The 57,671-nt window shown below is 46.5% G+C and carries 53 protein-coding genes, 1 tRNA gene and 1 pseudogene (2 of these 55 cut by a window edge); 38 read left to right on the top strand and 17 right to left on the bottom strand.

Annotated elements, in window-relative coordinates; all coding sequences use genetic code 11:
* The 9 genes from lpxA to GT360_RS10800 form a co-directional block, all read left to right on the top strand.
* Window positions 1–320 carry the end of an acyl-ACP--UDP-N-acetylglucosamine O-acyltransferase gene (gene lpxA, locus GT360_RS10840; protein ID WP_164648882.1) on the top strand. 469 nt of this gene lie to the left of the window's left edge, so 320 of the gene's 789 nt are visible here — the last part of the coding sequence; its start codon lies off the left edge, out of view; its stop codon occupies window positions 318–320.
* A 99-nt stretch (window positions 321–419) separates the two neighbouring features.
* A complete protein-coding gene (lpxB, locus tag GT360_RS10835; RefSeq protein WP_164648881.1) occupies window positions 420–1,565 on the top strand; it encodes a lipid-A-disaccharide synthase in 1,146 nt (381 codons plus the stop codon).
* A complete protein-coding gene (gene rnhB, locus GT360_RS10830) occupies window positions 1,565–2,185 on the top strand; it encodes a ribonuclease HII (protein ID WP_164648880.1) in 621 nt (206 codons plus the stop codon). Before lpxB ends, rnhB begins: the two co-directional genes overlap by 1 nt.
* A gap of 125 nt (window positions 2,186–2,310) precedes the next feature.
* On the top strand, window positions 2,311–5,790 hold the full coding sequence (gene dnaE, locus GT360_RS10825; RefSeq protein WP_164648879.1) for a DNA polymerase III subunit alpha: 3,480 nt from the start codon (window positions 2,311–2,313) through the stop codon (window positions 5,788–5,790).
* 53 nt (window positions 5,791–5,843) lie between these two features.
* Window positions 5,844–6,803 (top strand): acetyl-CoA carboxylase carboxyl transferase subunit alpha, encoded by a 960-nt coding sequence (gene accA, locus GT360_RS10820; RefSeq protein WP_164648878.1) that lies wholly within the window; start codon window positions 5,844–5,846, stop codon window positions 6,801–6,803.
* 93 nt (window positions 6,804–6,896) lie between these two features.
* Window positions 6,897–8,240: a tRNA lysidine(34) synthetase TilS gene (gene tilS, locus GT360_RS10815; RefSeq protein WP_164648877.1), complete on the top strand. Its 1,344-nt coding sequence runs from the start codon at window positions 6,897–6,899 to the stop codon at window positions 8,238–8,240.
* A gap of 103 nt (window positions 8,241–8,343) precedes the next feature.
* Window positions 8,344–8,658 carry a c-type cytochrome gene (locus GT360_RS10810; RefSeq protein WP_164648876.1) on the top strand — a complete coding sequence of 105 codons (315 nt, stop codon included), beginning with the start codon at window positions 8,344–8,346 and terminating at the stop codon, window positions 8,656–8,658.
* 188 nt (window positions 8,659–8,846) lie between these two features.
* Window positions 8,847–9,185: a nitrogen regulatory protein P-II gene (gene glnB / locus GT360_RS10805; RefSeq protein WP_164648875.1), complete on the top strand. Its 339-nt coding sequence runs from the start codon at window positions 8,847–8,849 to the stop codon at window positions 9,183–9,185.
* A gap of 201 nt (window positions 9,186–9,386) precedes the next feature.
* Window positions 9,387–10,166, top strand: a complete 780-nt coding sequence (locus tag GT360_RS10800; RefSeq protein ID WP_420825448.1) for an endonuclease/exonuclease/phosphatase family protein — start codon at window positions 9,387–9,389, stop codon at window positions 10,164–10,166.
* Here the strand turns inward: GT360_RS10800 and GT360_RS10795 are convergent.
* From GT360_RS10795 to gloB, 3 genes are all read right to left on the bottom strand, one after another.
* Window positions 10,163–10,852, bottom strand: a complete 690-nt coding sequence (locus tag GT360_RS10795; RefSeq protein WP_164648871.1) for a YIP1 family protein — start codon at window positions 10,850–10,852, stop codon at window positions 10,163–10,165. The genes GT360_RS10800 and GT360_RS10795 overlap by 4 nt on opposite strands.
* Window positions 10,852–12,429, bottom strand: coding sequence for a lytic transglycosylase (locus GT360_RS10790; protein WP_164648869.1), 1,578 nt, complete (start codon window positions 12,427–12,429; stop codon window positions 10,852–10,854). The genes GT360_RS10795 and GT360_RS10790 overlap by 1 nt, the downstream gene beginning before the upstream one ends.
* 72 nt (window positions 12,430–12,501) lie before the next feature.
* Window positions 12,502–13,260 carry a hydroxyacylglutathione hydrolase gene (gene gloB / locus GT360_RS10785; RefSeq protein ID WP_164648867.1) on the bottom strand — a complete coding sequence of 253 codons (759 nt, stop codon included), beginning with the start codon at window positions 13,258–13,260 and terminating at the stop codon, window positions 12,502–12,504.
* Between the two features lie 30 nt (window positions 13,261–13,290).
* On the opposite strand from gloB, the gene GT360_RS10780 reads away from it, so the two are divergent.
* From GT360_RS10780 to GT360_RS10770, 3 genes are all read left to right on the top strand, one after another.
* Entirely contained in the window at window positions 13,291–14,040 is a 750-nt protein-coding gene (locus GT360_RS10780) for a class I SAM-dependent methyltransferase (RefSeq protein ID WP_164648865.1), read from the top strand.
* Window positions 14,041–14,186: 146 nt separating this feature from the next.
* Window positions 14,187–15,401, top strand: a complete 1,215-nt coding sequence (locus tag GT360_RS10775) for a sugar ABC transporter substrate-binding protein (RefSeq protein WP_164648864.1) — start codon at window positions 14,187–14,189, stop codon at window positions 15,399–15,401.
* Window positions 15,398–17,359 (top strand): diguanylate cyclase domain-containing protein, encoded by a 1,962-nt coding sequence (locus tag GT360_RS10770; RefSeq protein WP_164648863.1) that lies wholly within the window; start codon window positions 15,398–15,400, stop codon window positions 17,357–17,359. The genes GT360_RS10775 and GT360_RS10770 overlap by 4 nt, the downstream gene beginning before the upstream one ends.
* 47 nt (window positions 17,360–17,406) lie before the next feature.
* Here the strand turns inward: GT360_RS10770 and rnhA are convergent, their stop codons facing one another.
* On the bottom strand, window positions 17,407–17,871 hold the full coding sequence (gene rnhA / locus GT360_RS10765) for a ribonuclease HI (RefSeq protein WP_164648859.1): 465 nt from the start codon (window positions 17,869–17,871) through the stop codon (window positions 17,407–17,409).
* A gap of 91 nt (window positions 17,872–17,962) precedes the next feature.
* Between rnhA and dnaQ the strand changes: the two genes are divergently transcribed.
* Window positions 17,963–18,703 carry a DNA polymerase III subunit epsilon gene (gene dnaQ, locus GT360_RS10760; RefSeq protein ID WP_164648857.1) on the top strand — a complete coding sequence of 247 codons (741 nt, stop codon included), beginning with the start codon at window positions 17,963–17,965 and terminating at the stop codon, window positions 18,701–18,703.
* A gap of 8 nt (window positions 18,704–18,711) precedes the next feature.
* Window positions 18,712–19,959, top strand: a complete 1,248-nt coding sequence (locus tag GT360_RS10755) for a TIGR03503 family protein (protein ID WP_164648856.1) — start codon at window positions 18,712–18,714, stop codon at window positions 19,957–19,959.
* Between the two features lie 74 nt (window positions 19,960–20,033).
* Here the strand turns inward: GT360_RS10755 and fadE are convergent, their stop codons facing one another.
* Window positions 20,034–22,478: an acyl-CoA dehydrogenase FadE gene (gene fadE / locus GT360_RS10750; RefSeq protein WP_164648854.1), complete on the bottom strand. Its 2,445-nt coding sequence runs from the start codon at window positions 22,476–22,478 to the stop codon at window positions 20,034–20,036.
* A gap of 310 nt (window positions 22,479–22,788) precedes the next feature.
* Here fadE and lpcA point away from each other — a divergent pair, with 310 nt between their 5' ends.
* Window positions 22,789–23,367, top strand: a complete 579-nt coding sequence (gene lpcA / locus GT360_RS10745) for a D-sedoheptulose 7-phosphate isomerase (protein ID WP_164648849.1) — start codon at window positions 22,789–22,791, stop codon at window positions 23,365–23,367.
* A gap of 59 nt (window positions 23,368–23,426) precedes the next feature.
* Window positions 23,427–24,272: a class II glutamine amidotransferase gene (locus GT360_RS10740; protein ID WP_164648848.1), complete on the top strand. Its 846-nt coding sequence runs from the start codon at window positions 23,427–23,429 to the stop codon at window positions 24,270–24,272.
* 93 nt (window positions 24,273–24,365) lie between these two features.
* Here the strand turns inward: GT360_RS10740 and purN are convergent, their stop codons facing one another.
* Together purN and purM are read right to left on the bottom strand one after the other, a co-directional pair.
* Complete coding sequence (gene purN / locus GT360_RS10735) at window positions 24,366–25,004, bottom strand: phosphoribosylglycinamide formyltransferase (protein WP_164648847.1); 639 nt, start codon at window positions 25,002–25,004, stop codon at window positions 24,366–24,368.
* Window positions 25,005–25,006: 2 nt separating this feature from the next.
* Window positions 25,007–26,047, bottom strand: coding sequence for a phosphoribosylformylglycinamidine cyclo-ligase (gene purM, locus GT360_RS10730; RefSeq protein WP_164648846.1), 1,041 nt, complete (start codon window positions 26,045–26,047; stop codon window positions 25,007–25,009).
* Window positions 26,048–26,432: 385 nt separating this feature from the next.
* Here purM and upp point away from each other — a divergent pair, with 385 nt between their 5' ends.
* Entirely contained in the window at window positions 26,433–27,059 is a 627-nt protein-coding gene (gene upp, locus GT360_RS10725; protein ID WP_164648845.1) for a uracil phosphoribosyltransferase, read from the top strand.
* A 67-nt stretch (window positions 27,060–27,126) separates the two neighbouring features.
* On the opposite strand, the gene rluF is transcribed toward upp, so the two are convergent.
* The 3 genes and pseudogenes from rluF to GT360_RS10710 form a co-directional block, all read right to left on the bottom strand.
* Window positions 27,127–28,200, bottom strand: a complete 1,074-nt coding sequence (rluF, locus tag GT360_RS10720; RefSeq protein ID WP_164648844.1) for a 23S rRNA pseudouridine(2604) synthase RluF — start codon at window positions 28,198–28,200, stop codon at window positions 27,127–27,129.
* Between the two features lie 121 nt (window positions 28,201–28,321).
* Entirely contained in the window at window positions 28,322–28,903 is a 582-nt protein-coding gene (gene smrA, locus GT360_RS10715; RefSeq protein WP_164648843.1) for a DNA endonuclease SmrA, read from the bottom strand.
* Window positions 28,904–29,035: 132 nt separating this feature from the next.
* Window positions 29,036–29,176: pseudogene (locus GT360_RS10710) on the bottom strand (DUF3149 domain-containing protein).
* A gap of 232 nt (window positions 29,177–29,408) precedes the next feature.
* On the opposite strand from GT360_RS10710, the gene GT360_RS10705 reads away from it, so the two are divergent.
* Window positions 29,409–29,485: transfer RNA gene (locus GT360_RS10705), tRNA-Pro, on the top strand.
* Between the two features lie 226 nt (window positions 29,486–29,711).
* Here the strand turns inward: GT360_RS10705 and GT360_RS10700 are convergent.
* Window positions 29,712–30,593, bottom strand: a complete 882-nt coding sequence (locus GT360_RS10700; protein ID WP_164648842.1) for a TraB/GumN family protein — start codon at window positions 30,591–30,593, stop codon at window positions 29,712–29,714.
* A 416-nt stretch (window positions 30,594–31,009) separates the two neighbouring features.
* Between GT360_RS10700 and GT360_RS10695 the strand changes: the two genes are divergently transcribed.
* Both GT360_RS10695 and GT360_RS10690 read left to right on the top strand, forming a co-directional pair.
* Window positions 31,010–33,661: a beta-N-acetylhexosaminidase gene (locus tag GT360_RS10695; protein ID WP_164648841.1), complete on the top strand. Its 2,652-nt coding sequence runs from the start codon at window positions 31,010–31,012 to the stop codon at window positions 33,659–33,661.
* A gap of 428 nt (window positions 33,662–34,089) precedes the next feature.
* Window positions 34,090–34,755: an oligogalacturonate-specific porin KdgM family protein gene (locus tag GT360_RS10690; RefSeq protein WP_164648840.1), complete on the top strand. Its 666-nt coding sequence runs from the start codon at window positions 34,090–34,092 to the stop codon at window positions 34,753–34,755.
* Window positions 34,756–34,827: 72 nt separating this feature from the next.
* Here the strand turns inward: GT360_RS10690 and GT360_RS10685 are convergent, their stop codons facing one another.
* Window positions 34,828–35,271 carry a DUF411 domain-containing protein gene (locus GT360_RS10685; RefSeq protein WP_164648839.1) on the bottom strand — a complete coding sequence of 148 codons (444 nt, stop codon included), beginning with the start codon at window positions 35,269–35,271 and terminating at the stop codon, window positions 34,828–34,830.
* The gene (locus tag GT360_RS10680) at window positions 35,258–37,975 is read right to left on the bottom strand and encodes a heavy metal translocating P-type ATPase (RefSeq protein ID WP_164648838.1); all 2,718 of its coding nucleotides are present in this window, start codon (window positions 37,973–37,975) and stop codon (window positions 35,258–35,260) included. Before GT360_RS10680 ends, GT360_RS10685 begins: the two co-directional genes overlap by 14 nt.
* Before the next feature lie 486 nt (window positions 37,976–38,461).
* Here GT360_RS10680 and GT360_RS10675 point away from each other — a divergent pair, with 486 nt between their 5' ends.
* The 4 genes from GT360_RS10675 to GT360_RS10660 all read left to right on the top strand — a co-directional run bounded on the left by GT360_RS10675 (window position 38,462) and on the right by GT360_RS10660 (window position 42,974).
* Window positions 38,462–39,856 (top strand): OprD family porin, encoded by a 1,395-nt coding sequence (locus GT360_RS10675; protein WP_164648837.1) that lies wholly within the window; start codon window positions 38,462–38,464, stop codon window positions 39,854–39,856.
* Window positions 39,857–39,914: 58 nt separating this feature from the next.
* The gene (locus GT360_RS10670; protein ID WP_164648836.1) at window positions 39,915–40,280 is read left to right on the top strand and encodes a DUF2799 domain-containing protein; all 366 of its coding nucleotides are present in this window, start codon (window positions 39,915–39,917) and stop codon (window positions 40,278–40,280) included.
* 135 nt (window positions 40,281–40,415) lie between these two features.
* Window positions 40,416–41,843 (top strand): glutamate--tRNA ligase, encoded by a 1,428-nt coding sequence (gene gltX, locus GT360_RS10665; RefSeq protein ID WP_164648835.1) that lies wholly within the window; start codon window positions 40,416–40,418, stop codon window positions 41,841–41,843.
* A gap of 180 nt (window positions 41,844–42,023) precedes the next feature.
* The gene (locus GT360_RS10660; protein ID WP_164648834.1) at window positions 42,024–42,974 is read left to right on the top strand and encodes an OmpA family protein; all 951 of its coding nucleotides are present in this window, start codon (window positions 42,024–42,026) and stop codon (window positions 42,972–42,974) included.
* A gap of 101 nt (window positions 42,975–43,075) precedes the next feature.
* Here GT360_RS10660 and GT360_RS10655 read toward each other — a convergent pair whose 3' ends face one another.
* Window positions 43,076–44,209, bottom strand: coding sequence for a flagellar assembly protein FlgT (locus tag GT360_RS10655; protein ID WP_164648833.1), 1,134 nt, complete (start codon window positions 44,207–44,209; stop codon window positions 43,076–43,078).
* 137 nt (window positions 44,210–44,346) lie between these two features.
* Between GT360_RS10655 and GT360_RS10650 the strand changes: the two genes are divergently transcribed.
* The gene (locus GT360_RS10650; protein WP_164648832.1) at window positions 44,347–44,982 is read left to right on the top strand and encodes a FlgO family outer membrane protein; all 636 of its coding nucleotides are present in this window, start codon (window positions 44,347–44,349) and stop codon (window positions 44,980–44,982) included.
* An 18-nt stretch (window positions 44,983–45,000) separates the two neighbouring features.
* Window positions 45,001–45,435, top strand: coding sequence for a flagellar assembly lipoprotein FlgP (flgP, locus tag GT360_RS10645; RefSeq protein ID WP_204274569.1), 435 nt, complete (start codon window positions 45,001–45,003; stop codon window positions 45,433–45,435).
* A gap of 82 nt (window positions 45,436–45,517) precedes the next feature.
* On the opposite strand, the gene GT360_RS10640 is transcribed toward flgP, so the two are convergent.
* The 3 genes from GT360_RS10640 to flgA form a co-directional block, all read right to left on the bottom strand.
* Window positions 45,518–45,943: a flagella synthesis protein FlgN gene (locus GT360_RS10640; protein ID WP_164648830.1), complete on the bottom strand. Its 426-nt coding sequence runs from the start codon at window positions 45,941–45,943 to the stop codon at window positions 45,518–45,520.
* A gap of 42 nt (window positions 45,944–45,985) precedes the next feature.
* Window positions 45,986–46,297 (bottom strand): flagellar biosynthesis anti-sigma factor FlgM, encoded by a 312-nt coding sequence (gene flgM / locus GT360_RS10635; RefSeq protein ID WP_164648829.1) that lies wholly within the window; start codon window positions 46,295–46,297, stop codon window positions 45,986–45,988.
* Window positions 46,298–46,462: 165 nt separating this feature from the next.
* On the bottom strand, window positions 46,463–47,164 hold the full coding sequence (flgA, locus tag GT360_RS10630; protein WP_164648828.1) for a flagellar basal body P-ring formation chaperone FlgA: 702 nt from the start codon (window positions 47,162–47,164) through the stop codon (window positions 46,463–46,465).
* 116 nt (window positions 47,165–47,280) lie between these two features.
* Here flgA and GT360_RS10625 point away from each other — a divergent pair, with 116 nt between their 5' ends.
* The 12 genes from GT360_RS10625 to flgK all read left to right on the top strand — a co-directional run.
* Entirely contained in the window at window positions 47,281–48,207 is a 927-nt protein-coding gene (locus GT360_RS10625; RefSeq protein ID WP_164648827.1) for a chemotaxis protein CheV, read from the top strand.
* A 9-nt stretch (window positions 48,208–48,216) separates the two neighbouring features.
* A complete protein-coding gene (locus GT360_RS10620; RefSeq protein ID WP_164648826.1) occupies window positions 48,217–49,044 on the top strand; it encodes a protein-glutamate O-methyltransferase in 828 nt (275 codons plus the stop codon).
* Window positions 49,045–49,328: 284 nt separating this feature from the next.
* The gene (flgB, locus tag GT360_RS10615; RefSeq protein WP_164648825.1) at window positions 49,329–49,724 is read left to right on the top strand and encodes a flagellar basal body rod protein FlgB; all 396 of its coding nucleotides are present in this window, start codon (window positions 49,329–49,331) and stop codon (window positions 49,722–49,724) included.
* A gap of 4 nt (window positions 49,725–49,728) precedes the next feature.
* A complete protein-coding gene (gene flgC / locus GT360_RS10610; RefSeq protein WP_164648824.1) occupies window positions 49,729–50,145 on the top strand; it encodes a flagellar basal body rod protein FlgC in 417 nt (138 codons plus the stop codon).
* 13 nt (window positions 50,146–50,158) lie between these two features.
* Window positions 50,159–50,869, top strand: a complete 711-nt coding sequence (locus GT360_RS10605) for a flagellar hook assembly protein FlgD (protein ID WP_164648823.1) — start codon at window positions 50,159–50,161, stop codon at window positions 50,867–50,869.
* 31 nt (window positions 50,870–50,900) lie between these two features.
* Entirely contained in the window at window positions 50,901–52,199 is a 1,299-nt protein-coding gene (flgE, locus tag GT360_RS10600; protein WP_164648822.1) for a flagellar hook protein FlgE, read from the top strand.
* Between the two features lie 218 nt (window positions 52,200–52,417).
* Entirely contained in the window at window positions 52,418–53,167 is a 750-nt protein-coding gene (locus GT360_RS10595; protein ID WP_164648821.1) for a flagellar basal body rod protein FlgF, read from the top strand.
* A gap of 21 nt (window positions 53,168–53,188) precedes the next feature.
* The gene (flgG, locus tag GT360_RS10590; protein WP_164648820.1) at window positions 53,189–53,977 is read left to right on the top strand and encodes a flagellar basal-body rod protein FlgG; all 789 of its coding nucleotides are present in this window, start codon (window positions 53,189–53,191) and stop codon (window positions 53,975–53,977) included.
* 16 nt (window positions 53,978–53,993) lie between these two features.
* The gene (flgH, locus tag GT360_RS10585; protein ID WP_164649644.1) at window positions 53,994–54,764 is read left to right on the top strand and encodes a flagellar basal body L-ring protein FlgH; all 771 of its coding nucleotides are present in this window, start codon (window positions 53,994–53,996) and stop codon (window positions 54,762–54,764) included.
* 46 nt (window positions 54,765–54,810) lie between these two features.
* Window positions 54,811–55,902 carry a flagellar basal body P-ring protein FlgI gene (locus GT360_RS10580; RefSeq protein WP_164648819.1) on the top strand — a complete coding sequence of 364 codons (1,092 nt, stop codon included), beginning with the start codon at window positions 54,811–54,813 and terminating at the stop codon, window positions 55,900–55,902.
* Window positions 55,903–55,918: 16 nt separating this feature from the next.
* Window positions 55,919–56,869: a flagellar assembly peptidoglycan hydrolase FlgJ gene (gene flgJ, locus GT360_RS10575; RefSeq protein WP_164648818.1), complete on the top strand. Its 951-nt coding sequence runs from the start codon at window positions 55,919–55,921 to the stop codon at window positions 56,867–56,869.
* A 147-nt stretch (window positions 56,870–57,016) separates the two neighbouring features.
* A protein-coding gene (flgK, locus tag GT360_RS10570; RefSeq protein WP_164648817.1) for a flagellar hook-associated protein FlgK crosses the window boundary here: on the top strand, window positions 57,017–57,671 show its start. The gene runs 1,220 nt beyond the window's last position; 655 of the gene's 1,875 nt are visible here — the first part of the coding sequence; its start codon is at window positions 57,017–57,019; its stop codon lies beyond the right edge, outside the window.

Here is a 57,671-nt window from a genome sequence, read left to right as displayed (position 1 = left end):
CAGCGATTCACCCATTCTGTAGCGTTGGTGCGTATGCTTATATTGGTGGCTGTTCAGCGGTGGTTCAAGATGTACTGCCTTACGTGCTTGCACAGGGTAACCACGCGACGCCATTCGGTCTAAACCTAGTGGGTCTAAAACGTAATGGTTTTGAGCGTGCCGAACTGCGTGCGCTACAAGGTGCTTACAAAGAGATTTATCGCTCTGGTAAAACGCTTGAAGAAGCAAAAGCATCGCTTGCAGAGATCGCGAAAGAGTGGCCAAGCGTACAGCCAATGTGCGACATGCTTGAGAACTCTGAGCGTGGTATTATTCGTTAATACTCACCTTTGGTGTCTCTTAGAAGATCGCCCTTGGGGCGGTCTTTTTGCATTTTAGGAATGCCAGTTTTAATAGCAGAGTGGTTAGGAACAAGAGTGATGGCAAAACGTTTACGAGTGGGCATTGTGGCAGGAGAACTCTCGGGGGATACTCTGGGAGAAGGGCTGATTGCGCAGATTAAGCAGCAATATCCTGACGCTGAGTTTGTCGGCATCGGTGGGCCAAAAATGATCGCGCAAGGCTGTGAGTCTTGGTTCGATATGGAAGAGCTCGCGGTGATGGGGCTAGTGGAAGTATTAGGGCGACTCAAACGCCTACTCCATGTTAAGGCAGAACTTGTTAGACGCTTTAAGGCTAACCCGCCAGATGTTTTCATTGGTATTGATGCGCCTGACTTCAATCTCAGACTAGAACGCGACCTAAAGCAAGCGGGGATCAAAACGGTGCATTACGTTAGCCCATCAGTGTGGGCTTGGCGTCAAAACCGTATTCACGGTATTGCTAAAGCAACCGATCTTGTTCTGGCCTTCTTGCCGTTTGAAAAAGCCTTTTATGATAAGTTCAACGTGCCTTGCGAATTCATTGGTCATACATTGGCTGATGCAATTCCTTTGCAGTCAGACAAAGCTCAAGCGCGCCAAGAGCTTGGTCTTGCTGACGATAAACGTTGGCTGGCGGTATTGCCTGGAAGTCGAGGTAGTGAGTTAAATATGCTGGCTGAACCTTTTGTTCAGACTTGTCAAAAACTTCACCAAGATAATCCGTCGTTAGGCTTTGTCGTTGCACTAGTGAATGATAAGCGCCGAGCCCAATTTGAAGAGGTGTGGCAGCGTGTCGCACCAGAGCTTGATTTTGCCTTGGTTAACGATACGGCTCGTACCGTGATAACCGCATCTGACGCGGTTATGCTGGCATCGGGTACCGTCGCGCTCGAATGTATGTTAGTTAAGCGTCCGATGGTCGTGGCTTATCGAGTCAATGCGGTTACCGCATTTCTCGCCAAACGAATGCTAAAAACGAAATACGTTTCGTTGCCTAATATCTTAGCTGACGCACCTTTAGTGAAAGAGTTCCTTCAAGATGAGTGCACAGTGGAGAATCTTTACACTGAGGTGAAGCAGCTACTCGATGGGGATAACCAACCACTCATCGACAAGTTCACCGAAATGCATCAATGGATCCGTAAAGATGCAGATAAGCAAGCAGCGGATGCGGTATTAAATCTAATTGGAAATAAGCACTAATGGCTGCAACCAAAGCACAAGAACTCCCAGAATTTGAATATCCATCAGGCTATCAGCTCATTGCCGGTGTTGATGAAGTCGGGCGCGGCCCTTTAGTGGGTGATGTAGTCACCGCTGCCGTGATACTAGACCCGAATAATCCGATCGAAGGGCTGAATGACTCGAAGAAACTGAGCGAAAAGAAACGCCTAGCTTTGCTGCCGGAGATTAAAGAGAAGGCATTGGCCTGGTCTGTGGGTCGTTGTTCCCCAGAGGAGATTGATGAGCTTAATATCTTGCAAGCAACCATGGTGGCGATGCAACGCGCGATTGCTGGGCTTTCGGTACAGCCTGACCTTGCCCTTATTGATGGTAATCGCTGTCCAGAGCTGCCTATGGCAAGTCAAGCGGTGGTCAAAGGAGATTTGCGTGTCGCAGAGATCAGTGCTGCTTCGATTATTGCTAAGGTCGTCCGTGATCAAGAGATGGAAGAGCTCGATAAGCAACATCCAGAATTTGGCTTTGCCAAGCACAAAGGCTACCCAACGAAAGCACACTTTGAAGCGATTGAAAAGCACGGCGTGATTGAACAACATCGCAAAAGCTTCAAACCCGTTAAACGAGCATTAGGTATAGAGTAACCTTTGGCTCACTGAGAACTCACTGGGTGGTTTTACACCAGTTAGTCTCAACAAAGTTATACGTGGCGCGAAATTACGTTAATATTCGCTATTACACCATTTTCAGACAGCAATCGGACCGTTAAATGGCTGACCCTAAATTTATTCACCTTCGCATTCACAGTGACTTTTCCATGGTGGACGGAATCAATAAAGTTCCCCCATTGGTCAATAAAGTGGCTGAGCTCGGTATGCCGGCAATGGCGCTCACTGACTTTACCAACCTTTGTGGCTTGGTGAAATTTTATGGCAATGCGCATGGTAAGGGCATCAAACCGATCATTGGTGCAGACTTTGCGATGCAGTCTGATGAGTTTGGTGATGAGTTGACCTCTCTAACGGTGCTTGCTGCCGACAATGATGGCTATAAGAATCTGACGCTGCTGATTTCACAGGCCTATCTTCGCGGTCACGTTCAACACCAGCCAGTGATTGATAAGGCCTGGCTTGCCGACCATGCGAAAGGACTGATTGTCCTTTCTGGTGGTAAAAATGGTGAGATTGGCCGCGCTCTACTCAAGGGCAATCAAGCGCTTGCTAAGCAGTGTGGTGATTTTTATCAGCAACATTTTTTTGATCGTTTCTACTTGGAGTTAACTCGAACGGGTCGAGCGGATGAAGAGAGCTATCTTCACTTTGCGATCGAGTTTGCCGAGCAATATGATTTTCCGGTTGTCGCCACCAACGAGGTGGTTTTCATTGACCAAGATCTGTTTGAAGCGCATGAAATCCGTGTCGCGATACACGACGGTTTTACCCTAGATGATCCTCGCCGACCAAAAAACTATAGCCCTCAACAATATCTTCGCAGTGAAGAGGAGATGTGTGAGCTCTTTGCTGACATTCCAGAAGCGTTAGAGAACAGTGTTGAAATTGCTAAGCGCTGTAACGTGACAGTGCGCCTCGGTGAGTATTTTCTACCCGCCTTCCCAACGGAAGGTATGGAAGAGACCGACTTTTTGGTCAAGAAGTCGCAAGAAGGTCTTGAAGAGCGCTTAGAGTTCCTATTTCCTGACCCCGAAGTTCGCGCCGAGCGCCGCCCAGAATATGATGAGCGTTTGGATATCGAGCTTCAAGTTATCAACCAGATGGGATTCCCTGGTTACTTCTTGATTGTAATGGAGTTCATCCAGTGGTCAAAAGATAACGATATTCCGGTTGGTCCGGGGCGTGGTTCTGGTGCAGGCTCTTTGGTGGCTTACGCACTCAAAATCACCGACCTTGACCCACTTGAATACGATCTGCTTTTCGAACGCTTCTTGAACCCAGAACGTGTTTCGATGCCCGATTTCGATGTCGACTTCTGTATGGATAAGCGTGACCAAGTTATCGATCACGTGGCAGAAATGTACGGCCGTGATGCGGTGTCGCAGATCATTACCTTTGGTACGATGGCCGCCAAAGCGGTAATTCGCGATGTAGGTCGTGTACTCGGCCACCCGTTCGGGTTTGTTGACCGTATTTCAAAGTTGATTCCGCCTGATCCTGGTATGACGCTAGAGAAGGCATTTAAAGCGGAACCCGCGCTACCAGAACTGTATGAACGCGATGAGGAAGTGAAAGATCTCATCGATATGTGTCGCATCCTTGAAGGGTGTACACGTAATGCCGGTAAACACGCAGGTGGTGTTGTTATTTCACCAACCACGATTACCGATTTTGCCCCTATTTATGCCGATTCAGAAGGGCATTTCCCGGTTACGCAGTTTGACAAAAACGACGTTGAAACCGCAGGCTTAGTTAAGTTTGACTTCTTGGGTCTGCGAACCCTAACCATCATTGACTGGGCGCTTGGGTTGATTAACCCGCGTCTGGAAAAAGAGGGTCTAGCCCCCGTTCGAATTGAATCGATTCCTTTGGAAGATGAGACTTCGTTCAATCTATTGCAAAACTCAGAGACGACGGCGGTATTCCAGCTTGAATCGCGCGGCATGAAAGAGCTGATTAAGCGTCTGCAGCCGGACTGTTTTGAAGATATTATCGCTCTGGTAGCGCTTTTCCGTCCGGGCCCACTCCAATCGGGCATGGTAGATAACTTTATCGACCGTAAGCATGGTCGAGAGGCGATCTCCTACCCAGACGAAAAGTGGCAACATGAGTCGCTAAAGGAGATTCTAGATCCAACCTACGGTATTATCCTCTATCAGGAGCAGGTAATGCAGATCGCCCAGGTCTTGTCGGGTTATACCCTTGGCGGAGCGGATATGCTGCGTCGTGCGATGGGTAAGAAAAAGCCTGAAGAGATGGCCAAGCAGCGAGCCACCTTTGAAGAAGGGGCGGTTGAAAATGGTGTCGATGGCGAGTTGGCAATGAAGATCTTCGACTTGGTAGAGAAGTTCGCAGGTTACGGCTTTAACAAATCGCACTCAGCCGCTTACGCACTGGTCTCATACCAAACATTGTGGCTAAAAACCCACTATCCAGCAGAGTTCATGGCGGCGGTAATGACGGCCGATATGGATAACACTGAGAAAGTAGTTGGCCTGGTGGATGAGTGCTTGCGAATGAAGCTTAAAGTGCTGCCGCCCGATATCAATGCAGGCTTGTATCGATTTAATGTCGATGAAAAGGGCGCAATTGTCTATGGCATTGGTGCCATCAAAGGGGTCGGTGAAGGCCCTATCGACGCAATTTTAGAGGCGCGAGAAAAGGACGGCTACTTCAAAGACCTGTTTGATTTCTGTGCCCGTATCGACCTGAAAAAGGTCAATAAGCGAGTGATTGAAAAGCTGATTTATGCGGGTGCGCTTGACCGTCTTGGGCCACACCGAGCGGCGTTAATGGCGTCTCTTGACGATGCCGTGAAGGCGGCTGCGCAGCATCACCAGGCAGAAGCGTTTGGTCAAAGTGACATGTTTGGTGTGTTAACGGATGCGCCAGAAGAAGTCGAACATAAATATATTCAGGTGCCGCCATGGCCAGAAAAAGTGTGGTTAGAGGGCGAGCGTGATACGCTTGGACTATATCTAACTGGCCACCCGGTCAATGAGTATCTCAAAGAGCTCGATAAATACACCAGCTGTCGTCTAAAAGATGCGACGCCGACTCGCCGTGACCAGACGGTCACTTTATCGGGTTTGGTGATTGCCGCGCGCGTTATGACGACGAAACGGGGCACTCGCATCGGTATTATGACATTGGATGATCGCAGTGCACGTATTGAAGTGATGTTGTTCTCCGATGCGCTGGAAAAATACGCAGATTTGCTGGAAAAAGATAAAATTTTGGTGGTTTCGGGACAGGTCAGCTTTGATGACTTCAATGGCGGCCTTAAAATGTCCGCGCGCGAAGTTATGGATTTAGGCTCTGCACGCGAGAAGTTTGCACGCGGGTTATCTATCTCCATCAATGAATCTCAAATAAATGAAACGTTTTTTGAGCGCTTTAGTCAGATATTAGAACCACATAGAGCCGGCAGTGTGCCAGTGCATGTATACTATCAAAGGTCAGATGCACGAACCCGTATTACCATGGGGACTCAGTGGCGCGTGACGCCAAGCGATAAATTACTAGACGAATTAAAACAGCTACTGGGCAAACGCCAGGTAGAACTCGAATTTCACTAACCTCGACTGTCACGGATTTCGGTGCGGTAAATCGAGTAAACAAGGATCTATAAATGAGCCTAACTTTTTTAGAATTTGAAAAGCCGATTGCAGAACTAGAAGCTAAAATTGAAGCGCTTCGTGATGTAACTCGCCACGGTGGCGACAGCTCGGTTGATCTAGACAAAGAGATCAAGCAGCTTGAGAAGAAAAGCCAAGAGCTAAAACAGAAAACATTCAGCGATTTAAGTGCTTGGCAGACGGCTCAACTTGCTCGTCATCCACAGCGTCCTTATACGTTGGACTACCTAGAACACGTATTCACTGAGTTTGATGAACTTGCCGGTGACCGAGCGTACGCAGACGATAAAGCCATTGTGGGTGGTATAGCACGCCTAGAAGGTCGCCCTGTCATGGTGATTGGTCACCAGAAGGGTCGTGAAACCAAAGAAAAAGTAAAACGTAACTTTGGCATGCCTAAGCCTGAGGGTTACCGTAAAGCACTACGCTTGATGAAGATGGCGGAGCGTTTCAACATGCCTATCGTTACCTTCATTGATACTGCAGGTGCATACCCTGGCGTCGGCGCAGAGGAGCGTGGTCAGTCAGAAGCTATTGCAACTAACCTTAAGGTGATGGCAGGACTGAAAGTGCCGGTTATTTGTAATGTTATCGGTGAAGGCGGCTCGGGTGGGGCACTGGCTATTGGTGTCGGCGATTACGTGAACATGCTGCAGTACTCAACGTACTCGGTGATCTCACCAGAGGGTTGTGCTTCCATTCTTTGGCGTGATGCAGAAAAGGCGCCACAAGCGGCAGAGGCAATGGGTCTAACTGCTCCACGCTTAAAAGATCTAGAGCTTATCGATGAGATTATTGAAGAGCCTCTTGGCGGCGCACACCGAGATTACGCTGCAATCTCTGGCTCAATGAAAGCGCTGCTGCTGAAACAGCTAGCAGAACTAGAGCAGTTCGATAATGAGGCTCTATTGGAGCGCCGTTATGAGCGTTTGATGAGCTACGGTTACTGTTAATCGTATTTCTCTCGCGAAGTAAACACGCTAAGATAACAGAGGGTTGGCATTGTGCCAGCCCTTTATTGTATTTACAAAGGTATCAGCCTATTCATGTCCATCGTTGAGTCTCAATTTCAATCAGTGTTAAAGCCTCTCGTTCACAGCGAATCAAACCTCGTTGTGGCTTTGAGTGGTGGTCTTGACTCGATGGTGCTCTTGCAGCTGAGTGCTGCTTTTGCCCGTGAGCAGCGCCTGAAATGTTGTGCGATTCATGTACACCATGGGCTGAGCAACAATGCGGATGAGTGGGCTGAAGTTTGCAAAAAGGTGTGTGAACAGCTAGGTGTCGAGATCATTACTGAGCATGTATCACTCGACCTTTCTCATGGTGAGAGCGTTGAGCAGCTTGCGCGCAGTGCCCGTTACCAGGCACTTGAGCAGCATATGACTCCGCAATCTCTTCTGCTCACAGGTCAGCATGGTGACGATCAGCTTGAGACGTTTTTACTGGCATTAAAGCGTGGGAGTGGACCAAAGGGCTTAGCTTCGATGGGGTCTATATCCCCTATGGCGTCTGGCCTCATGGTTCGTCCACTACTCAACTTGTCTCGTCAGGAGCTTGAAGCATGGGCGACGAAAGCACAGCTGCAGTGGGTGGAAGACGAAAGTAATCAAGACCAGAGATTTGATCGTAACTTCATTCGCCACAGTGTGACACCTGCATTAAAAGCACGTTGGCCGAATATCCTGCAATCGACCGTGCGCACCGCGGCATTATGTGCCGAGCAAGAAGCTCTGCTAGACGAGCTGTTGAGGGACAAGCTGGATTCATCAGTCAATGGCTTTGGTGGGCTGCTCATTGAAGACTTGACGCCGCATACTGAGGTCTATCGTTTTCGCTTAGTAAGAATGTGGCTCGCCAGTCATGGTGAGTTGATGCCTTCCCAAGCACAAATGCACCAGTTGTGGTCGAGCATTGCTTGCGCTCAACCAGATGCCAACCCCCAGTTAAAACTCGCGAGGGGTACGGTGAGACGTTTTCAAGGCGCATTGTATTGGGTCGAGTCTTTTGAGGATGTAACGCACTGGTCACAATCTCTAACATTAACAAAGACATTGCTTCTCCCTGATGGGTTAGGTGAGCTAGGATTACAAAAAATGGCGCAAGCCGATGCGCCGTGTTCTGCGCGAGTCGGCATTTTGCGAGCACCAGCACCGGGTGAGGATTATCGAGTTGTGTTTGATCCTACTGGCTTATCCGCCCACCCAGAGGCGCGTCAACATAGCCGAAAATTGAAAAAGCTATTTCAGGAGTATGGAGTGCCGAGTTGGTTGCGTCGCCGCACTCCGATCATTATGTCAAACGAGCAAGTGGTGGCGGTTGTGGGACTGTTTGTGGACCAGCGTTTTTCCGGACAAGATATCGAACTCATCTGGCACAGGGAGATAAAATAATCATCCACTCGAAGATTTTATACGTACCTACTTTTGTTTTTCTGTTTTGAGTACGTAGTGACTACACAAAAAGCAATGATATTAAAAGCAATAAGGAAGTGACATGAAAAAACTAATGATGGGCGTTGTTTGTGCTCTGGGCATCACGAGTGTAAGCGCAGTGGCAGCAGGTGATATAGAAGCAGGGAAAGCCAAATCAGCCATTTGTGCAGCCTGCCATGGGGCTGATGGTATCGCCACGATTCCTGGTTATCCAAACCTTAAGGGGCAGAATGAGCAGTATTTGATCTCATCTGTGAAAGCGTACAAAAACAAAGAACGCCAAGGAGGCCTTGCGGCGGTGATGCAGGCGCAGGCATCTATGCTAAGTGATCAGGACATCGCGGACCTAGCCGCCTACTATGCGAGCTTAAAATAATCATTTAGCGAGTTTAAAATAAGAAATTGAAGCCCAAGCATCACGCTTGGGTTATTAATTTGCGCAAACGTTTTCTTTTGGCTTTGAGATCTTGTCCAGTTAAGTGACAATTAATGATTGTCGGGGCTGCATATCACTGTGTCTAGAGGTTATAATGCGCCTAAAGTGAATACGATCAAGGGATTAACATGAAAAAAATTGAAGCGATTATCAAGCCGTTCAAACTTGATGATGTACGTGAAGCTTTAGCGGAAGTAGGCATTACGGGCATGACTGTTTCTGAGGTAAAGGGCTTTGGCCGTCAGAAAGGTCACACAGAACTTTACCGTGGCGCAGAGTACATGGTGGACTTTCTACCGAAAGTAAAACTAGAAATCGTGGTTAACGCCGATGTTGCTGACCAGTGTGTTGATACCATCATTGAAACGGCGCAGACGGGTAAAATCGGTGACGGTAAAATTTTCGTTACGGACATTGAGCGTATCGTTCGTATTCGCACTGGCGAAGAGGACGAAGAGGCGATTTAATCGCGGTGTCATTCAACGCCACATACCAAAAAAGGAGCAGATGCTCCTTTTTTAATGCCTTGACCCCTGCACCTGATTGATTATTAGGGTTATACTCGAAATCATGTCATTTTGGTGGAGAGTGTTGTTTTGAAGCGATTTTTTTCAAATTCAATTGTCATTTTGTCGCTGGTCTTAGCTACCGTCGTGGCTGGCTTTGATATGGTGTTCTCAAAATCGGATACGCCCCAGTTAGTGGTTTATGACAAAAGCGCTTCTCAAGCTCCTGATATTCAGTGTTATTACAACGACACGCCTCATGCGATAGATCAAGATGGTTATATTGAGCTCTTGGTTTGGAACATCTACAAACAAAATCGCTCCAACTGGAAGACAGCACTCAATAAGTTGAGCCAAAGTAGTCAACTTGTGTTGCTGCAAGAAGCTAGCTTGACCAAGGAATTACAAAGCTGGATTGGTCAGGGTAACTGGAATGGAAATGCCGTTGATGCCTTCAAGGCATTTGAGACCTCGGCTGGGGTGTTAAATATCGCAAGGCAGTTGCCAGCCAAAGCTTGCGCTTATATCGAGCTAGAGCCATGGTTGCGCTTACCTAAATCGGCATTGTATGCAGAATATGCCCTTTCGAATAGTGAGCAACTCGCCGTGGTGAATATTCACTCGGTTAACTTTACCTACGGCACGGATGAGTATCAGCGTCAGTTGTCCGCGCTGGTGACTGAGCTGCAAAAGCATCAGGGACCTGTTATTGCAGCGGGAGACTTCAATAGCTGGAGCGCAGAGCGCGTTGAGGTGATGCAGCAAGCACTGAAGAAGGTTGGTTTAAGGCCTGCCACTTATGAACCGGATTATCGCAAACAGTTCGTCAATGGCCTGCCGTTTGATCATATTTACTATCGTGGCTTGACGCTAGAAACAGCAAAGGCACCCAAAACGGATGCCTCTGATCATAATCCATTGATTGCGCGATTTAAGCTTTAACCAAAAATCACAATATACAGTGCCCAAATGGTGTAAAAGGCAATCCAAGGTAACGTGGCAATCACCAGTGCTGGACCACGCTCAAGCTGTGTCCAAGTGCCTAGTGCTGCGAAACCTAGCACGATATACCAAGGCATTAACAGCGGGAATGAGCTCGCAAATTGTGACCAGTTATGTCCCAGCGGCAGTTTGATCAGACCGTTGAGGCTATTTAGGTCAGCGGCATAAATCATCACATCACCGTGTTTAAGCAGTACACTCACATAGCTAGCAAGATCGCCAATCACAGCAGGAAAAATCATCACGGTTGCCGCTGCAAACCATTTCCAAAAACCAAGCTGCAGTTGGTTATTTTTCGTGGCTAAGTTAAACCAGAACGTCAACATGATAATGGTGAGAGTTCGGCCTGCGATATCGCTGATGATTTCACTGGCCATTAGCGTATTGGCATCAATCTGAGCAATCTGCTCAGGCGTCGCATTGGGTAACTGCGACACAAGCACCTGACGCATAGTTTCAAAATCAGCAAGATCGAAATACGCGCCCCAAAATAGGAAGGGGCTAAGAATTAAGAAAATATAAGTCTGCCACCCCCATGCGCCACGTTGATAGAGCGCAAGAAAAGCGGCCGATGGCGCGCGAAAAATATCGAGCACCATGATTAAAGGGTTGCTTGAACCGTTCATTACACACTCACCTTCGTAACATCAACATAGAGCTTAAGACGCTGACCTGGCTGAAGATATTTCTGGTTATGTAGCTCGTTCCATTTCACAACGTCACGACTCTTTACTTTGAATTTGTCGGCAATGCCGCTAATGGTATCACCAGAGCGAACGTTATAGATGACGGTGCGAATAATTGAGCCCTCTTTCCCCTCTTTCCACACGACAAGGCTTTGGCCCACACGCAATGTATCGTTCGGTGCCATACCATTCCATTGTGCAAGTGATCGGTAGGAGACACTGTGTGCTCTCGCAATCGTCCACAAGCTTTCACCGCTCTTCACTTGATGGTTGAGCTTATACTGGCCACGAGATTGCGCCTGTGTGCTCTTTAGACGGTTGCTTGCGGTTAACGCATACGCTTGGTCATCTTTGATTGAGTTCGGCACCATGAGGTGTTGCCCGATGCGAATATTGTCGTCGCTCAGGCCATTCGCTGTGCGGATCACCTGCGAGGTCGTATTGTGGCGCTGAGCAATGACGCTAAGGCTATCGCCAGATTTTACTTGGTAGCGAACTAAGCGCACGCCTTTACCACGATTTGCTTCTAGGTTTTCCTTGAATTGCTGTACTGATGACGTAGGAAGCAAAAGCTGGTGGTACGTCTCTGGTGCTGTTGACCATTGGTTGTAGGCAGGGTTGAGGCCTTGCAGCTCTTTTACGCTAATCCCTGCATACTCCGCAGCAACCGCGAGGTCGAGTTGCTCTTCTGGATCAATCTGAGTGACGACTTTTTCGTTAGCGATGGCTGGAATATCTATGCCGTACTTCTCTTGATTCGCAACGATGTCTGCAAGTGCTAACAGTTTAGGTAGGTAGCCACTGGTCTCTTTAGGAAGGTCTAAAGAGAAGAAATCGGTTGGTTTGCCTGCGTTGCGGTTTTTACGAATGGCACTGTTTACGCGACCACCACCACTGTTGTAGGCAGCAATAGCGTGTGACCAATCACCATCGAAGCGACGGCTTTGTTGGGTGAGATAATCCAGTGCGGCATCGGTGGATGCTGAAACATCACGGCGACCGTCATACCAAAAGTTTTGCTCTAAGCCCATCGCTTTACCGGTGGCAGGGACAAATTGCCACAAACCCGCGGCACGACCATGTGAATAGGCGAACGCATCGAATGAGCTTTCAACGATAGGCAATAAAGCGAGCTCCATTGGTAGATCGCGCTCTTCAATCTTCTCAACAATCAAGTGCATAAAAGGTTGTGCACGTTGAGATACAGTGCGCAGATGCCCAGGGTGCTTCAAATACCAAGTTCGGTAGTAGTCGACGGTTTTGTGCTGTGGGATTGGCATCTCAAGTTGCATTGCAATGCGTTGCCACACATCTTCTTGAGACTGAGGTGTGACAACAGGCTCTTTCGCCAGCTTAGGTGTTGCATCAGTTTCAGGCTGCTGCACAGCAGTGGATTCTTCCACTTGGCTCACTTCGTCCTTTGATGTCTCTTTAGGTTGTGAGTCAGAGTTGGGGTTAGGAGCGACCTGACAACCAACTAAGATCGTCCCTAACAAACCACAGATGAGTACGCGCATAAATACAGCCTATTTTTCAATTCGGCTGCTGATAATACTTTCGTCAATATCCTCTAGGCAAGGGGAGGATTGTCAAAATTCGTTTTTCCACTCACGTAAAGCGGTAAAAACAGACAGCGGGTCGTTAGCTGGTGTGCGATTGGTCACGGATTTCAACACTGCGACCTCTTCCAGGCGCAGGAATGGATTGATACGTTTTTCTAGCTCTATTGTCGTAGGTAGAGTCGGTCGCTCTAAGCCGCGTAGGCGAATCACTTCATCACGGTAAGCGAGTAAGTGTGGGTTTTCTGGCTCAACGGCAAGCGCAAAAGCAAGGTTGCTCAGGGTGTATTCGTGGGCGCAGTAAACTTCAGTTTCAATGGGTAGTTTTGCGAGTTTGTCTAGCGATTGCCACATCTGCTCCATTGTTCCCTCAAATACGCGACCACAGCCACCAGAAAACAGTACGTCGCCACAAAACAGTTTACCGTCGCCAACAAAACCAATATGACCAGAAGTATGTCCTTCCAAGTCGAGAACTAAAAAGCGCTCGCCAAACAGTTCAAACTGATCGCCCCCTTGCAGAGTTTGCGTTACGGTAGGAATAGGCTCGTTGAGAGGACCTAACACATCAACATTGGGGTTCTGGCGAACTAACTCAGCGACACCACCGATATGGTCATTGTGATGGTGAGTAATCAAAATGGCTTCTAATTCAAGATTATGCTTAGCAAGATAATCGAGAACAGGTTGGGCATCACCGGGGTCAACCACCGCACACCCTTGTTGGCTATTTTCAATTAGCCAGATGTAATTATCGTTAAATGCAGGTATGCTTTTGACAGGTAACATAGTTGAATCTCTAGATGATGTAGGTTACGGATGAAGCCAGCTCGTAGTAAAAAGGAACTGAATAAACCCACCACTTGGAGTGAACTGCAAAACGGTCACTGGGTGAGTGAGTCAATCCAACTTCGCTTAGATGAATGGTGCCCTAAATTGTTTGGCTATCATCTACTTAAACTTGGTGGCTTAAGTAGTGAGCTTGCCAGTTGTCATTGCAATATTCAACATCAAGTTAATCTCGACCGCGATAACCCTATTGCGAGTGTGATTGCAGACCCTTTTGAGCTTCCATTTATTGAAAAGAGTTTTGATGCAGTAATTTTAGCTCATCAGCTCGACTTTTGTGATGACCCCCACCGTTTACTACGGGAAATTGATCGGATTATGATCGATGACGGCTATCTTATTCTGACGGGCTTTAACCCATTGAGTTTAACCGGCATCTCCAGTTTGCTGCCATGGCGTAAAAACAATCTGCCTTGGAGTGGGCGAATGTTTACTCCTTCACGCATTAAAGACTGGCTTGGTGTCCTTAACTATGAAGTGATTGAGTGTGATGGTTATGCGGTCTTCCCTTATCAATTTAATCGAACGTTTTGGACTTGGTTAGAAAACAGTCTAGGGCAATGGTGCCGCCCAGCAGGTAGCCTGTATTTTATTGTTGCTCGCAAACGAACGTGTCCACTTAAACCAATAAAACCTCACTGGCAGCTAAAACGTAGGCTGTCGCCCCTAGTCAACTATTCCAAGATTGGCTCGCGAGTGGGATCCCGAAGACAATTGTAATCAACGTTGAGTTGTATCATCTTTAGTATGAAAATACTCCTGTTATTACGTGAGAACCGTGTTACTTTACGTTTGCACAAAGCTATCCCTTTATATGCATAACAGGTGATGTTTTGTCGCATAGGTTTGGTTAGTGAGTTATTAGTTTGCGTGCTGTTCGTCTATTCATAAATTCTCTGCTGTTATTGGTTTCTGCATCGGCTTTTGGAGAAACCGAAGATATTGACTCCAGTTTGAATGAGAATCCAAATTCTCCGCTCTCTATCGAAGTTTGGTCATCATTTCAGGGCGACTTGCTAGATATAGCTGCAATACGCTTTCAACATGAGACTGGAAATGAGCTTGCCATTCGTCAGTTTAGCTCGACCTTTGAGCTACGCTCTGAACTGCTTATCGCACAGCTATTTGGTACGTATGTCCCCGATCTTGTTTGGATGCCTTCAGACTTTATTGGCCTTCATGACTATATGGGGCTTTCACCGTTTCCCAATGACTGGGTAGATAAAACACTATTCGAGCAGCGGAGCATCGATTCATTGAGTTTAGATGGACAGTTTTTTGGTGTTCCCTTATCTCTCGGCAATCACCTTATGCTTTATTACGATAAACGCCGAGTAACCAAACCTGCGACCAGTTGGGAAGCTCTGATATCGGCTTCTCGCTTGATGGATAAACCCATTCTCGCTATAACGTTGAACGACGCCTATTTTTTTAACGCCTTTTTCTCTCTGTATTATCCAACTTCACCGTTGGTAAGTTTTGAATTCGACCAACAAGCCACAGAGCAGACCCTCACTTTTGTTCGAAGTCTGATTGAATTAGGGGTGATCGTTGCGGATTGCGATCATCAATGTGGTCGTGAAAAATTGCTCAATGGTGAGGTTGACTATTTAATTGATGGTGACTGGGCGCTGAGTCATCTTCCTGCACCTTATGCAAAGAGCCATCTTGCTATCGCACCAACGCTACCAACTTGGCGAGACAAGGAGATGATCTCTTTTTCAGGAGGGAAAGTCATCGCCATTACTGAGGTTGCCTTGGCAGAGACGAGCAAGCGTGATGTTCTCAGAAAGTTCATCGAGTTAATTCAAGATCCTGTGTTTCTTTCGGAATTAAAAAGAGAGGCTTACCACGTTTCGGCGGTCTCTTCTTTAAATAATGATAAACATTATTCAGCTCTGGAAAAGGCAATCTACGAGCAATATTTGCGCGCACAACCTATGCCTATCGACCCGAGATTAAGTATTGGTTGGGAATCACTGGCGCGAACCTTACAGCGAGTTGATGAGGGTATGCCTATCGATCAGGCGGCGTTTTTCTTTGAAGAGTTCTTTTCTAAGTATCAAAAGAGGTTGAAATGAGAAGAGAACTTCCAACAATTAATATCAGGGTTGCACTGATTGTGCTGGTGGCTTCATGCACCCTTCTACCGTTGCTGTACCTCAGTCACTATTTCATCGACACGCAGGTGACTTTTTTACAGGAGCAGAAGACAAGGCAACTTAATAATACCGACTCTGCTGTCCTTGCTACCATTCGCACTGATGTTACTCGTCTTCTTGATACCGTTGCTCTCTATTCTGCCGACCGGTTTGTTATTCAAGCAACCAATAACATCTTTTATTCGTCACCGATGCAGAGAAAGATCAATGACTTCATTGGCCTTACTGATATCGATGCCACCGTCTACTTTGCGGACCGAGGCTGGGATATCGCTTACGAAGCAAGTGGCAGTGTGTATCATTTTGAGAATAGTGGCCTGATTAAGCAGATTAGGGATCAGCAAGCGATACTCTCTTCCGGCTTAGGCTTCACACTGCATTACCAAGAACCATTGCTCGTTGATGCCGGAGAGGGGAGAGGGGTCGCTTTTGTTGCTCCGTTGCTGCCTTTTACACTGGAGAAAGTCAGTCAGTACGAGCCTCAGGGCTATATCATAATATTAATTGATTACAAAAGTTTATCTTCGAGAGTCAAGCCATTGCTTCTTGAAGAAGAGTCAATCGAGTTTCGACCACCCCATCCAATACCAAGTGTTGACGGTGACTCTGTACTATCACGTAACTTGACGATAAATCACCCGACTATAAGTCAACCTTTTGAGCTTCAGCTGATTTATTCTTTGTCAGATACAGCAAGGACCGAGCAGTTGACCGTCTATCAGAACCAGATGAGACGGGTTATTGGGGTTGTGTTTTTGGTTTCCGTAGCGTTGGTCTGGCTGGTGAACCACTTATTTAGTCGCCAGTTTTCACGTATTAACCAAGTGGTGCTCGAACTCTCGCGTGGTGGCGAGGCAAGTGCAATAAACCGCCCATTTAAGTACGTTTTTAGTGAACTACGAAACATTGAGAGACTGATTAAGGCACAAAGAAGCCGTATTAGTCTGCAGGTGGCAGAGTTAAAGTCTTCAAACCTAAAGCTGGAAGAAGCCAACATCACGATAGCAAATAAAAATCAGCAGCTTGAAACCTTTAATGCTCGCCTAGAGGAGCAGGTTGTAGAAAAAACCAAAGCACTGCAGCAAACTCTAAATAGAGAAGCAAGGCACAGTAAAATGCTTGATCTCATCTTGCAAAATATCAGTGACTTTTCATCCATCGGGTATCGGGGGCTACCGCAGCTGGTACAAGATCAGCTGACGATGCTCTTTGAGTTTGAAGTCGTTAAGTTTACGTACCAAAGGCATGAGGGAAGCCATCTAGAACTGTTGTCTTCCTTTGATAAGGTGCAAGGTCATATCTCCCATAAACCTCTTTTGCTGAAAGATGAAGAGCAGGTGTTGATGGACATTTATTGCCAACAATTAGCCTCTTGGATTGAACTTGAACGAATAGGTCGTTGTGATGGCCTTACGCATAGTCTTAACCGCTTGGCTTTTGATGATGATTTTAACTATTTAAAACAAAAGCTTGAGAATGATGAGATTGGCCAGTTTGCTTTAGTCGTTATCGACATTAATGGCTTAAAGCCAGTGAATGACCATTATGGTCATGAGCTTGGAGATAAACTCATTATCGCGTGTTGTAAACTGTTACAGAACACGTCTTTTACCAATGTTGCTAATGTTTATCGTGTTGGTGGGGATGAGTTTGTGATGCTTTTACCTGACGTTAGTGAGGGCGAGTTACATTCACTCCAGCGGCAACTAGAGCAAGCACAAATGGGGGCAGAGGTGTTTGATGAGGCGGGTCATGCGCACCGTGTCAGTTTCTCAATTGGTGTGGTGCACAGTGATGACCATGCACCTAACGATATGTTTCAAATTGCCGATGATGAGATGTATCGCAGTAAACATCGTTACTATCATCAAGCTTAACCGAGCCATCAATAACGAAGTAGCGACGCAATAAGTCACTCGTGGCTTTAAGAGGCTTGGTAGCCCTCATCAATTTCCGTCGGGTTTTCTGCGGCCGTTCTTGCAAGTTCATCACACATCTCGTTTTCTCGATGTCCAGCGTGGCCCTTAACCCATCGCCAATCGACTTGATGGCGCTGGGTCTCTTTATCTAATGCTTTCCATAAATCGGCGTTTTTAACGGGCTTTTTATCTGCTGTTTTCCAGTCACGCTTTTTCCAGTTATGGATCCACTGAGTGATGCCCTGGCGTACATATTGGCTATCGGTGGTAAGGATCACCTGACAGGGTTCTTTGAGTGTTTGAAGTGCCACAACGGCTGCCAACATCTCCATGCGATTGTTTGTGGTGAGAGTGTAGCCTTTTGCCAATGTCTTTTCGTTTTCTTTATAGCGCAGGACAATGCCATAGCCGCCAGGTCCAGGGTTGCCTAAGCAAGATCCGTCTGTGAAAATTTCCACGAGTTTTGTCATGATTTGATACTATAGTTGCCAGCGTTGGTTTAGAGAGACTGAGAAAGGTCTCGATTGACCTTTAAGTATATAGTCTGACACATAATTTGATATGAATACTAGCGACAATTCTACAACACACAGAATCGTGGTTCTCGATACGGAAACCACGGGTATGAACCGCGAAGGCGGTCCGCACTATGAAGGGCACCGCATTATCGAAATCGGTGCGGTTGAAATCATTAACCGTAAACTCACCGGTCGCCACTATCACGTCTACATCAAGCCAGACCGTGAAATACAGCCAGATGCCGTAGAAGTTCACGGTATCACCGATGAATTTTTGCGAGACAAACCGGAGTATCATGAGATTCACCAAGAGTTTGTCGACTTTATTCGTGGCGCTGAGCTTATCGCCCACAACGCGCCCTTCGATGTGGGCTTTATGGATCATGAGTTTGCCGGCGTTAATGCCAGTCATGAGACAACCGCTCAACTGTGTAAAGTGACCGATACGCTGGCGATGGCAAAAAAAATGCCGAATATGCCAGCGAGAAAGAACCTCGACTCACTTGCTAAGCACTACACCATCGATACCTCAGCTCGTGTACTTCACGGGGCTTTGCTCGATGCGGAGATCTTGGCGGATGTCTACCTAGCCATGACCGGTGGACAAACGGCGCTGCAATTTAACGCTGGCAGTGAGGGCAGCGAACAAGGGGGGGAGGAGATCCGTCGCCTAGTGGGCCGAAAACCACTAAAGGTTTTGCATGCTTCTGCCGATGAATTAGAAGCACACCAGTCTCGATTAGATATCGTAGAAAAGGGTGGTGCTTGTCTTTGGCGTCAATAGGAGAGTCCATGAAAGCGGTATTAGTTACTCTGTGGTTACTGGTCTTCAGTGCATTTAGCTATGCCTCGCAAGAGAGTTCAGTGTCTCTTTTAGATAACCGTTTTCGTGTAGACCCTTCGATCGAGCAGATCACTTTTGTCATCTATCGCGCAGAGCGCTCTCAACCAGTGGTGTTGGTGCGACCAGATGGCAAGAAATATTATGCGTGGAAGAACGAAGATAATGTTCGTTGGTACCAAGAGTCTGCAATGGACATTGTCTCTATCGATAACCCGATGCCTGGCCCATGGCAGGCGGTGGGCAAAGTCACGCCCAAGAACAAAATTCTGCTAATTTCTCATCTTGAATTGCGTGCAGACACACTGCCTAGTCGTCTTTATCAAGGTGAAGAGATCAAGTTCACTGCAGAGCTGACATCAAACGGTGAGCCGTTGGTCGTTCGAGACTTTTTGGATCGAGTGAACCTAAGAGTGACCTTCACTAAGTACGTTGAAAATGAAGCCGAACTTTCAGCTCAGGCAAGACCCATTCCAGAGATTGTGGGTGAATTTGCCGATGACGGAAAAGGTTTAGATGAAGTTGCAGGTGATGGTAAATTTACCGTCGCCTTGCCTATCGCACCGGAGCCAGGGAAATACCGTGTTCGCATTACTTCGGGAAATGGCGTATTTCTGCGCGCGATTGAGCAAGAAGTGCTTGTCTATCCATCTCCAGTCAGTATTCAATTTGCACAATCTCGCGAACCAGGTACCGCTCATCACCTAACCATCTCGGGAGAATCAGGTCTGATTGCTCCGGGCTCACTGGCGGCCAAGGTTGATCACACGAACCCTGAAGAGTTAGTTGACCATATCGAGGGAGCAGCTTCGGAGGAGCAGACAAGTATTGCCCTCAATATCCCTTATCAGGGCACATTGGGTAACTACAGTTGGCAAACAACGGTTTTTGCAACCGATCAGGCCAGTCAGCGCTCGCTACAGTTCTCTTTTCCAAACAGAAGTTATTCGGTGGCTGAGCACGTAAACCTTGAAGAGACAAAGCGCTTACAAGAACTTGAAAGACAAGCTGAGCTCAAGCGACAACAAGAGCAGTACCTAATGGAGCATCGTGCTCGAGCTCGCAAAAAAGCGGTCATTTGGATTGTCGTCGGTAATCTGAGCGTGATTGTTTTGGGCTTGGTAATATGGTTTGTATGGCGTCAACGTAAAGCGAAGAAAGCAGAATTGCCCGAAATGCAGCTGGAGTTGCCAAAGTAATTCCCCCCTCAATACAAACAAGCCCAGCAATTCACGCTGGGCTTGTTTGTATTTGTGGCAAGTTCGATAGCTGCTTACGCGACTTCAACGAGCTTTGCCGGGCTTTTTTTGGCGGCCAAATAATTGGGTTCGAAGTCATCAACATTGATTGTTTCAAGACGTCTTGCCTCTGCTTTACGCAGCAGGTCGGATTCCTCTGTAGTCAAAATACCCTCTGCTAGACCAAGCTCAGCCACGGTATCCAGTTGCGTGAATGGGCGTTTTTGTTTGCGAGCCTTGCAGACTTTGTCAAATAAAGGCTCCACTTCGAGGATGAGACTTAGCGTATCGTTGATACGACCAGCCGGGTTGTTGCGTGAGGGCTCAAGATATTGGTAACGGCCGATACGATCTCTTGCTGCACTCGGTGTTTGCATGAGCTGCGCGACTTGATGATCAAGCTGGTCACTTGGTAAGCGGCGCACGCGACCAAATGGGAGGAGCAGTACACGCAGAGCTCTTCCGATAATACGATTTGGGAAATTAGCTAAGAACTCATCAATCGCCACTTCGGCTTGATACAGACTGTCTTGCAAGCCCCATTCGAGCAGTGGCAGATCTTCCGCTTTTCTACCCTCTTGATCGAACCGCTTGAGCGTCGCAGAGCTGAGGTATAGCTGACTTAAAATATCACCAAGTCGAGCTGACAATCGCTCTTTACGTTTAAGAGAGCCACCCAGTACCGCCATCGATACATCAGATAGAAGCGCTAGGTTTGCACTGTAACGATTGAGTTTTTGGTAGTAACGTTTGGTTTGGTCGTTGATCGGACTGTCACTGCCAATACCATCAGTGAGACCAAGCCATAGGCTTCGAACCAAGTTACTCATAGCAAAGCCAACATGACCCATTAACGCGCTGTCGAATTTCTCTAATGCATCGCTTTGATCAGAATGAGCTGCTTCCATTTCTTCCAAAACGAAAGGGTGGCAGCGAATTGCGCCTTGTCCATAAATGATCATTGAACGTGTGAGTATGTTGGCGCCCTCGACGGTAATGGCAATCGGTGCTCCTTGATAACCACGAGCGAGGAAATTCGATGGCCCCATGCAGATTCCTTTGCCTCCCACGATATCCATCGCATCAATCACACTTTGCTGGCTGCGATGAGTACAGTGATATTTGACAATGGCAGAGATGACCGATGGTTTTTGTCCTAAATCGATGCCAGCAACTGTCAGATTGCTAGCCGCGTCCATCACGTAAGCATTGCCTGCAATACGAGATAGGGGAGCCTCAATGCCTTCCATATGACCAATGGGTTGCTTGAACTGTCGACGGATTCGCGCGTAGGCACCAGTTGCCATCGCCGCTGTCTTGAGTGCACCTGTGCTGTTTGATGGTAAGGTAATGCCACGACCAACTGAAAGGCACTCTACGAGCATTCGCCACCCTTGACCGGCCATTTTTTGGCCGCCGATGATGTAGTCGATAGGTACGAATAGATCATTGGCTCGGGTCGGACCATTTTGGAAAGGAACGTTGAGAGGGAAGTGTCGGTTACCAATCTCCACCCCTTTTAAATGCGTTGGGATCAGCGCGCAGGTAATACCGAGATCTTCTTTGTCACCCAATAACCCATCGGGGTCGCGCAGCTTAAACGCGAGACCAAGCACGGTCGCGACAGGCGCTAGCGTGATGTAGCGTTTGTTCCAAGTTAGGCGCATACCAAGCACCTCTTTGCCTTCCCATTGGCCCTTGCATACCACGCCAAAGTCAGGAATGGCTCCGGCATCAGAGCCCGCTTCAGGGCTGGTGAGTGCAAAGCAGGGAATCTCTTTACCCTCAGCCAGTCGCGGCAAGTAGTAGTCTTGTTGCTCTTGTGTGCCATAGTGTTGTAAGAGCTCACCAGGGCCTAAAGAGTTAGGTACACCTACCGTCGAAGAGAGTACCGCAGAAACCCCACTCAGTTTTTGCAATACCAGTGACTGAGCGTAGGCAGAAAACTCAAGACCGCCGTATTTCTTCTTGATGATCATGGCAAAGAACTTGTGCTCTTTCAGATATTGCCAAACGTGTGGCGGGAGGTCGGCCAGCTCGTGGGTCACTTCGAAATCGCTGACCATGGCACACACTTCGTTGACCGGACCATCAAGAAAAGCTTGCTCTTCAGCGGTGAGCTGAGGAGCAGAGATTGCGTGCAGGTCATCCCACTTAGGCTTACCCTTAAACAGTTCTGCTTCCCACCAGACTGTACCCGCATCCAATGCCTCTTTTTCCGTTTGAGACATCGCAGGCAGAACCTTTCTAAATACAGAAAGCGCTTGTCGCGAGAAAAGCGAGTAGCGAATGTTTGGAAGACAAAGTATCGCTCCGACAGCGATAAAGGTGATCCAAGCTAGACTGCCCGTGGTTCCGAACAAGGTAGAGGCAATCATGGCTAGAGTGATAACAGTGAGACTGCGAGTGAGGTTGAGGCTTTGATAGAGGCTATAACCAATCGCGGTTAAGACAACGAGTATAGAGAGCAAGAGTTCCATAGTGTTTCCTTACGAGGGCCTATGTCGAGTTATACGTATTATTTTCTCTTACTGGTCAAACCAGTAATGATAATTATAGTAAACATTTTGTTAACATTCTCCTCAAGTGCCAATTGGTCAAAAAGTGATCCAAATCGAGCCTTTGCTCCAATTCGAATAATTCGAGATGGTTTATTTTTGCTCGGCAGAGCACGAACAACGAACTTATTTGCCCATTCTTTCGTCTATGCTATCGACAGAACGTTTTGAGTGAGTAAACTCGAAAGAAACGCCAAGGTGGCGGCAACAAATAACAATGAAGAGATAGCCTATGTACCAGGATCTAATTAAAAGTGAATTGACTGAAGCGGCAGACGTACTTAATAAGTTCCTCAACGATGATCACAACATTGCGCAAATTGAAGCGGCGGCAAAGATGATTGCTGATTCCTTCAAGCAGGGCGGTAAAGTGCTCTCTTGTGGCAACGGTGGTTCGCACTGTGATGCGATGCATTTTGCTGAAGAGTTAACAGGTCGCTACCGTGAAAACCGTCCTGGCTATGCTGGTATCGCTATCTCAGATCCAAGCCATTTGTCGTGTGTGAGCAACGACTTTGGCTACGACTTCGTGTTTTCTCGTTATGTTGAAGCGGTAGGCAGCGCGGGTGATGTCCTGTTTGGTCTGTCAACATCAGGTAATTCAGGCAATATTCTAAAAGCCATTGAAGCGGCTAAAGCCAAAGGTATGAAGACCATAGCTTTGACTGGCAAAGATGGTGGCAAAATGGCGGGTACGGCAGATATTGAAATTCGAGTGCCGCATTTCGGCTACGCTGACCGTATTCAAGAAGTGCATATCAAGATTATCCACATAGTCATTCAGTTGATCGAAAAAGAGATGGAAGCTTAACGGCTTCTTGTCTGGATAGAGTGATTGGCAACGGTTTAAGGAAAGGAGTGTGTTAAACCATGTGTGAACTGCTTGGTATGAGCGCAAATGTGCCAACAGATATCTGTTTTAGTTTTACTGGCTTGATGCAAAGAGGGGGCAATACAGGGCCTCATCGTGATGGCTGGGGTATCACATTTTATGAAGGCAAGGGCTTTCGTAACTTCAAAGATCCCAACCCAAGCAGTGAGTCAAAAATTGCGGAATTAGTACAAAACTACCCAATCAAAAGTTGCGCAGTCGTCAGTCATATCCGACAAGCAAACCGTGGTGGTGTGAGTTTGGAAAATACCCACCCATTTACCCGTGAGCTATGGGGACGCTATTGGACCTTTGCACATAATGGCCAATTAAGTGACTTTCAAGGACTAGAAACCGGTCGTCATCGCCCTGTCGGTCAAACCGACAGTGAGCGCTCTTTTTGCTGGTTGTTGAATAAAATGGAACAGCAATATCCGGAGCCTCCTCAGGATATGGTCGGCGTGTTTCGATTCATTGCTCAGTGTTGTGATGAGTTAAAAGCGCTCGGTGTCTTCAACATGCTGCTTTCTGATGGTGAGTATGTAATGACGTATTGCACCAACCACCTCTATTGGATCACGCGGCGTGCTCCGTTTGGTAAGGCAACGTTAATTGACGAAGATGTGACGATTAATTTTCAAGAAGAGACGACACCGAAAGATGTAGTTTCGGTGATTGCAACCCAACCTTTGACGGACAATGAGCAGTGGCATCGCATGAAGCCAGGTGAGTATGGTATTTTGCACTTTGGAGAGTTAATTGATGGTAATGCACATCAATTACAAGATGTGCCTTTTGCTGCACCAAAGCCAGGTAATCAAGCGCCAACAGAGCCACTGGAGTAACTCTAAGTAGCGAGTGCTCAAACGTTATAAGCATTAAAAAAGGTAGTGAGCGATCACTACCTTTTTTGTTTTCGATGAGGCAACAGAGTTTGGTTATTCTGGAGCGTGACCGTGAATACCCAACTGTTTACCATCTAAGAAGGCTTTACCTTGACGCATCTCTAAACGCTCTTCAACAAACCACTTCGCTACCATTGGGTAGATTTTGTGCTCTTGAGTTTGAACGCGCTCAGTCAACGACTCAACGTTATCTTCTTCGAAGATGGGCACTTTTGCCTGTAAGATCACTGGCCCACCATCCAATTGTTCAGTCACAAAGTGAACGCTAGTACCGTGCTCTTCGTCACCGGCGTGAATAGCCCGTTGGTAGGTATTCAAGCCAGGATATTTAGGTAATAGAGATGGATGAATATTGATCATGCGGCCTAGATAGTGACGAACGAACTCGCCACTCAAAATGCGCATGTAACCAGCCAGAATAATTAAGTCAGGTTGGTACTCATCCATTTGACGCATCAGTTCTTTATCAAATGCATCACGAGTGTCAAAAGCGTCCGGGTCGAGAAAGTTTGCCGCCGCACCTGCTTTTTCCGCTCGTTCTAGGGCATAAGCTGTTGCTTTGTTTGAAAATACTGCAGTAACTTTGCCATTATCAATGTTGGTTTCACAAGCATCAATAATTGCCTGTAAGTTAGAACCATTCCCTGAAACTAAAACAACAATACTTTTCATGCCTAGTTAATCTCTACCTGCTCTTCGCCTTCTTGAGCAGTTGCGATCTCACCAATAACCCAAGCGTTTTCGCCTTCCGCTTTTAGTAGCTCAACAGCCGCTTCAGCCTGGTCTTTAGGTAGAGCAATCACAAGGCCAACACCACAGTTGAATGTGCGGTACATTTCGTGAGTGTCAACGTTGCCTTTTTCTTGTAGCCATTTGAAGATAACTGGCCATTCCCAGCTATTACCATCAACCACCGCTTTTGTGCCTTCAGGAAGCACGCGAGGGATGTTCTCCCAGAAACCACCACCTGTGATGTGCGAGATCGCGTGAATATTATGCTTCTCAATCATCTTAAGTGCTGATTTGATGTAAATCTTAGTTGGCTCTAGAAGGTGTTCGCCGATAGTGCGGCCTTCTAGCATCTCGCCTTTGTCAGCGCCAGAAACTTCTAGAATCTTACGTACTAGAGAGTAGCCGTTTGAGTGAGGACCGCTTGAGCCTACAGCGATCAGTGCGTCGCCAGCGGCTACTTTAGTACCATCGATAACATCAGCTTTTTCTACCACGCCAACACAGAAGCCAGCAACATCGTAGTCATCGCCTTCATACATGCCTGGCATTTCAGCGGTTTCACCACCGATAAGAGCACAGCCTGCTTGGATACAGCCATCAGCGATACCAGATACTACGTCTGCAGCGGTATCAACATCCAGTTTGCCCGTCGCGTAGTAATCTAGGAAGAATAGTGGCTCTGCACCTTGTACGATCAGGTCGTTTACACACATTGCTACCAAGTCGATACCAATCGTGTCGTGCTTGTTTAGGTCTAGAGCTAGACGAAGTTTTGTACCTACGCCATCTGTACCAGAAACCAAAACAGGCTCTTTGTATTTAGTCGGAAGCTCACAAAGAGCACCAAAGCCGCCAATACCGCCCATTACTTCAGGGCGACGAGTGCGTTTTACTGCACCTTTAATACGATCAACTAATGCGTTACCCGCATCGATGTCTACACCAGCGTCTTTGTAGCTAAGAGATGTGTTATTACCACTCACGGAGAAATCCTCGGTAGTTAGTTGGATGTGAAAACGGCGCTATTCTAACAGTGCTTAAACCTAAAGAGCAAACGTTTGCGCAAAGTTTTTTCTGTGTCATTTATCCTCACATTTTGTCTCGATTCTAAAGCGTTGAAAGGAATGTTTACCGCAAGTAAAGAAAAGGTGAGAAAATGATGAAGGTGAGTAGGGCTAGATATCTGCTGATGTCGCCTCTTTCAAGAGTGATTGATTGAGGGTATAGGGTGTTCACTAAAGTGCAAAATGCTTGATCTGACTCTATCTTTGCTGGGGAGTTAGAAAGTTCAGTGCGAGCTTTGCCCTGCACATTTATTGTGAATAGGAGTATAATCTTCTCGTTTACTGAACTAAGTCGGAGAAGAAAATGAAAGTTGTTGAAGTGAAACACCCACTTGTTAAGCACAAAATTGGATTGATGCGCGAGGGTGATATCAGCACAAAGCGTTTTCGTGAGTTGGCAACAGAAGTAGGTAGCCTACTAACGTATGAAGCAACGGCAGACTTTGAAACTGAAAAAGTGACCATTGATGGCTGGAATGGCCCAGTAGAAGTGGATCAGATCAAGGGTAAGAAAGTGACGGTAGTGCCAATTCTACGTGCCGGCCTTGGTATGATGGATGGTGTTCTCGAGCATATGCCAAGTGCTCGTATCAGTGTGGTGGGTATCTACCGCGATGAAGAGACACTAGAGCCTGTACCATACTTCAACAAGCTTGCTTCTAACATCGATGAGCGCATCGCACTGGTTGTTGACCCAATGCTTGCGACGGGCGGCTCAATGATCGCAACGATCGACCTATTGAAAGAGAAAGGCTGCCAGCATATTAAAGTCTTGGTTTTAGTTGCTGCTCCAGAGGGGATTGATGCGCTAGAGAAAGCACACCCAGATGTAGAGCTATATACAGCTGCTATTGATGAGAAGCTAAACGACAAAGGTTACATTGTCCCTGGTCTTGGTGACGCAGGTGATAAGATCTTCGGTACAAAGTAAGCCGAAATTTGAAACATATAAGAAGGGGGAAGCATCTGCTTCCCCCTTTTGTTATCTGAACTTAAGTTTATCTTTTTAGGCTTAACGTGCCCGGTTTACGTGGCTTATGATTGCTCGTAGAAGCCTCGGAACTTTTTGGCTTGTAGTACGTTTTCCCTTTGCTTGGTGATTCTTTACGCTCATTTCGGTTGTCATCTGAACGGCGCGAGTCGTTGATTCTGCGTGAGTCAATTTGCTTGCCACGGCCTTTTTTAGAGTTGGGTGCATGACGGAACTCTTCAGCGTTACGCCCTTTAAAGGTGCGCTGCTTTTGGTTACGGCGTGCTGTCGACTCTTGATTCTCCTCGCGGCTATCAAAAAGTTTAGCATCAGTCGCTTTGCGAATACGTCGACCACTACCATCCACTTTCGATGCTTCTTCTGTGCTAGATGATGCTTCACACATCGCAAGAATTTGCGCGACTTCTTGGTCCGTCATATAGCGCCACTGACCATTAGGGATACCGTCCAGGCTAATGTTCATAATGCGCACGCGACGGAGTTTAAAGACCTCGTAGCCAAGCGCTTCACACATACGACGAATTTGACGGTTCAACCCCTGAGTTAGCACGATACGGAACGAGAACTTGGTCTCTTTGGTGACTTTACAAGGCAGGGTAACGGTATCAAGAATAGGCACGCCTTTAGACATGTTATCGATAAACGCTTGAGTGATCGGTTTATCGACACGCACCACGTACTCTTTCTCATGGTTATTACCTGCACGAAGGATCTTGTTTACGATGTCACCATCGTTGGTGAGAAAGATCAAGCCATCAGAGGGCTTATCAAGGCGACCAATTGGGAAAATACGCTGGTTTAAACCAACAAAATCGACGATGTTGCCTGGAATATCGCGCTCGGTTGTACAGGTAATACCGGTAGGCTTGTTCAGGGCGATATAGATAGGGCGCTGCTTGCTGCTAACAGGCTTACCATCGATACAGACATCATCACTTGGCATGACTTTTGTGCCCATTTCCGGCTTATTGCCATTGATGGTCACGCGACCTTGTTCAATGAGCTTGTCAGCTTCACGTCGCGAGCAAAAGCCCGTTTCACTGATGTATTTGTTTAAACGCTTAGCGTTATCTTGTGACATGTTACGTCTCCTAACGTTTCCCAACGGCGGTTGATGTTAAGTTAAATGAAGCGCAGTTCATTTAGCTGCGTATACCTGACGGGTATAAAAATAGGCAGCGATTCTAGCACTAGTATCAGGCTTATCCTAACCGTTTTTGATGGCGCTCTCGGTTCTCGATTTTTTTATCTGAACTTTTACGCAACAAAACATAAACCGCGCCGGTGCCACCATGAAAACGTTGGGCGCTATGAACGCACTGCACATCTTTGATTTGTGTCAGCCAGTGGGCGACAAAACTCTTGGTGAGAGCGGGTGGATTTGAGCGCTCGCCTTTGCCGTGTACGATAACCACAGTGCGAATGTCCATGCGAATGCACTGTTTGAGAAACTTCACGACTTCGTCACGACTCTCTTTGAGTGTTCTACGGTGAAGATCCAAACGCGCTTGGACGGGATACTTACCTAAACGAAGCTTTTTATACACACCTTCTTGCACGCCATCTCGCTTAAACTCGATCATATCGTCTGGTTTGAGCATGGGGGCATGATCAATCGAGAGGTATTCAGGGTCTTTTTCTGTGAGCCAGACTGCCGCTTCACGCTTCGCCAGTTGTGACTCGGTCACTTCTAAGCTCTTTTTCAGTTCAGCAGTATCATTGTGCAGAGGTTTTACATCGCCCATCATCTGTTGGAAGAGGGCTAGATCATCATCGTGACTCATGGCTGATAATCCGGATTGGTTGTAGATGAGAAAATTATACGTGATGCGAGGGAGAAAGATAATAAAAACCGGATTAGATACAAGATCTAATCCGGTGCTAAGCAGCGTTCATAAGAACATGCGCTAAGCGACTTAGTGAGGAGATTCGTCGTTCAAAACCTTATAGATGAAGAAACCGCCGTAAAAGATCATCAGGCCGAGTGCAGCGAGGATAACTCACATTGAAGAGAGTCCAATCGCGTTGTCAAACAGCAAGTCAAGCCAGAAGTTCATCTGTTTCTTCCTCTAAGTAGCGAAGACGAGGTTAAGTTATCGGGTATGAGTCTATGTGGTCATGATCTAGATCAAGTGTTAACTTTTTGTGTTTTTTTCGGTTGTTGCAATGCGGCTCGAATCACGTTTTGTCTGTTTTATAATCACTTGAACGAAAGTTGAAGAAAAATTGTAAAATAATCCCCACTAGGGGTTGCGGAGATAATTTTTCGCGGTATTATACGCGTCCATTCGGTGAATAGCGCAGCTTGGTAGCGCATCTGGTTTGGGACCAGAGGGTCGGGGGTTCGAATCCCTCTTCACCGACCACGTTTAGAAAAGCTCGCTTTTACAGCGGGCTTTTTGCGTTTAAGAACAGATAAAGTGCGAATGAGTCGGGGGCTGGAGCGCCAGTCCGATCGAATCCCTCTTCACCGATCATTTTTAGAAAAGCTCACTTTTATAGTGAGCTTTTTGCGTTTCAGATATCTAGAAAAGAAGAGTTAGAATACCAAACAAGTAAAACTGCGCTGAACTCAATCTTCAACGCACTGAATCAAAACTCACATCCAACCTTCGCACTCTGCGAAATCTGCGTGATTTTAAACCCGCGCTCTTTAAGTAACTCGCGCACATTTCCTTTTCCAACGAGGTGCAGGCTACCGACAACCACAAAATAATCCCCATCTTCGATTACTGAAGTTTGCCCCTCTAGCGGCGTTTTTTGGTCAAGTATGTTTGCCCATGCTTGGTTGCGATTATCGATGAAGGCTTTTTCTAGCTCTGGCGACATTTCTGAAAACTCAGCAAATTGGATGAGATTAGACTCATCGCCCGCGCTCCATGTGTCAATTAGACAGCGAGTGATGTTTGGTGTTTGGTTAAACTCGTCCATGAAGGTGGTGAGCATTTCTAAGCCATGATCAGGTTGAGTGGCGATTAAGTCGATTTGAAACTGGAGTGATTCAAAACCGTAGATGGTCGTTTGCTGCTGTGTTGCTTGCTGGAGAAAGTGAACATCAACGCCTTTCTCTGGCGTGTAGCCCAGTCTTTGTAATTGATTCATTTGCAGACTCATTGCCCCCATCCAAGGTGGAAAATTCACGACGTCTGGCAATTGCATTCCACTTAGGCGAGCGATACGCCCCAATCGCTCGAGCTGCTCTTCATTAAGCGAATCTTGAATGGTGGTCTGTGTTGCTGGATACGCAATGCGTTCATGCTGCAGCGTGTTAGCCTCAACAATCAAAGCATCGGCGATGGATAGCTTTTCAGTGAGGTAGCTCGGCATTGGATACATTGAATCATCACCGACGTGAACCGAACCTACAAGGGTATAGGACACACCCTCTTTTTCTGCAACCCAAGAGAGAGGCTCAGCTTGTGAAATGCAAGAGACAAGTAGAAGAAGCAAGCTGAGAAGCTTTGAGTAAGACATAAAAGTAAACCTTAATGAGCGTTGTATGCACATAGTGTAATTCTTTCAAAGACGAGATGGGAAAATTCGTCACAGCAAAATTGTCAAAATCGCTTCACCCAGATAAGTATTGACGGTTTTTCTTGTGATCGCTTTCAAGGTTCTTTCGGTCGATTTCGTATGACTCGCAAAAGGTGATTGGTTTACTGTTGAAAATGTCAGCGTTCAAAGGTTGTTTGCGTGATTTGGATCCCATCAATTACGTCAAAATATGATTGCCGAAATTAACGTTTACTCCAAGTTCTTGTTTTAAAATAACTTATATAAATTTACATCGGTGGTTTGTGAAGATGGTCAATCATTTGGTTTCTTAATTTACCCGGAGAAAAAAGTGCAAGTAGATTAGAGACAGATTCAATAAATTATAGGTCGGTAAGATGTTTAAACAGTCTCTTATTACTGCTGCAATCGTTTCAGTGTTGTCCGGTTGCTCTACAACAGCGAATCCACAACAAAGCACCGTTGATGCGCTAGCCAACAACTTAGATATCCAATATGACGTGTTGACCAATCACGGCGCGAATGAAGGGCTTGCGTGTCAAGAGTTAGGGGCTGAGTGGGCTTCTTGTAACCAAGTCAACATGACCTTGATTAATCAAGGTGAAGCCGTGGATTCCAAAGATTGGGCTATCTATTTCCACAGTATTCGCTTGATCCTAGATGTAGACAATGAGCAGTTCAACATCACTCGTGTCACGGGTGACCTGCATAAACTTGAACCAACCGATAAGTTTGATGGCTTTTCTGCTGGGGAAACGGTCACGCTTCCTTTGATTGGTGAGTACTGGCAGTTGTTTGAAACGGACCTTATGCCGGGTGCTTTCGTTACGGCACCAAACGCAGAGCCTACGATGATTGCTTCTCTTAACACTGAAGATGTTGCGTCGTTTGTGACCGGTTTAGAGGGGGATAACCTAAAGCGCACACCAGATGACAACAACATCATGGCTACCGCGGTCACTCGATTTGAAAAAAATGCAGATCTGGTTGCTCAAGATGTCTCAACCACCTTGCTGCCAACACCAAGATCTCTAGAAGTTGGCGAGGGTAGCGTTAATATTGCAGGGGGCATTGCACTACCAGCAGAGGCTTTTGATGCTGCGCAACTTTCTGCATTGGAAGCGCGAGCAGAAGTGGTGAACCTTAATGTGAGTGGCGACCTTCCTGTCAGTGTTGCTGTTGTTCCTTCTCAGTTTAAGGGAGATTTGGCGAAATCGGGTGCTTACGAATTAAGCATCGCGAAGCAGGGCATAGCGATCACAGCGTTCGACCAAGCTGGTGCTTTTTATGCGGTTCAGTCTATTTTTGGCCTAATAGACAGCCAGAACGTTGAATTTTTACCACTTCTTTCTATCCAAGATGCGCCGCGCTTTGACTATCGTGGTGTGATGGTGGATGTTGCTCGTAACTTCCACTCTAAAGACGCCATTCTTGCCACTCTGGACCAAATGGCCGCTTATAAGATGAATAAACTGCATCTTCACCTAACTGATGATGAGGGCTGGCGTTTGGAAATTCCGGGGTTGCCTGAGTTGACAGAAGTAGGGGCGAATCGCTGCTTCGACTTGGAAGAGAAAAACTGCTTACTGCCTCAGCTTGGATCGGGCTCAACGAAAGACAATTTCGGCTCTGGTTACTTTAGTACAGCGGATTATGTGGACATCTTACGGTATGCGCAGGCTCGCAACATAGAGGTGATTCCAGAGATCGATATGCCAGCACACGCTCGTGCGGCGGTGGTATCAATGGAAGCTCGATATGCGCGTCTAATGGCAGAGGGTAAAGAAGCGCAAGCGAATGAATACCGCCTGATGGATCCGCAAGATACATCGAACGTGACGACGGTTCAGTTCTACGATAAACAAAGTTTTATCAACCCATGCATGGAGTCTTCAACTCGATTTGTGGATAAGGTGATTTCAGAAGTCGCGGCGATGCACCAAGAAGCTGGCGCGCCGCTAACGACGTGGCACTTTGGTGGTGATGAAGCAAAGAACATCAAGCTTGGTGCTGGGCTACAGGATATCAACGCACAAGATAAAGTGAGCTGGAAGGGCAATATTGACCTATCTGAGCAAGATAAGCCGTTTGCGCAGTCACCAAAATGTCAGACGTTAGTTGCCGATGGCACCGTGAGCGATTTTGGTCATCTGCCAAGTTACTTTGCTGAGGAAGTGTCAAAGATTGTTGCAGAGAAGGGGATTTCCAACTTCCAAGCTTGGCAGGATGGCTTGAAATACAGTGAAGGTGAAAAAGCGTTTGCTACCGAAAGTACGCGCGTGAACTTCTGGGACGTTCTGTATTGGGGTGGGACATCGTCAGTTTACGATTGGTCTAAAAAAGGCTACGACGTGATTGTTTCAAATCCAGACTATGTTTACATGGACATGCCATACGAAGTTGACCCGAAAGAGCGTGGTTACTACTGGGCAACTCGTGCAACTGACACGCGTAAGATGTTTGGTTTTGCACCAGAGAACATGCCGCAAAACGCTGAAACATCGGTAGACCGTGACGGTAATGGCTTTGTTGGGAAGGGTGAGATCGAAGCGAAACCATTCTATGGTTTGTCTGCTCAACTTTGGTCAGAAACGGTGCGCAATGATGAACAATATGAATACATGGTGTTCCCACGCGTTTTAGCAGCAGCAGAGCGTGCATGGCATCGAGCTGAGTGGGAAAACGACTATCAAGTGGGCGTTGAGTATTCACAAGAGACAGATTTGGTGAATAAAGTTGCCTTAAATGAGGACTATAATCGTTTTGCCAATATTCTGGGACAACGTGAACTAGCAAAATTAGAGCGAGCGGGTATTGATTATCGTCTGCCTGTACCAGGAGGCAAAGTTGAGAATGGGCAATTGCATATGAACGTTCAGTTCCCAGGTGTTGCTTTGCAATACTCAACCGACGGTGAAACTTGGGTTGACTATAACTCGCAGCAAAAGCCGATGGTGTCAGGGGAGATCTTTATTCGCTCTATCTCTGCTACCGGTTCGCGAGCAAGCCGCGTAACATCAATTAAATAGACCTTATCCTCAACCAGTAAGCCCAGCTCAGAATGCTGGGCTTTTCTGTACGCGGATATCACTTCTCAGTGATCTAAATCCCAATTTTAATTCTCATATATTTCACATCAAAAAAAAAACTTCTAAATCCAAGTTGATATCAGTCACGGAATTTGGGTTTTTTTGGCTAAAAAGTATGCTTACAATGCTGACTTACTTTCAACTTCAATGAAATTTTCATTATTAAATTATTGTTTTAATTAGATTTACTAATTAGTCAGCAACAGTTTGGTGATTTAGATCACTAAATTTGATCAATTATTTTTCAATGCAAATTAATTAATGCAGTATCCACCTCAACCGCACGGAAGCGCAGAAATCCGTAGTGGAGCTTGTCTCATGATGAACCCCGAAGCTTCACACATAACTAAAATGAAAAGGCAGTAACAATGAAAAAAGTAATCGCAGTAAGCGCTCTTTCTCTAGCATTTGCATCAAGCGCATTCGCATCTTCTTACGTAACAGGTAACCTACAGTTCCATACAGATGGTCTACATGGTTCAGACATCACTTCTACTCTAGAAGCGGGTCACACATTCACAAACCAACTTGGTGGCCTAACGGTTTACACAGAGTTTGATGGTATTCAGCTTGGTAAACTAGAGGTTGAGTCGACAGCGACAGATCGTGGTTCAATGGATAATGTTTACTGGACAATTGGCGGTGAGCAAGCTTTCTCAATTAATGACAATCTATGGGTTGCTGCTGGTTACCAACACCTACTTTATCAAGGTGAGACTCTACAATATCGTCCACTTGTAAAGATCGGCTATAACTTCGACAACGGCATCTCTATCAGCAACCGTACTCGTGCTCACATTGCAGAAGAGAGCGGTGTAGACACTGATTACCGTATGGATAACCGCATTGGGTACGTTGTAAACCAAGATGTATCGCTAAGCTACAACAACGTATACATGATTGAGGCAGAAGTAATGGATCACGAGCTTCGCGCTACTTGGACTCGCAATGGTGTACAACCATATTTTGAGTACCGTAACCAAGCTGACAACGCGAACAACGCATTCGTATTCGGTGCTTCATACGGCTTCTAAGCCCCTGTCCAATTTGTTCCTAAGTCCATAAATTAAAATGCCGAGTTCAGATTTAAACTCGGCATTTTTATGTTATTGATTACCCCCGTAACGATTGAATTCGGCGACTTGTCCGGCGTCGTTGAACACGTAAACCACGTATTCATGTTTGGTATCACCATACTCCATACCTGGAGAGCCAAGTGGCATCCCAGGAACCGCAAGACCTTTTGCCCCTTTAGGTGGGTTGGCTAGGAAGGCTTCAATATCTTGGGCCGGAATATGCCCTTCAAACACATAGCCATCAATTTCAGCAGTATGACAAGATGCCAGCTCTGGCGTGATGCCCAAAGACTGTTTGATGTTGAGCATGTTGTCGTGCAGCTTCTCTTCAACGGCGAAACCGTTCTCTTGCATATGTTCACTCCATCCTCCGCAGCATCCACAGTGAGGGGATTTGTGGTTGATGACGTTGTTCGCTAATGCTGATGATGAGATGAGAATCAAGCCTATAGTGGCCATTTTAGCTAGCTTCATTATTGTTTTCCTTATGCTTTTCTCGAGGGGAAAAGTGTCTCAAGCGATTGGCGTTACTGACAACTGTAACGGAGGAGAGCGCCATTGCCGTGCCTGCGACAACAGGGCTGAGCAATAACCCAAATGTTGGATAAAGTACCCCTGCAGCAATCGGGATGCCTAGAGTGTTATAGATGAATGCGCCAAAAAGGTTCTGCTTCATATTTTTTAAGGTCGCTTTGGCGATATCGATGGTGGTCACCACACTCAGTGGTGAGCTATTAAGCAGAGTTACTTGCGCACTTTCAATCGCGACATCACTCCCAGTGGCCATCGCGATACCGATATCAGCGGTGGCGAGTGCGGGGCCATCATTGATGCCATCTCCGATCATTGCTACACATAAGCCTTCCTCTTTTAATTGACGAATATGCTCAGCTTTTTGGTCAGGAAGTACTTCTGCTATGACGCTGTCGATCCCCAGTTGATTAGCGATACTCTGTGCGACGGCATGGCTATCACCCGTTAACAGCACCGTTTTGATCCCTTGCTGGTGGAGCGCTTGAATCGTTGGCTTTGATTCAGGCTTAATGGGGTCAGATAAACCCACAAGACCCACAACTTGTCGTTCGAGCACGATGATAATCGCCGTTTGAGCCTGGCTTTCGGCTTGTTGTAGTTGCGCTTGTATTGGTTCAAGTCGCAGTTTTTGCTTGATTGCAGCGCTCGGTGATAGAGCTTGTATATGCTTTCCTTGATGGTAAGCGCTCACTCCCTCGCCGCGTTGGTTCTGAAACTTATCAATATCGGTGATAGTGATGGATTGCTGTTGCGCGTAATTAACAATGGCTTTGGCAATTGGATGTTCTGAGTGAGCTTCGAGAGAAGCGAGGGCAGTGAGTATATACTCACCCTCTTGTTCAGTGGTGTAAAAACGCTGAACTTCAGGTTTACCTAATGTCAGCGTGCCTGTTTTATCAAACACCACCGTGTTGAGGTTACTAGCCTGCTGAAGAGCATCTGCATCTTTGATTAAGATACCGTGCTCTGAGGCTTTGCCGATCCCTACGGTGACTGACAGCGGCGTTGCTAGACCTAAAGCGCATGGGCAGGCGATGATTAACACCGATGTAGTAACAATAAGGGTATAGCTCCACTGTGGCTCAGGTCCAACTAAGAACCACACCATGCCGGCAACAAGTGCAATCGCGACCACGACAGGGACAAACACTGCTGAAATTCTGTCTGCAAGTTTCGCCAGCTCTGGTTTACTGCTTTGTGCTTGACGTACGAGTTCAATAATCTGTGACAGCTTGGTTTGCTGGCCGAACGAATGCGTTGTGATATCAACACTACCATCTTGGTTTACCGTCCCCGCTGATACTAGATCTCCGACAGATTTATTGACAGGGTAGGGTTCACCCGTAAGCATGGATTCGTCTACGTAGGATTCACCACGACAGACTTTGCCATCAACCGGAAACTGTTCACCTGGTTTAACTCGCAAAATCATCCCTGCAGAGACGTGTTCGATCGAAACTTCGATTTCTTTACCATCGAGAATTTGGGTTGCCGTTTTGGCTTGCAGGCTCAATAGGGCATTGAGTGATGCACGGGTTTTTACCTTAGCTTTCGCTTCAATGTAGTGGCCAAGCGAGATGAGGCCAATGATCATGGCGCTAGCTTCGAAGTAGACGTGCCTTGCTTGCTCAGGGTAGATAGCTGGCGCAATAACCACAAGCATTGAATACAACCATGCAGCGCCAGTGCCAAGGGCCACCAAGGTATCCATGGTGGCGCGTTTATGGGTCATCGCCTGCCAAGCATGGGTGAAGAAGTGTTTGCCTGCGTCGGCAAGGAGCCATAAGCAAACTAAACCGATGACTCCCCAAGCCCATTGATCTTGGCTATGACGGATCATCATATTGCCACCGAATACGCCCCATAACATTAAAGGCCCACCGAGGAGAAGGCCTTGGATTGCACTACGCTTATGCAGCGATACTTGCTCTTCAACCATAGTATCCAGTGCTTCACTGGTATCTGACATCAATGGCTCGGCAGAATAGCCTGCATTGACAACGGCATTGATCAGTGGCTTTTCATCCACTGGTTTATCGAGCCACACAATTGCAGACTGCTCCGATAGATTGACTTGAACCTTTTTCACATACGGCACAGATTCAAGGGCGGTTTCAACCGAACGGACACAACTTGCACAGGTCATTCCTTTGATGAGAAAACGTTGAGTAGAATGACTGTCAGCTGAGACAGCGACTTCCCCCTGATGTTGTTGAGTAACGTTTTGAGTCTCATTGTTACGCCTACCGTCTGTCATTGCTTTTGGCAATGTCGCTTGATAGCCACAGCTCTCTACTTGCTCAATAATGGTTTCAATACTGTGGGCGGACACCAGTGTCAGTTCGGTCTTGGATACCTGAATATTTGCATTGGATGGATCTTGCTCTAATGCAGACTTGAGCTTGGCAACACATCGGCCACAGTTGAGGCCTGAGAGCGCTAATTGATAGCGATGCCCAACGAGTTTATCACTGTGCTCAGCGATGGCGTCAACGATGGCTTGCACAGAAGAGGGGGAGTCGATCACTAGCTCTTTAAGGTCAAGGCTTACGATCGTCGTATCTGGCAGCGACTTGATACCCGAACGAATGTTGTTTAAGCAACCGTTGCAACGAGCTTGTGAAATAGGTAGACGATAGTGCATCAGAACAACCCTAAAATGAGACGAGATATCTGCATCATAAACCTTCCCCTTACGGCAAGGTCAAATGCAAATTAACGGTTTTAACGATTAATTGTTGTGCCTTTTACTCTAGGCAGAATGCGACTTGACTCAAATTTTTGCTGAAAGTTCATTTTGTACGAAAAAAAACGATCTCAAATCAGGTTTATCGCTCTCACATTCCTTACTTTATTTTAACGATTTTGTTGCGACCAAGCTCAAATTTGATGTTTTTATCTCCTTTTTTATTTTATTTAATATATTGATTTTTATGGCAATAAAAATTGGTTCCATTTTTATATTTGAAGTGGATCGCATATAGCCCTCTGTTGATTTTCAAGAAAAAAAAAGATTGTCATATTCAACTCGTCCATAGATAACGCATCGCTCATTAGACATTGGGTTCTAGAGATTTGATGAGCGATGAAATTTAAAAATCCAACACGAACATGGAAAGGGTTGATTACAATGAAAACGACATTTAGACAGTCACTCGTTGGCGCAGCAGTGTTAATGGCGGTAGGTTCGATGGGGGTAGCGCAAGCTGCAGATCCTCTCGGCCCTCAATATTCAAAAGCAGCAACCGAGTTTTTTGAAGACTCGACCTTCAACGGTGCTATCAACTTCTGGATGCGTGACCGAACGCGCGGTGACGTTGATGATAATGGTAATGATGTTGGGCGTAAGCCAAATCTCGACCACGGGTCAATGTACATTGGCTTAGGCTTTAGCTCCGGCTATATCGCCGACACGGTCGGCCTAGATTTAAACGCCTATGCAACGTTTGATATGTGGAATAATGCAAGCCCAGACCATGAGATGAATTTTTGGGGGGTGAATAACCCCTATGACCAGACACCAACGGGTACAAGTGGCTGTTCAGGAACTTGGGATTCCGAGTGTACTGACAATGGCGCGGCAATTCAGACCGCGGCGCTGAAGTTCAAGTTTGGTGACGATTTCCGAGCTAAGGCGGGTTACTTCCAACCAAGTGTTCCAAGCGCAATGGGGGTAAACTGGTCTTTTGCCGCCGGTACATACACTGGTGGTGAGTTTGGTGCGACATTCGGTGATTTAGATTTAGGTGTGGTTTATGCCACAGAATATCGTGCACCATGGTTTAAGCACAGTTACGAGTTCCGTGATGGGCAAAACAAGGATGCAGGTGATGCATACTCAATCGGCGGTGTGTATCGATTTAATGACAACACCTCATTGGATATTGCTTATGCAGGTTTAACCAAGGGCGATCGAAAGAATGCGCACATTAAACTGAAACATAACACTGCAAATGGATGGTATCTGTCTCCGCAAGCATACATCGTTGATGATGAAGATCAGTTCGACAGCACCGCTTATCAACTCGCTTTCCTTTCTGCGAAGTCGGTAGGGCAATATAACTTCCGTCTAGAGTCTACTTACACCTCAGCAGATTCCGGTGATAAGAGCAGTGTGGGTAACATGTCTTACCGACTAACTGAAGTCTACGGCGGCTCAAATGGTGCTTATGATATTTGGTGGAACAACCGCTCTGATTTTAACCACGATGGTGAAATTGGCTTCTTTGGTCAAGTAAGTCGTGACTTCAGTGACTGGGGCGCACATGGTTTCTCAGCAGGTATTAACGGTGTGTATGCATTTGGTGCGGAAGCCGAAGGCTTTGATGAGCTGGTGGAATACTCTGGTAGTGTGTTCGCGAACTATGCGATTCAAAGCGGCGCACTGAAAGATGCGGTGTTTGGTGTCTACTTCACAAGCTACGTGAACGATTCAAATGCGCCAAACTGGACGGGCTACACCAACGGCTTCCAAGATGAGAATGACCTGAAAGTGACCTTAGTTATTCCTCTATCGATTAAGTAACAACTATCTATTTACACAGCGAGGCCTTTTAGGTCTCGCTTTTGTTGTTGAGGTGATTATGCGACGTATTTGTTGTTTTGCAGCCAGTACAGTCTTGCTTGGCTGTACGCCATTACAAGGTGAGTTCGACCCATTCCAAGTCGGATTCCAAGATGGGAGTCGAGGGCTGAGCCAACGCGCGATGAAATCTGTCATGAGCGAGTCAATAGATGGTGATGAAAGTGCACAGGCCTACGAGTTATACGCTAGCGGATTTCAACAGGGTCGAGCGGAGTTTTGTCAGGTGAAGAATGCCTATGCTTGGGGGCTGAAAGGAAACCGCTATCAAGATCAATGCAAGGGTCGTGCTTCCGAGCCGCAATTTCGTTACGAAGTCGAAAGAGGGTTTCAGCGTTATCTTCAACCAGAGGATTTGGCAAAATAGCTGGGTATAGCGACATTATTTTTATTTGAGCAATAACGCTCCGTTGTAGTCCTTAACAAGGCAATGCTAGAATATGCCGCAAAGTTTGGCTTAAGCTAAATTCATGGCGAAGTCTATTAATAAGGTAACTATTTCATGACGGTTAAAACTCGTTTTGCTCCTAGCCCGACCGGCTATCTTCACGTTGGTGGTGCGCGTACTGCACTTTACTCTTGGTTATTTGCGAAAAACCAAGGTGGTGAATTTGTTCTTCGTATCGAAGACACTGACTTAGAGCGTAACTCACAAGAAGCCGTGGACGCTATCTTGGAAGGCATGCAGTGGATGGGTCTTGAGTGGAACGAAGGCCCTTACTTCCAGTCAAAACGTTTTGACCGTTACAACGAGATGGTAGACAAACTTCTTGCTGAAGATAAAGCATACAAGTGTTTCGCATCGAAAGAGCTACTTGACGAGATCCGTGCTGAGCAAGAAGCAGCAAAAGAGATGCCGCGCTACGATGCGAACCATCCAAAAATCGTTGCGGCGAATGCAGCTGCAAAAGAAGGCGATGCATTTGTTATTCGTTTCCGTAACCCGAAAGAAGGCAGTGTCGTATTTGATGATCAGATCCGTGGTCGCATCGAAATTGCAAACAGCCAGCTTGACGATCTCATCATCCGTCGTACTGATGGCGCACCAACCTATAACTTCGTTGTCGTCGTGGATGACTGGGACATGGGTATCACACATGTTGTTCGTGGTGAAGACCATATCAACAACACCCCTCGTCAAATTAATATCTACGAGGCTCTAGGTGCTCCAGTACCAACATTCGCTCACTGTGCGATGATTCTTGGTGATGATGGTGCGAAACTGTCTAAGCGCCACGGTGCTGTCTCAGTGATGCAATACCGTGATGAAGGCTACCTACCAAATGCGCTAAACAACTACCTTGTGCGTCTTGGTTGGTCTCACGGTGACCAAGAGATCTTCTCACAAGAAGAGATGATCAACTTGTTCTCACTGGATGCGATCTCAAAGTCAGCATCAGCGTTCAACACTGAAAAGCTGCTTTGGTTGAACAACCACTACATCAAAACATCAGAGCCTGAGTATGTCGCTGAGCACCTACAATGGCATCTAGATAACCAAAAGCTGAACGTAGAAAACGGCCCAGCTCTGACAGAGGTTATCAAGCTGGTGGGTGAGCGTTGTAATACGTTGGTTGAGCTGGCAGAGCAAATTCGCTACTTCTACGAAGACTTTGCAGAGTTTGAAGCGGGCGCAGCGAAGAAACACCTAAGAGGTGTTGCTAAAGCGCCTCTAGAAGCTGCGTTGGCGAAGGTAGAAGCGCTTGAAGAGTGGACAACGGTTAACATCAAAGAAGGTGTCATCGCTGCTGTTTGTGAAGAGCTAGAAATTGGTATGGGTAAAATCGGCATGCCACTTCGCGTTGCGGTAACGGGCGGCGGCCAATCTCCATCAGTTGATGCGGTGATGGAGCTGGTTGGCAAAGAGCAAGTGATCGCTCGGATCAAGATGGCACTAGCATTTATCGCTGAAAGAGAAGCGAATGCGTAAAGCATCGAGCTAATAAAAATTATAAAGGCCGCAGCAATATGCTGCGGTTTTTTTATGTCTCGGAATAGTAACTAGATGGTTTTTCAGTAGAAAAAATTTCACAATTTCCCATCAAAGCCAAAAAGTGCGTCCTATACTTTTGTTGATGCCTAATTCATAAAATAACGAGGGACGTGAATTATGAAAAAACTAGCAGTGGCAATTTCAGCAGCAGTGGTGCTGTCAGCACAACCAGCATTGGCCGATTTCTATGTCGGTGCTAAGGCGGGTAAATCTTGGTTAGATAGAGCGTGTACGAGCTCAACTGTCAATTGTGATGATGAAGCAAATCATTTTGGTGTTTTTGCTGGTTATGACTTCTTTGACTACTTAGGTCTAGAGCTAGGATATGATGATCTTGGAAAGCACACGGTACCGTATTTAGATGATGAACGAGTGTCTGCTTGGACGCTAGCACCGAAATTTACGTACCACATCAATGATCTTTGGGGGGTATATGCAAAACTCGGTGGTGCTTATGCTGACATTGGCAGTGAGAATGATTGGTCATATTTAGGAGCTGCGGGTTTAGAGCTTACTCCACACCCTAAAGTTGCGGTTAGGTTAGAGTATCAAACTCTGACAGACTTGAGCTTTGAAACACTTCGTGCAGAAGGTAACAGTGCAACGTTAGGTGTACTTTACAAGTTTGGTGCCTCTGAGCCGGCCGTTGTCGCTCCGCCACCAGAGCCAATGCCTGAGCCAGAACCAGAAGTGAAAACCATGAAGCACCAAACGGCTAAAATGGGTGAAGAGACCTTTGCACTTAACAGTGCAGAGCTAACAGAAGCAGCGCAAGCGGATATTGATAAGTTGGCAGCGTTCCTCAATAAATACCCTCAATCTAATGTAGAGCTCATTGGTCACACGGACAGCTCTGGCGCTGCAGACTATAACCAGCAACTCTCCGAAAAACGCGCGAATGCGGTCGCAGATGCGTTAGTTGAGCGTGGTATTGCTTCAGAACGTATCACTGCGAGCGGCGTTGGTGAAAGTGACCTAGAGTATGATGAAAGCACGCCAGAAGGTCGTAAGAAAAACCGATTTGTTGAAATCATTGTTCCGGAGTTTGAGTATCAGGTCGAAGAGTAATCTGAGGTTTGGTTTAAATGGATGAAGAAAGCTCTGCTAGCGCAGAGCTTTCTTCATTGTGGGATAACTTTTAGTCGTATTTGCTCTATTAGCGATGGTTGTTAAAGCTCTTTATGCATCACATCGCCAATTTGAATCGCACCGGCAAGGTCAGGTTGATCTACCGTTACTTCAGCCTCTTGTTCGTATACTCGACTCACGGTCACGGTAATGTTGCTTTGAGATACCTTATTTCTTGGCAGTCCGTGCTGGTCGATGAATGAGCTTGTATGCCAAAGCTGGAGCTGTTCACCTTTCTCGACTCCGTGAACACGACCTAAGTCGATGGTCAAATTGTTGCCGAATTTAGCGACTACTTGTGGCAACGTCATTTTACACGACAATTCAGATTCAAGGTCGAGCATAATGTTACGACTGAGCCTTAGCATCATGTCACCATAGGTCGATGCCCAAAACCGAGCACTACGGGTATCAACCTGACTTGTACGAGAAAATGGCCAGCGAGCAACTTCTCGGTAGTTTTGCTGGTAAATTTCATGTCCCGTTTTACCGTCATAGACTTGGATCTCCAAGGCAAATTGACGATTGATGATGTCATCTTTGAACACCTTTTCGTCTACTGTCGCTGTCAGGTCGGTAATTGCGCCAGCGACAATGTAATGTGCGCCAGTATCTTCGGCGATCATTTTGGTTCGCTGTGGGAATGTGCGGCCAATCTCATAGTTAGTCGTACCTAGGGAAACAAAGCTTAGGGACTCTTGTCCCAGCTGACGGCTAATGACCTCAGAGAAATCTCGACCAAGATTATAAACTTGCCCCATAACAGCTTGCTGCGGGCTTGCAATATCGAAGTTACCAATTAAAAAGGTCTTCTTGTATTGATCTACACGGCAAGTACTTGCCGATGGGTAGATATCGATCTTAGCTTTAACCTGCATGACTCCGCCGCGAACCTTTTGTTGCTCGATGAGGATGGTTCTAACTTCATGGCCGGTAAACTGATATTCCTTTCTGTTGCTTTCAAGGAAAGGAGTCAGGTTGCTAATACTGCCGATATCCGCTCCGGCAAAACCAACGGCACGATAGATCGCATCCTCTAGCGCATGAATCCTTGCCACCTCATCAGAGGAAACAACCGTTGCCGTTCCAGTGACTTCATACCATGCCGCAGAGGCTGGAAGAGCGCTGGCAACTACGCAAAGGGTTGATAATAAGTAAGTTGCGATCTTTTTCATGGATAACTCTTATCTTGGTATATAAATTGCTTTTGCTAACTGGAGTTCCTAGGCAGCGGCATTAGCGTATAGAGACAGCGTTAATAAAGCAAAGAGTGTTCCAGCTTTTGCTTAGAGAAGAACAGGAGATGAGAGAAATGAAAAAGTGGTTGACGCTAGTACCTGTCACATTACTGACTGCTTGTGCTTACGCGCCGATTTATAACGGCAAAGAACCCTACAGTGGTTCTCAGTTCATGTTAATGGACAGCCCTCGCCATACACTCGATTACTTTATCGATAGTATGACGGAAGACTTAATGGTTTCGAATACCAGTGTGACTGCACGCACGCCAGTGGCGGTGACATCGTTTGTTGACCTACAGAATATGGATACAACCAATTGGTTGGGGAACTCTGTGTCTGAAGGTTTTATTCATCAGTTTCAGCGTCGCGGTTTTAAGGTTGTAGACTATAAAACCACGGGCAGTATTCAAGTGACTCAGGAAGGCGACTTTGCTTTCAGCCGAGATTGGAAAGATCTCTCTCATGAGCAAGAAGTTCAATATGTACTGACTGGCACTATGCTTCGCCAAGAAGGTGGTGTGATGATCAATGCACGTGTGGTTGGCATGCAGTCACGCATTGTCGTGGCAACGGCTCAAGGCTTCTTACCAGCCGATCGTATTGGTCGCGATCTGGATACATTGAACTCGATCCGAACACAGGATGGGGTGCTGATTCGTTCCGATCCAACGATGACCCAACCTTACACAGTGACATTGAGACCATAGGAGATAACAATGCGCAATATGATCCTAGCGGTTTTCATCAGTGTCGCTACCTTTATTATGGCGGGTTGCCAGCCGCTCTCACCGATGCACGACGACCGTTTTTTAACGGCGGTAGGTTACGCGAGCGTTAGCGAGCAGACAGGTAAGAATGTCGAAGAGCAACAGGTTCGCGCGATGCGCGCATCTAAAATTGATGCCTATCGTGAATTAGCAGAACAAGTGTACGGCATGCGCGTGAGTGGTCGTGCTGACTTGACCGATCAGAGACTAGGCACAGAAACAACGTCTGGTGCGGTTGACGGCGTGATTCGTGGTGCTGAAGTCGTTCGTAGCTATAAAGTAGGTGATAGTTATGTCACTGAGCTGCGTCTCGATGTTGATAAAATGGAACGCCTACGTGACTACGGTGAAGTTCAGCAAGTACCAGAAAAAAGACGCCAAACGCTATTTTAAAATAGCCATCCTCTCTCTGTTCTAATTGAAAACGGCACTTCCATAAAGTGCCGTTTTTTTAATGCTAACTCTCTGCGCTAAATTAGGCTTTTAGACTCGTTCCCAATGTGGATAGGGTGTGTGTGTGTCCATCGGCATTGTATGTCATGCCAATTTTACCCTGACTTTGCTGCATGAGATTGTTAAGTCGATTGTAACTGAGTTGCGCTCTATCTAAAGCCTCACCATTGAGTGTGTTCTCTTTTTGGCAGGCGCTCATTGTTTGATTGATCTGGTCCACCAAGCTAGTTAGGTTTCCATCTTGCTTTAGCTCAGTGACATCAGGGTGCTGACCAATACGTTCATCCGTAGAGCGTATCTGTTCAATCAGCGTCAATTTTGCCTTGGCTAGCTTCTCTATCTCTACAGAAATTCGAGAGGCGATCGCGGCTCTCTCTTCGATAAGAAGTGCATTGAGGTCATGAGCATTTTTGAGTTGAAACTCAACGAGACTAAGTAGTGCGGCCATAAGTTACATCGTTATTTGCGATTCTCGAGCAGTATGACTCGTTTAGAAGCCGCCAAGCTCATCTTCGAACTTAATCATATTATCAGCCAGTTTTTCAGGGTCGACTGAGTAAGAGCCATTCGCAATCGCTTCTTTGATGGCAGCAACTTTTGCACTATCAAAACTTGGTGATTGAGCCATGTTGGAATGCATTGCTCCTATGTCTTTACTTTGTTGACTGAGCGATACAGAGTCTTGCGGTGTTTGGTTGACACTGCCGCTCTGTGAAGATTGTGTTGACGAATCAGAACGTTGAGCACTCCGTGTCGTGCTTGTCATCGTTTGACCCGAACGAATATTGTCGATACCTGCCATATCAAAGCCTTATATTAGATGGAAATCTGTGTACCCTTACTATCGACAGCAAGCTGATAAACTTTAGTGCTTTTTTGCAGCTTTTTCTGATAAGGGTTTTCGTCACTTACTGTATCTTAAGCGACCAAGTTTACTATGCGACGCAGTCTATATCGTCACATATTGTTAAAACTGAACAGAAACTTCACCGATTCCCGATACACTAGCATCAATTATACGATTGGATTTGTTATTTTTCACCCTGATTTGCTCACCCAGTGACCCGTCAGAAAGTGCGGTGCCTTTGGTGGATATCACCATACCATTGCGTTCAGCAAGGATCATGACCTCTTCATTGCGGCATACGACACACACATCTCCACGCTCGATGGTGCTGCCTGCACGGACAGAACGTTTGACTTTTGAACCGACGACTTGGTCAATATCCGTAAAGCCTTGGCGGCGAGAACGGTTAACATCGATGTAAGAAACGGTGACATCACCACTGGAAATAAGATGGCCGCGAGCAAGGTTCGTAAGGGCGGTGACTTGCGGCCCTGTGGTGACAATCCGCACTGGGACGTAAATACGCCAAGCGTCTTCAGGGCACTCGACCAGTACCGTCATGTTGGTGGTGGAGCGGGTATTATTTGAGGAAGCGACTAAGCCCGTGTAGCAATCTGTGGCAAAGACACGAGAGTCGATATTTCCCGCTCGAGCCTCAATGTTCCCGCCTTCTGATGGAATAACTCTATCTAATACAAACTCTTCAGCCACATTCCTAATCGCATCAATTTGCTCCGGTGTTGCTGCTTGAGAAAAAAAGCTAAAGAAAGAAACAAAAAAACCGATAAAAATGTAAATACAGTTAACTAATTTTCTACGCATGAATATGGTGCTGGCACGTTAATATGAATAGAATATACCACTCTGCTTCATAAGGTTCGATCCTAGCGTGCAGTATAAGACCATATTTTGTGTGATTTTGAGATGGAGAAGAGCTTATGACCGGCGTTTTGGATACGGTTAACCAGCGAACGCAACTTGTTGGGCAAAACCGCCTAGAACTTTTAACGTTTCGCCTGATGGGAAGACAACGCTATGGCATTAACGTGTTTAAAGTAAAAGAAGTTCTTCAATGCCCGAAGCTCACTTCTATGCCAAACCTAAACCCATTGGTGAAGGGTATTGCTCATATTCGTGGTCAGACGATTTCAGTGATCGATTTGAGCCTGGCCATTGGTGGCAGACCGACAACGGATATAGAAAAGTGTTTTGTGGTTATCTCTGAATTTAACCGCACTATTCAGGGCTTCTTGGTTTCCTCGGTTGAGCGTATTATCAATATGCATTGGGAATCGATTCTGCCGCCGCCGGATGGCGCGGGTAAAGCAAACTACCTGACAGCGGTAACCAACATTGATAATGAGCTCGTAGAGATCCTTGATGTCGAAAAGATCTTAGCGGAAATTGCTCCGGTCGATGAGTCAATGGACTCAACAATTGGAGAAGAGATTGCCCAAGCGCAAGCAGAAAAAGAAGTGGTTCGTCGCATCTTGATTGCTGACGATTCAACCGTAGCTCGTAAGCAAGTTCAACGAGCAATTGAATCGATTGGTTTTGAGGTTGTAGCGGCAAAAGATGGCAAAGAAGCCTACCGATTGCTTCAAGAAATGGCAGCAAAAGGAAAAATTAGCGATCAAATTTCATTGGTTATTTCAGACATCGAGATGCCGGAAATGGATGGCTACACTTTGACGGCAGAAATTCGTCGAAACCCAGATCTAAAAGATCTATACGTTATCCTTCACTCGTCTTTGAGCGGGGTGTTTAACCAAGCGATGGTCGAACGAGTAGGAGCGAATTCATTCATTGCGAAATTTAACCCAGATGAATTGGGTAACGCAGTGAAAACAGCACTGACAGTTTAAGAGCTAATAATGACAACAATTACCATCGGTGAGCAGGAGTACAAAGACTTCTGCCGCTTTTTAGAGGCGCAGTGCGGCATCGTCCTAGGGGACAGTAAGCAGTATTTAGTGAGAAGTCGCTTAAGTCCATTGGTGGCGAAGTTTAAGCAGAACTCAATGTCCGATTTACTCCGAGATGTGATCTCCGGTCGTAATCGTGAGTTACGCATTGCGGCAGTGGATGCGATGACAACAAATGAGACGTTGTGGTTCCGGGACACATACCCATACACAGTCTTAGCAGACATGCTGTTACCAGAGTTGGCGGCAAACAAGCGCCCAATTAAAATTTGGTCATCGGCAAGTTCATCGGGTCAAGAGCCATACTCAATGGCGATGACAGTGTTAGAAACTCAGCAGCGCAAGCCAGGTCTATTACCCAGCGTTTCAATCACTGCGACAGACATTTCACCGAGTATGTTGGATATTTGTAAGTCGGGCGTTTACGACAATCTTGCATTGGGTAGAGGTCTGTCGCCAGAGCGTCGCAGAGCTTTCTTCCAAGACGTGGGTGAAGGTAAAATGAAGATCAATGACGCGGCGAAGCGCTTGGTCTCTTTTCGTCCACAGAACCTAACAGAAAGTTATGCATTGTTGGGTAAGTTTGACATTATTTTCTGCCGTAATGTTTTGATTTACTTCTCCCCAGAGATGAAATCAAAAGTGCTTAACCAAATGGCGAATAGTTTGAACCCTGGTGGTTATTTGTTATTGGGGGCTTCAGAGTCTTTGACGGGATTAACGGACCGCTTCGAAATGGTACGATGTAATCCAGGCATTATCTATAAGCTCAAATAATGTGTTTTTGATAAAAGGTCGAGTCTAACTCGACCTTTTTTATTACGTCGAAGTTAAGGCTGCTAGATCGCTAAAGGCGGCGCACTGTCCCTTGAGGGTTTATACTTTTAGCAGCAGTTTTGTTTTGAATACCCAAAGTGGTTAGTGACATTCCAGCTTTTTCGGGTGTTGGAACAAAAATTGCTGTCTAAACGTAGAGAACGAAACGAGTCCAATCATTTGTGGTATGGATATTGCTTCGTTCTTGTTACTGGCGGTCATTTATTACGAGTACAGAGGACGACATGGCTATTTCTTTCAATAATGCACTAGGCATCCACCAACATACGGTGGGCGTACGTGAGCGCAATGCAGAGGTTATCTCTACGAATATCGCGCAATCGAACACGCCTGGCTTTAAATCGAGAGGAATGGACTTTGATCGTGCATTGAAGGCGGCAACATCGGGGGCAAGTTTTGGACTAAACCGTACCGATGGTCGGCATATCTCTGCCTCTACTCGTGTGACAGGGGAAATGAAGTACCGCACGCCTACTCAACCAGATACTGGTGACGGCAATACGGTTGACGTTGATTTAGAGCGTAATTTGTTTATGCAAAACCAACTGCGTCACCAAGCATCACTCGATTTTTTGGGTAGTAAGTTCAAGAATTTAACCAAGGCTATCAAAGGGGAGTAACTAGATGAGTTTATTCAATGTATTCAATGTGACAGGTTCCGCAATGAGTGCTGAGTCGGTTCGTCTAAACACGACCTCAAGTAACTTGGCAAATGCTGACAGCATCAGTAGTTCAGCGAAAGAGACGTATAAAGCTCGTCACGCTGTTTTTGGTGCGGAATTGAACAGGGCTCGTCATAACCGCGATCACAATGTACCTGTTAAGGTGCTAGGGATTGTGGAAAGTGATAAGCCGTTAAATGCGGAGTATAACCCTGACCATCCATTAGCGAATGAGGAAGGCTATATTTACAAGCCGAATGTCAATGTAATGGAAGAGATGGCTAATATGATTTCAGCTTCTCGTTCTTATCAAACGAACGTACAAGTGGCTGATGCCAGTAAACAAATGCTGCTGCGAACGCTGCAGATGGGTCAATAGTAGGAGATAGCGTATGGCTGGAATCAATAATCTTGGTGGTCAAAGTGGCTTGTCCTATGTTGACCAGCTTAAAGCCCTGCAAGAAGAGAAAAAGCCAAATGAAACAACAGGTAAACAGGATTTAAAACAAGAAGACTTCTTGTCCCTGCTTACGAAACAGTTGGCTCAGCAGGATCCTTTTAAGCCGGTCGGCAACGACCAGATGATCGCACAGATGGCATCATTTGCGACGGTTGATGGTATTGGTCAAATGAACTCTCAGTTTGAAACGCTGAATACGTCAATGACCTCAAACCAAGCACTACAGGCTTCTACGCTTGTAGGTCGTGACGTTCTTGTTCCTGGCGCAGCTGGGATGAAGCAAGAAGATGCGGGTATGGCGGCAATGGTGAAACTCCCTCAAGCGATAGATGGGCTGTTTGTTCGTATTGAAAACGAAATGGGACAGCTCGTGAGTACCTTTGAAGTAGGAGCACAGCCAGCAGGCGATAACCGTATCGAATGGGACGGCAATGATGATAACGGTAACCCATTGCCTGGCGGCAAGTACAGAGTGAAAGCCTCTGGCTTAATGGATGGCGAGAGTCGTGAGTTTGAAGTTTCAACTTATGCAAACGTCAACAGCGTACTTCTCGGCAAGGGTGATGGCAACGTACTGCTCAATCTGGCTGGCTTTGAGTCGCCAGTTCGACTAGCTGAAGTACTTGAAGTTGGCAATGCGTAATTGCGCTGGCTAGATTAGGAGAATTTTTGGAATGTCATATGTAGCTTTGAGTGGTTTATCTGCTGCTCAATTAGACTTAAACACAACCAGTAACAACATTGCGAACGCCAACACGTTCGGCTTTAAAGAGTCTCGTGCTGAGTTTGGTGATGTGTATTCTACATCACTATTCACGAATGCGAAAACAACCCCAGGACAGGGTGCACAAGCACAGAAAGTGGCACAGCAGTTCCACGAAGGGTCTAGTATTTATACTAACAACCCGCTTGATTTGCGTATTCAGGGAACGGGCTTCTTTGCGGTTGCCAAAGAGAAGTTTATTCCTCAGCAAAATGAGCTGACACGTAATGGTGCGTTTCATATCAACAAAGACAACTATATCGTCTCCTCAAACGATCAGTTTCTTTTAGGTTATGATGTGAATCGTGAGACTGGTGAAGTACTGTCTTATGAGCCGGGTCCACTGAATATTCCGCCAGAGTTTGGCAAACCAAAAATGAGTTCAAACATTGAAGTGGGTGTAAACCTTCCTGCGAATGCAGAAACGAAAAACCCACTCATGTTTGATCATACTGATCCAGATACGTATAACCGTGCAACATCTTCGACGATCTATGACTCGATGGGGCAAGCTTACAAGCTGACGACTTACTACCTGAAAGATCAAAACAGTCCGAATACTTGGCAGAAGTACTACACAGTCACGGATTCAGCAGGTGAAAAGCCTGTCGACATTCAGAACGGTGATGTTACCACCCCAACGGGTCATGTTGGTCACTCAATGACGTTTAACAACGATGGTACTCTCGATACTATCAACAGCGGAAATCCAGTGATTACTGAACAATTGGGTGCTGCGGGTGTTGACCTTAACGGTGCTGATCCTGCGCAGACGTTGAATTTTAACCTGCAAGAGTCAACTCAGTTTGCCGCGCCATTTGAAATCACTAAGATGACAGACGACGGTGCTACAACAGGCTTCCTGACTAAGATTGACTTTGATGAGTACGGTAGCGTCTTGGCAACATACTCTAATGGTGAAAACGTAACGCTTGGCCGTGTCGCTATGGTACGTGTACCTAACGAACAAGGTCTTGATAAGAAAGGCGGCACACAGTGGGATTCAACGCAGTTCTCAGGTGACAAAATCTGGGGTGAATCTAACAAAGGTTCATTCGGTAGTATCAGTAACGGTACACTAGAGCAGTCAAACATCGATATGACGCAAGAGTTGGTTGATTTGATCTCTGCGCAACGTAATTTCCAAGCAAACTCACGCTCATTGGAAGTTCATAACCAGTTGCAACAGAATATCCTACAGATCCGCTAATGCAACTTGAGCTTAGTGCTCGACATTAAGTTCGCGATTGTCTTGGGTTAAACGAGCGGCAATGCTTGTTTAACCCTGTTGCCGCTTTGCCCCCATGGCAAAGCCCATCCTTCTCTATTTTCTCCTTCATGCCCACTAAACCAATGAAATATTGAGTTTAATTTTTTGGCACGTCATTTGCTTTCCTACAATTATCTTTGATTGTTAGGACTGTATTTATGGATCGTTCACTGTTTCTCGCCATGAGCGGCGCAAAGCAAAATATGCAGGCAATGCAGCTGCGAGCGAATAACTTAGCTAACGTAAGCACAACTGGCTTTCGCGCAGACTTAGCGCAAGCACGCTCGATGCAAGCGTACGGCGAGGGTTTGCCAACGCGTGTGTTTAGCATGACTGAACGCCCAGGCCACAGTTTTAATCAAGGTAGCGTGATTACCACAGGTCGAGATCTCGACGTCACCGTACAAGGTGATGGCTGGATATCTGTTCTAGACAAAACGGGTCAGGAAGGTCTGACTCGTAATGGTAACCTGAACGTCAGTGATACCGGGTTACTTATGAACAGTGCCGGTCAGCTTATTCTCGGTGAGAATGATGCTCCTATTACGTTACCTGTTCCCATCAGCAAAGTTGAAATCGGTACCGATGGCACTGTGTCGGTTGTCCCTCAAGGCGCACCCGCAGACGCACTTGAAATTGTCGATCGAATTAAGCTGACGAATACCAACAATCAATCCCTATTTAAAGATACTAATGGCCTATTTAGAGCCAAAGATCCCAATCAAATTTATGAAGCTGATGCGGGCGTGACACTGCTTAAAGGCGCTATTGAAGGCAGTAATGTGAACGCAGTAGGCGAAATGACCAGTCTGATTGACTTACAGCGCCAGTTTGAAATGCAAGTCAAGATGATGAGTACCGCAGAAGAGATGGACAAGGCGTCCGACTCTCTACTACGCAGCAGCTAATTAGGAAGGTAGGAGAATACTATGCATCCGGCATTATGGGTTAGTAAAACAGGTTTAGATGCGCAGCAGACGAACATCTCAACCATCTCAAACAACTTGGCGAACGCATCGACCATCGGCTACAAAAAAAGCCGCGCCGTATTTGAAGACTTGTTCTATCAGAATATCAATCAACCTGGTGGCCAGTCGTCACAGAACACTGAGCTACCGAGTGGCCTAATGCTCGGTGCGGGTTCAAAAGTTGTGGCAACACAAAAGGTGCACACTCAGGGTAATACGCAAACGACGTCTAACGCACTGGATCTGATGATTGAGGGTGATGGCTTTTTCCAAGTATTGATGCCTGATGGTAATATCGGTTACACCCGTAATGGTCAGTTTACGGTCAACGGCGAGGGGCAAATTGTTACCTCTGGTGCTGGTTACACGCTAGAGCCTGAAATTGAGATTCCAGATGATGCCATCAGCATTACTGTCGGCAATGATGGTGAAGTATCAGTGCGAATTCGCGGTCAACAAGACAACCAAGTGCTAGGTCAGATTACGACGGTTGATTTCATTAACCCTGGTGGCCTTGAACCCATTGGTCAAAACCTCTACTTGCCAACAGGTGCGAGTGGAGACCCACAGGAGGGTGTGCCTGGGTTAGATGGTTTTGGTAGTGTTCGTCAATCAATGTTGGAAACGTCGAACGTTAACGTGACTGAGGAGCTGGTTAATATGATTGAAGCTCAGCGCGTTTACGAAATGAACTCCAAAGTGATCTCATCCGTCGATAAGATGATGAGCTTCGTGAACCAACAGCTGTAAGTCGGTGACTAAGATGATGAAGCGTTTATTACCTTGTGTTTTTGCCGTGCTAATGACGGGTTGTGTTGGTATGCAATCACCAGAGACACCGGAAGATGTGTCCGGCGTGACGGATGTGGATGCGGTAGAAGGTAGCCAAGACGAAAGCGGTGGCCTCGTGGATGTATTACGTCGCCGAACTGATCCAGTCCAAGGTGACCCCGCGTGGGCGCCAATTCATCCAAAACACCAGCCAGAACACTACGCGGCAGAAACAGGCTCCTTGTTTAATACCGCAAGTTTGAACAGCCTATACGATGACACTAAGCCAAGAGGCCTCGGTGATATCATTACTGTGATGCTTGACGAAAAAACCAAAGCGGCGAAAAGCTCAGATGCCGATCTTTCCAAGAATAATGATGCCTCTATGGATCCGCTCATGGTGGGTGGCCAAGAGTTGAATGTTGGCAATTACAACTTCTCTTACGAAATGAGTAACGACAACAATTTCAGTGGCAGCGCAGCAGCAAACCAAAGTAACAGCTTATCGGGTTCGATCACCGTTGAAGTAATTGAGGTGCTAGCGAATGGCAATCTAATCATTCGTGGTGAAAAGTGGTTGACACTGAACACCGGTGACGAATACATCCGTTTAAGCGGCACAATTCGTCCAGATGATATCGGCTTTGACAATACCATTGCTTCAACACGAATTTCTAACGCAAGAATCCAATACTCAGGTACGGGAACGAACCAAGATATGCAAGAGCCTGGATTCTTGGCACGATTTTTTAATGTAACCATGTAAGGTCTGCCGGTGGCAGTGGTTGAAGTTATCTTTTAGCGGTATCGTAATGAAGAAGTTTGTTTTAGTCCTAATAGCGCTCGTGCTAACAGTAGCACAGGCCCATGCAGCTCGTATCAAGGATGTAGCGCAGGTTGCTGGTGTACGTAGCAACCAACTCGTTGGTTACGGTCTTGTTACAGGCTTACCAGGTACCGGTGAATCAACGCCGTTTACGGACCAAAGCTTCAATGCCATGCTGCAAAACTTCGGCATTCAGTTGCCGCCAGGCACTAAGCCAAAAACAAGAAATGTTGCCGCTGTTATGGTCACGGCAGAAATTCCAGCGTTTACCAAACAAGGTCAGACGATTGACGTCACAGTCTCTTCAATTGGTTCAGCAAAAAGCCTACGTGGCGGTACTTTGATGCAGACCATGCTTAAAGGTCTTGATGGTCAGGTGTATGCAGTGGCTCAAGGCAACCTAGTGGTCAGTGGCTTTAGTGCGTCTGGCGCTGACGGTTCAAAAGTGGTTGGCAATAACCCAGCGGCAGGCATGATTTCTAGTGGTGCGATGGTAGAGCGAGAAATCCCGTCACCGTTTAGCCGAGGTGACCATATCACCTTCAACTTACTGCAGTCTGATTTTACGACAGCTCAGCGCATGGCTGATGCGATCAATAACTTCTTAGGGCCAAACATGGCAAACGCGATGGACGCAACGTCAATTCGAGTTCGTGCTCCGCGTGACATCAGTCAGCGTGTTGCTTTCCTATCAGCAGTAGAAAATATTGAATTTAATCCGGCAGATGGCTCGGCAAAGATCATCGTCAACTCACGTACTGGAACGATCGTGGTTGGGCAGCATGTGCGTCTTAAGCCTGCCGCTGTCACGCATGGCGGTATGACGGTCGCCATCAAAGAGAATCTCAATGTCAGCCAGCCGAATGCTTTTGCTGGTGGTCAAACGGTTGTGGTTCCAGATTCCGATATCGAAGTAACCGAGAAGCAAGGCTCAATGTTTAACTTCCAGCCAGGCCTGACATTGGATGACCTGGTAAGCGCGGTAAACGAGGTCGGTGCAGCCCCTTCTGACTTAATGGCCATTCTTCAAGCATTGAAACAAGCTGGTGCGATTGAAGGCCAGTTAATCATTATTTAGTGAGATAGGCATAAAGATGATTAACAACGGAAACGATATAGGCTTCATCCACGATATTTCAGGTCTAGACCGTCTGCGTCAAAATGCAGTAGAGGGCACTGAAGGCGATGAACAAGCGGCGTTGAGTGCGGCAGCTAAGCAATTTGAAGCGATTTTCACATCAATGCTGTTTAAATCTATGCGTGAGGCGAATGCTGACTTTGAATCAGATTTGATGAACAGCCAGAACCAAAGCTTTTACCGTCAGATGCTTGATGAGCAGATGGCATCAGAGATGAGTGCCAATGGCTCTCTGGGCTTAGCAGATATGATCGTTGCTCAGTTGAGTACGGGTAGCATCGAAAACCCAAATGCCGCAGCGCCTCAAGAGAACTTTGAAGAGATGATGCAGCGTGTTCAACAAGATAAAAAAATATACGCGCAAAATCGAGTTGAGAAAGAGCAAGCTCAAGCTGTTGCCGATGTTAAAGCGGTTTCCAAAACGACAGAAACACAATCTAACTCATTTGATTCTCCGGAAAGTTTTGTCTCTGCGATGCAGCCATATGCGGACCGAGCAGCGAAGGCTTTGGGTGTGGATTCATCAGTATTGATTGCACAAGCTGCGTTAGAAACAGGCTGGGGACAAAAAGTCATTCAAAACGGGCGTGGTAGTAGTAACAACCTGTTTAACATCAAAGCAGACCGAAGCTGGCAGGGAGATAAGATGGCGACTCAAACATTGGAATATCATTCTGGTGTACCTGTTCAAGAGCGTGCTGCTTTCCGTTCATATGATAGCTTCCAGCAAAGCTTTGATGACTATGTTCAATTTCTTGAGCGTAATCCACGATACAACACGGCATTGCAGAGCCACCAAGGCGACTCTGAAGCTTTCATGCGCGGCATTCACCAAGCGGGTTATGCAACCGATCCCAAGTATGTCGATAAAGTCATGAGCGTTAAGCGCCGAATCGATCAAATGTAATCACTTTTCCAAGAGCCTGCGTATGCAGGCTTTTGTCTATTTTTTTATCGTAAAATCAATCACATTAACTGATTTAAAAACCTGGCATCTAAATTGCTTATCTAGCGCTATAGTGGCAATTTTTGTTTTTTATCTCCCGGGGGCAGCATGGCGTCAGATCTTCTGAATGTAGGTTCACAAAGTGTTCTTACGGCTCAGAGACAACTGAACACCACAGGTCATAACATCTCGAATGCGAATACTGAAGGCTACAGCCGTCAGTCAGTCATTCAAGGGACGGCACACCCACGTCAGTTTGGTGGCCAGTCATACGGGATGGGTGTGCATGTGGAAAATGTTCGCCGCTCTTGGGATCAGTTTGCCGTTAAAGAGAAGCAGATTGCCACCACCAACTATGCTGCCAAAGCAGATGTTGAGCAAAACTTAGAGATGATGTCACAACTGACCTCATCGGTATCAGCGCGGAAAATCCCTGAAAACCTTAATGATTGGTTCAACTCAGTTAAAACACTGGCGGACACCCCAAACGACGTGGGTGCACGTAAGGTTGTTATCGACCAAGCGGCAATGGTGACCAATAACCTCAATGAGTTTCATGAGAGTGTGCGCCTGCAAGCTGGCGAGTTGAATCGTAAATTGGATGTGGGTGTTGAGCGTATGAATCAAATCGGTATCGAGATTCGTGATCTGCACCGACTGATGATGCGCACGCCCGGCCCACACAATGATCTGATGGACAGGCATGATCAGCTGATTGAAGAGCTGTCTGAATTTACCAAGGTGACAGTGACCAATCGCGCTA

This window comes from Vibrio astriarenae (assembly GCF_010587385.1).
GTDB classification, from domain to species: Bacteria; Pseudomonadota; Gammaproteobacteria; order Enterobacterales; family Vibrionaceae; genus Vibrio; species Vibrio astriarenae.
This window is presented reverse-complemented; position numbering and strand designations above follow the sequence as displayed.

Coding starts and splice junctions, on each gene's coding strand:
- lpcA (WP_164648849.1), top strand. CDS start 22,789: ATGTACCAGGATCTAATTAAAAGTGAATTGACTGAAGCGGCAGACGTA.
- GT360_RS10655 (WP_164648833.1), bottom strand. CDS start 44,209: ATGAAAAAGATCGCAACTTACTTATTATCAACCCTTTGCGTAGTTGCC.
- smrA (WP_164648843.1), bottom strand. CDS start 28,903: ATGAGTCACGATGATGATCTAGCCCTCTTCCAACAGATGATGGGCGAT.
- GT360_RS10625 (WP_164648827.1), top strand. CDS start 47,281: ATGACCGGCGTTTTGGATACGGTTAACCAGCGAACGCAACTTGTTGGG.
- gloB (WP_164648867.1), bottom strand. CDS start 13,260: ATGTTACCTGTCAAAAGCATACCTGCATTTAACGATAATTACATCTGG.
- GT360_RS10755 (WP_164648856.1), top strand. CDS start 18,712: ATGAAAGCGGTATTAGTTACTCTGTGGTTACTGGTCTTCAGTGCATTT.
- GT360_RS10580 (WP_164648819.1), top strand. CDS start 54,811: ATGAAGAAGTTTGTTTTAGTCCTAATAGCGCTCGTGCTAACAGTAGCA.
- GT360_RS10685 (WP_164648839.1), bottom strand. CDS start 35,271: ATGAAGCTAGCTAAAATGGCCACTATAGGCTTGATTCTCATCTCATCA.
- tilS (WP_164648877.1), top strand. CDS start 6,897: ATGTCCATCGTTGAGTCTCAATTTCAATCAGTGTTAAAGCCTCTCGTT.
- GT360_RS10790 (WP_164648869.1), bottom strand. CDS start 12,429: ATGCGCGTACTCATCTGTGGTTTGTTAGGGACGATCTTAGTTGGTTGT.
- dnaQ (WP_164648857.1), top strand. CDS start 17,963: ATGAATACTAGCGACAATTCTACAACACACAGAATCGTGGTTCTCGAT.
- purN (WP_164648847.1), bottom strand. CDS start 25,004: ATGAAAAGTATTGTTGTTTTAGTTTCAGGGAATGGTTCTAACTTACAG.
- flgH (WP_164649644.1), top strand. CDS start 53,994: ATGAAGCGTTTATTACCTTGTGTTTTTGCCGTGCTAATGACGGGTTGT.
- GT360_RS10810 (WP_164648876.1), top strand. CDS start 8,344: ATGAAAAAACTAATGATGGGCGTTGTTTGTGCTCTGGGCATCACGAGT.
- GT360_RS10605 (WP_164648823.1), top strand. CDS start 50,159: ATGGCTGGAATCAATAATCTTGGTGGTCAAAGTGGCTTGTCCTATGTT.
- lpxB (WP_164648881.1), top strand. CDS start 420: ATGGCAAAACGTTTACGAGTGGGCATTGTGGCAGGAGAACTCTCGGGG.
- flgG (WP_164648820.1), top strand. CDS start 53,189: ATGCATCCGGCATTATGGGTTAGTAAAACAGGTTTAGATGCGCAGCAG.
- GT360_RS10795 (WP_164648871.1), bottom strand. CDS start 10,852: ATGAACGGTTCAAGCAACCCTTTAATCATGGTGCTCGATATTTTTCGC.
- GT360_RS10690 (WP_164648840.1), top strand. CDS start 34,090: ATGAAAAAAGTAATCGCAGTAAGCGCTCTTTCTCTAGCATTTGCATCA.
- GT360_RS10595 (WP_164648821.1), top strand. CDS start 52,418: ATGGATCGTTCACTGTTTCTCGCCATGAGCGGCGCAAAGCAAAATATG.
- GT360_RS10740 (WP_164648848.1), top strand. CDS start 23,427: ATGTGTGAACTGCTTGGTATGAGCGCAAATGTGCCAACAGATATCTGT.
- GT360_RS10675 (WP_164648837.1), top strand. CDS start 38,462: ATGAAAACGACATTTAGACAGTCACTCGTTGGCGCAGCAGTGTTAATG.
- GT360_RS10800 (WP_420825448.1), top strand. CDS start 9,387: ATGGTGTTCTCAAAATCGGATACGCCCCAGTTAGTGGTTTATGACAAA.
- GT360_RS10650 (WP_164648832.1), top strand. CDS start 44,347: ATGAAAAAGTGGTTGACGCTAGTACCTGTCACATTACTGACTGCTTGT.
- flgJ (WP_164648818.1), top strand. CDS start 55,919: ATGATTAACAACGGAAACGATATAGGCTTCATCCACGATATTTCAGGT.
- GT360_RS10770 (WP_164648863.1), top strand. CDS start 15,398: ATGAGAAGAGAACTTCCAACAATTAATATCAGGGTTGCACTGATTGTG.
- flgA (WP_164648828.1), bottom strand. CDS start 47,164: ATGCGTAGAAAATTAGTTAACTGTATTTACATTTTTATCGGTTTTTTT.
- dnaE (WP_164648879.1), top strand. CDS start 2,311: ATGGCTGACCCTAAATTTATTCACCTTCGCATTCACAGTGACTTTTCC.
- GT360_RS10700 (WP_164648842.1), bottom strand. CDS start 30,593: ATGTCTTACTCAAAGCTTCTCAGCTTGCTTCTTCTACTTGTCTCTTGC.
- GT360_RS10640 (WP_164648830.1), bottom strand. CDS start 45,943: ATGGCCGCACTACTTAGTCTCGTTGAGTTTCAACTCAAAAATGCTCAT.
- glnB (WP_164648875.1), top strand. CDS start 8,847: ATGAAAAAAATTGAAGCGATTATCAAGCCGTTCAAACTTGATGATGTA.
- rnhA (WP_164648859.1), bottom strand. CDS start 17,871: ATGACAAAACTCGTGGAAATTTTCACAGACGGATCTTGCTTAGGCAAC.
- GT360_RS10780 (WP_164648865.1), top strand. CDS start 13,291: ATGAAGCCAGCTCGTAGTAAAAAGGAACTGAATAAACCCACCACTTGG.
- flgE (WP_164648822.1), top strand. CDS start 50,901: ATGTCATATGTAGCTTTGAGTGGTTTATCTGCTGCTCAATTAGACTTA.
- GT360_RS10680 (WP_164648838.1), bottom strand. CDS start 37,975: ATGCACTATCGTCTACCTATTTCACAAGCTCGTTGCAACGGTTGCTTA.
- GT360_RS10660 (WP_164648834.1), top strand. CDS start 42,024: ATGAAAAAACTAGCAGTGGCAATTTCAGCAGCAGTGGTGCTGTCAGCA.
- gltX (WP_164648835.1), top strand. CDS start 40,416: ATGACGGTTAAAACTCGTTTTGCTCCTAGCCCGACCGGCTATCTTCAC.
- upp (WP_164648845.1), top strand. CDS start 26,433: ATGAAAGTTGTTGAAGTGAAACACCCACTTGTTAAGCACAAAATTGGA.
- rluF (WP_164648844.1), bottom strand. CDS start 28,200: ATGTCACAAGATAACGCTAAGCGTTTAAACAAATACATCAGTGAAACG.
- GT360_RS10695 (WP_164648841.1), top strand. CDS start 31,010: ATGTTTAAACAGTCTCTTATTACTGCTGCAATCGTTTCAGTGTTGTCC.
- fadE (WP_164648854.1), bottom strand. CDS start 22,478: ATGGAACTCTTGCTCTCTATACTCGTTGTCTTAACCGCGATTGGTTAT.
- accA (WP_164648878.1), top strand. CDS start 5,844: ATGAGCCTAACTTTTTTAGAATTTGAAAAGCCGATTGCAGAACTAGAA.
- flgB (WP_164648825.1), top strand. CDS start 49,329: ATGGCTATTTCTTTCAATAATGCACTAGGCATCCACCAACATACGGTG.
- flgC (WP_164648824.1), top strand. CDS start 49,729: ATGAGTTTATTCAATGTATTCAATGTGACAGGTTCCGCAATGAGTGCT.
- flgM (WP_164648829.1), bottom strand. CDS start 46,297: ATGGCAGGTATCGACAATATTCGTTCGGGTCAAACGATGACAAGCACG.
- GT360_RS10620 (WP_164648826.1), top strand. CDS start 48,217: ATGACAACAATTACCATCGGTGAGCAGGAGTACAAAGACTTCTGCCGC.
- rnhB (WP_164648880.1), top strand. CDS start 1,565: ATGGCTGCAACCAAAGCACAAGAACTCCCAGAATTTGAATATCCATCA.
- flgP (WP_204274569.1), top strand. CDS start 45,001: ATGATCCTAGCGGTTTTCATCAGTGTCGCTACCTTTATTATGGCGGGT.
- GT360_RS10670 (WP_164648836.1), top strand. CDS start 39,915: ATGCGACGTATTTGTTGTTTTGCAGCCAGTACAGTCTTGCTTGGCTGT.